The following is a 57671-nucleotide window of genomic DNA, read 5'->3' as shown; positions in this document are numbered from 1 at the left end:
TCCGGGTCCACCACGGACGGATCCGGCAGGATGTCGTGATCCGTGTGCTCGAAGAACTCGCGGAAGCCGAGTTCCCCGTCCCCGTCGGCGGCGCGCTCGCCGAGCACCACGCGGTGGCGCAGTGCGGGCAGCCGGGGTGCCATCTCGGCCAGCGCCGCCGCGTGCTCGAAGTCGTCCCACCGGTCGATGGTCACGCAGACGACGGCGTCCAGCCTGCGGAGCATCCGCTCCAGCTCACGGGGGCGGAACGCGCACATGATGGGCGCGGCGACGGCCCCCAGCCGGGCGCAGGCCAGGAGCAGCGGTCCGACCTGCCAGACGTTCGGCACCTGCATCGCGACGACGTGACCGCTGCGCACCCCCAGGGCGTGCAACGCGCCGGCGAAGCGGTCCACGTACTCGGCGTACCGCGCGTAGCTCATCTCCATGACGCCCCCGTCGGCCTCCGACACGAGGAGGGCGGGGGCGTCGGGGGTCTCGGCGTTCCACCGCGCCAGGTCGTCCAGGATGGTGTCGGGGCGCCAGAGGCCTTCCTTGCGGTACCGCTCCACGGTGTCGGCGGACGGGCGTAACGTCGTGATCGGGTTCACTGTTTCCACTTTTCCTAGGCTGATCGCGTCATTTCATCGCGGGAGAGGGCCCTTGGTGGCGTCCCGGGCCGTGCCGGTCATTCCTCGCCCAGCCCCTCGCGCCAGCTCGGCCGCAGCGGCTTCCAGCCCAGCGCCGCACGGGCCCGGTCATTGGCCGCGCCGTGCGCGGCGGTGAGCTGATGGGCCAGGAACCAGCCGAGCAGCTGGGGCGCGTGGTCCGCCGGGATCGCACGAGGGGCCGGGCCGCCCAGCGCTTGGGCGTAGTGCGGCAGCCACTGCGCGGCCGGGGCCGGGTCGTCGTCCGTCACATGGAACACCCCGGTGGCCTCCGACTCGACGGCGGCGACCGTGGCCGCGACGGCGTCCTCCACGTGCAGGAACGAGGTGATCCCTGCGCCGTCCCCCGGCAGCGGGAGCTGTCCGGCCCGTACCGCCTGGGCCGCCCCGCCGTCGCGGGCGTACAGGGTGCCGGGGCCGTACAGCGTGCCGTACCGCAGGACCGTGCCGGCGAGCGGCCCGCTGTTGAGGACCAGTCGCTCCAACTCGGCGACGGCCCGTACGGTGGCGGCCCAGCCGGGATCGGGGGCGTCCACGTACAGCGGTGCGCCCTCGTCGAGGACCGGTTCCTCGGCCGGGGCGGCCGCGAAGGCGATGGACTGCGCGACCAGCCGTCCCGCTCCGGCCGCCCGGGCCGCCTCCATCAGGTTGGCGGTGCCCTCGGTGCGCAGTCGCGCGGTGAGGGTGAAGGCCGCCACCGGGTCGTCGCCCATCAGGCGCAGCGCCGTCATCTGATGGACCACCACCTCGGGGTGGACGGCCGACACCGCCGACAGCAGGGCCTCGCGGTCGAGGGCGTCGGCGCTGACGACGTGGTCCGCCTCCGGGGCCCGCTCCCGCGACTCCTGGCGTACCAGCGCGCTCACCTCGTGGCCCCGCGCCCGTAGCGCTCCCACCAGGGGGTGTCCGATCACTCCGGTGGCGCCGGCGACGAGAATACGCATGATTCATTCCTCCGTGTCGGTCAGAGAGAGGGAAGTGGCGAACCGCCCGTCCGCATCCTGGCGAGGGCGACGTTCCACCGGAGAGTGCGGACGGCTCCGGGGCGCGCGGCGCGAGGTGTCCGGGCGGAGGCCCTTGCGGGACGCATTCGCTGCTTCCCCGCCGAGACGGCGGCCGGGTGAGCCGTCCGCGTCGAGGGCTTGAGGTCCGCGGGGGGCGAGCATGTGGCGCCGCGCCCAGCCCTCGATCGCGTCGGGCCGGGAGGCCGTCGTCGCGTAAGGACACCGGCCAACGACGACTGCCCTGACCGAAATCGTGTGCCCCGTTCTCGTGAGCCGCCGCCACTTCCACACCCGAAAAGCGATGGTTGTACAACTTTCAAGGACCTGCCGGGCTTCAGCATTCCCCTTGTGATCACACGTTGGCAAGGCGTAGTCACCGCTGGATTTTTATGCCGACCAGAGCATGGTTCTACATGCGGTGGAGTTGGAAGCGCTGGTTGGTGCTGCCCGTGGCCGTCCACTGGGAGATGCGGGCTCCGTCGGCGGTGGAGGCCTCCCACACGTCCAGGGCGAGGCCGCTCTGCCGGTTCACCAGACTGATCACGCCACTGCCGTGGTCGACGATCCGCCACTGCTGGCCGGCGGCGTTGGCCTCCGGCTGCTGGGTGATGTCGGCGCCGCTGCTGCCACTGGCGGCGTGCAGGAACAGCCCACTGGGCCGAACCCGGATCTTGTAGTGATCACCGTCGGAGGGCAGGAACTCGAACTGCTGGTTGCGACCGGCGGTGATCTGCCACTGGATCAGGGCCGCGCCGGCGGACGCACCGTTGACGTCGGCGGCCTTGCCGCTGTGCTGGGCTACGAGCCGATACGCCACGCCGGTCTCCACCGGCCCCGACCTGACTGCGGACGCGCGGTAGGTCCTGCCGGCCTGGCCGGCGAACTCGACGAGATCGGCCTCGAGCCGCTTCGACTGGACCGGGTCGCCACTCGCATCGTCCCGCAGCGTGAAGTCGCCGGCGAAGACCCGGCTGCGCACCCGGACGGCGCCGGTTCGGTCGGGTGTGACGACCAACTCGATCCGGCCGCTGCTCCACTCGGCGCCGACGGTGTACCCGCCACGGCCCCGCAGTCCGCTCACACGCCCGGTGGGCCAGGCGGCCGGCAGCGCCGGCAGCACGTGCAGTTCGCCGTTGTGGCTGTGCAGCAGCATCTCCGCGATACCCGAGGTGGCACCGAAGTTGCCGTCGATCTGGAACGGCGGATGCAGATCGAACATGTTGGGCGCGAGCCGGTCCGTGCGCACCAGGTCACGGAGCAGCTTGTGGGCCCGGGCACCGTCCTCCAACCGCGCCCAGAAGTTGATCTTCCACGCGAGCGACCAGCCCGTCCCGTCGTCACCGCGCAGTTCCAGCGTCCGCCGTGCGGCCTCGTGCAACTGGGGTGTCCCGCGCTTGGTGATCTGGTTGCTCGGATGCAGACCGTACAGGTGGGACACGTGCCGGTGGTTCCGCTCGGTCTCCACCCAGTCGGCCAGCCACTCCTGGACATTGCCCCGGGAGCCGACCCGTGTCGGGGCCAGCCGATCCCGGGCCGCCAGTGCCTGGGCGCGGAAGGTCGCGTCCACGCCGAGGGTTTCGCCGGCGCGGGCGACGCTGGTGAAGAGGTCGCGCAGGATCTGGTTGTCCATGGTGGGCCCCGCGCAGACGGTGGCGTTCGTGTGGTGAGGGAGCTCCGGGGAGTTCGACGGGTTGGTGACCAGGTGTCCGAGCGTCGGGTGGGCGACCAGGGTGTCGAGGAAGAACTGGGCGGCGCCCTTCAGGGCCGGGTAGTTCGAGCGGAGGAAGTCGATGTCACCGGTGAACAGGTAGTGGTCCCAGATCAGGGTGGCCAGCCATGCGCCACCGGTCTGCCACATGCCCCACTGCGCTCCGTCGACGACCGAGGCGCCCCGCCACGCGTCGGTGTTGTGGTGCGTCACCCAGCCGCCGGCGCCGTACTGGGCCTGCGCCACCCGGGCTCCGGTCACGGTCAGGTCGTCGATCATGGCGAAGACCGGGCGGAAGCATTCGGACAGGTTCGTCGTGTCGGCGGGCCAGTAGTTCATCGGCAGATTGGCGTTGACGGTGAACTTCGAGTCCCAGGACGGGGCCATCTGGTCGTTCCAGATGCCCTGGAGGTTCGCCGGCTGGGTACCCGGCCGCGAGGACGAGATGAGCAGATACCGACCGAACTGGAACAACAGAGCGGAGAACTGCGGGTCGTTCACTTGCGCGTGCTGTGCGATCCGTACGTCGGTCGGCTGGTCGGCCGCCGTCGTACGTCCCAGATCGACCGACACCCGGTCGAACAGCGCCTGGTAGTCGGCGAGATGTCGGCTGCGTAGTTGGTCGATGCCGACGTCGCGGGCGGCGCTGAGATGGTTCCGCGCGATCCCCTGGTAGTCGCCGTCGACCTTCCGGAAGTTGACGTAGCTGGAGCCGATCGACACCAGCACCGTCACGCTGGTGGCGCCGGAGACCCGTAGCGTGCCGCCCGAGCTGCTGACCGTGCCGCCCGTCACGGCGGCGTGGGCCAGGGCGAGGAACCGGACCCGTCCGGTGATGCCCTCCATGGTGCCGGAGGTGCCGTCGAGGGCGATCGTGGCCCCGTCCGGGCTGGAGAGCGTTGTCCGCTGGGGGCTGTCGAACGTGGCGCTGAAGGTGAGGGCGTTGGCCCGGTCGGCCGTCAGCCGGACCACGATCACCTGGTCCCGCGCGCTGGCGAACACCTCGCGCTGGTACCGCACGCCGTTCAGCACGTAGGTCGTGAGGGCCGTGGCGGTGGTGAGGTCGAGCGTCCGGTTGTACTGCGAGGCACCGGTGGCGCTGCCGAAGGAGAGCCGAAGGTTTCCGACCGGCTGGTAGGCCAGCTGTCCGGCCGGGCTGCCCAGCATCGTCTGATTGATCAGGTCCTGCGCCGGCCCCCACTGATCAGCGAAGACCCGCCGCCGGATCTCGGCGATGTTGGCCGCGCCGCGCGTGTTGGCGGAGTCGTACGGGCCGCCGGCCCAGACGGTGTCCTCGTTGAGTTGCAGGCGTTCGGTGTCGACGTTGCCGAACACCATCGCGCCGAGGCGTCCGTTGCCGACCGGCAGTGCCCGCAGCCAGTCCGTGCCGGCCGGCTTGTCGTACCACAGGGCGAGATCGTTGGCGGCCAGAACCTCCGGCGGCGCGGCCGAGCCGCTCCTGGCGAAGGCTGTCCACCCACCCGGCACGATCCCTGCCCCAGCCACCGCCCCGGCGGCGAGGAACCGTCTGCGCGTCACGTCGGACATGTCGTTCTCCCTTCACGACTGGAGCAGGTCACTGGTTCTTCCGGGTACGCCAGGTCTGGTTGTCGCCGCCCCAGCACGCCCACAGCTGCGCCTTGAGGGTGGTGGTGTTCACGTCGAGGCAGAGGCCGGATCGAGCGCTGCGGATGGTGCCGTCACCACCCACCGTCCACCGCTGGTTGTCGCCGCCGTTGCACGCCCACGTGCCGACCACGGTGCCGTTCGTCGCACCGTTGTTGTACGCGTCCAGGCATCTGCGGCCGCCCAGTGCGGTGATCTGTCCGCCGGCCGTCGAGGTCCACTGCTGGCCGACCGTGTTGTCGCACGTGTTCACCTGGACCTGGATGTTCGCCGTGGTCCCGCCGGGGATGTCCAGACAGCGCCCGGTGCCGGCGTTGCGCAGCGGGCCGGCCGGGGCCGGGGCGTCGCCGTCCAGGCCCCAGCCGTATCTGAGGCGCTGACGGCCGCCGGCGCTGGGGGTGCTGAGCGTGAGGTCGGTACCGGTGCCGTGCAGTTTCTGCATGGCGTACCAGTCGTCGCCCTGGCCGGCGCGTATCTTCCCGCCCAGCCCCGGCCAGTAGACGGAGCCGATCCCCAGTTCCCGGAGCACCGTGGTGGTGGCCCGGAAGTAGCGCACGAAGTTGTCGGTGCTGCCGGCGTCCTGATAGTTCAGCCCGGTGTCCATCGGCGCGCCGAACTCGTCGACGACCGTGCGGTCGGCGCAGGAGCCCAACGCGTCCCGCAGGTAGGCCATCCACTGGTCGTAGGTCTTCGCGCCGCTGAAGAACGTGTAGTGGTGCAGCGACAGAATCGTGCCGTCGAGGCGGCGGTCGGCGCACATGGACTTGATGTCGGTGTTCAGGCCGGCTCCGCTGACGAAGATGCGGTTCCGCTGGATGGACGGGTGACTGCTGATCCAGTTGCTCACCACGTTCGCCCACTCGGCGGCGCTGTGTCCCGCCGGTTCGTTCATCGGCTCGAAGTGGACGAGGCTGTTGGAGCCGTAGCGGGCAAGCACCGTGTTCCACATGGCGTCGAAGGCGGCCGGGTTGACGATGCGACCGCCGCGGGCGGCCACCCCGTCGTCCCAGTAGGAGAGGACGACCTTGAATCCCTTCGCGGTGGCCGCGTCTATCGCGCCCGTGTAGGCGCTCCACCAGCTCGTCCCGACCGTGTAGGTGTTGATGGGGAGCCGAACGGTGTTGGCGCCGAGGTTGTTCTCGAAGCCGGTGTAGACGGCGTCGGCTTTCGCCACGACCGTCTGGTAGCTGTCGGAGCCGCTCAACCCGTGCAGGACCAGCGGTCCACCGTGGAAGTTGTCACCGAGCCGGGCCCAGTTGACGCCGCGGAACTGGGACGTGTCGGTGGCGGTCCGCGGGGCGCTCTCGTGCTCGACGGCCGCCAGCACGCTGGGAACGGTCAGGACGTAGGCGAGCGCCCGGGCGAGGTAGCGCCGGCGGCGGGTGCGGGGCATGGTCGCGCCTTCCCGGTTGGCGGTGTGGTCACGTCTGCGCTGTGCAGGATCTTGACGTCGGACGCCTGCCGGCGGCCGGCCGAGCCGGCGCGGAGCTTGCCCCCTCCGCGCCGGCCCCCTCCCAGGTCGCTCGCGCAGCGAGCATGTCAGCGTCATGCCACTGCCGTGGCGCCTGGAAAGCCTTGCCCCCGGCTTCGCCCGGGCGGTCGTCACCCGACCCGGATCGGCTCCTCGTGGCTCAAGTCCCGGGAATTCACGGATCGCCCTCGACTTCCGCTTTCACAGGCCATGAATGGGGAACGTTCCGCCACGACTTCTAGAGATTGACAGATTGTCATGGTCCACTCAAGAGGGAAGCGTCACTAATTGAAGACCACCCCCATAACCTTTTCGAGCAGTGAATTCGGAATGACGAACACATGGGAATCGCGGCAGTTCTCGTTATCGGCGGTCGGCTTGAACAGTCGCGGTCACAGTCGCCGTGACGCCGACTCGTTCGGTCCTCAGACGAGTTGGCCGAATAGCCCGGCCGTGACGTCGGCAACCGGCCCGGAACCGACGTCGGCCGACTCGGCTCCCGCGACGGCGGCGTTCTCGGTCACCTGGGCGAGCACGGGTCTGTCGAGCACCGTGGCGGACCGTACCGGCGGGACGGGCAGCAGCGCCAAGGCGACGATCAGCCGCTCAAGGGGCACCAGTTCGTCGGCGGCCCGGCCGCAGTCCGTACAGGATCGGGTGTGCCGGGTGATGCGCTTGCGCCACAGCGCGCTCGGTACGCCGTCCCAGCCCCCCAGCGCGACGGTCAGCTGTGGGCACCGGGGGCCGGCTTCCAGCGCCGCGACCAGTGACCGGCTCAGCTCCAGCTGGTTGCGCATCCGCTGGACGCGTACACCCGCGTGGGCCACGCTCGTTCCCAGCGCCGCCGCGAGCTCCGCCCTCGTGAGCCGGCCCGCGGTCTCCCGCCACCACAGCGACAACAGCGCCCGGGCGTCCGGGTCGAGCCATCGACTGGCGCGCAAGGTCTTGCGGCGATGACCGGACAGCTCGACCTGGATCAGGGCTAGGTGCTCGGCGTCGGCGTCCGGTGGGTCGGTCATCTCGTCGAGGGGGGCCGTCCGTTCGGCGTCCGCGTGCCGCCGGTGCAGATGGGTGCTGATCTGCCGTGTCGCGATCGTGGCCAGCCAGGGCCGGAAGCACTCCGGGGTGCGCAACGTGCGCAGCTCGGGAAGTGCCCGCAACATCGTCTCCTGCACCACGTCGTCGACGTCCGCGAGCTCACCCAGTGCCCTGCGCACGATCCCGTACACCAGTGGCAGGTATGTCGCGGCCAGATCGTCGAGCGCTCGTGGATCTCCGGCCTGCGCGGCGACGACCAGGCTCGTCTCCGGTTCGCTCGCACGATCGGCTCGGGCGCGGCCGGCCGGTAATGCTGGGCGGCCCGTCATCGCCCCGGCCATCCGCCGTCGACGGGAACAGCGGTGCCGTCGACCCGGTCCGACGCCGGTGAGGCGAGGAACACCGTGGCCCCGGCGGGATCGTCGGCGCGGCTCCGGCGACCGGCCGGGATCCGGCCGGGGAGCGCCCGTTCGCGTGAGGGGTCCGCGTACAACGCCTCGGTGTTGCCACGGGCGACAGGGCCCGGTGCGACGGTCCCGACTCCGCGTCCGCCCCGCTCCTTCGCCAGGGCCGGTGCCTCGGCGACCCTGATCTCGATCTCGTGGGTGCGTGCCCCGCGGTAGACAACCGCGTTCATCGATCCTCCATTCCCATGGTGTCGAACGTTCCTTCCGCGGTGGATCGGCGTGGTCCGGGGGTGACCGCGAGCAGCCGCCGGCCGGCGTGCTCCGGCCGTATGTGCGGTCCGTCGGGTGCCTGTGCCGTTCGCTGCCCGGCCGCGGTCATCACCGTCTCGTCGATCCGGATGCCCAGGCCCGGCGTGTCGCCGAGCACGAAGGCTCCGCCCTCGACGTCCAGGTCCATCGCGACGCCGATCGGCGGCCGTAGGCCCTGTAGTTCGCTGACGAGATGGTTGGGCACCGACGTCGCGGCGTGCAGCAGCGCGACAGGTGTGTTGCCGATCGGGCTGACCGGCAGGTCGTGGGCGTGCGCCAGCGCGGCGACGCGCAGGAAGTGGGTGACTCCCCAGACCGCGGCCGTCTGGACGATGTCGAGCCCTCCCGCCGCGATCAGCGGGCGGAACTGCTCGAGGCCGGTGAGGTTCTCCCCGCTGGCGACCGCCGTCCGTACGCCACGGCTGACTGCGGCCAGGCCGTCGGCGTCCCAGCGTCGGACCGGCTCCTCGATCCAGGTCAGGTCGAGTGTGCGTTCCAGTTCAGCGACGTGGCGTACCGCCTGCTTGCGGCTCCAGGACTCGTTCACGTCCAGCATGAGGCCGGGCCGGGCCCCGTGCGCGGCCTCGGTCAGTACCTCGCGTACGAGCGACAGCCGGTGTCGGTCACGCTCGATGTCCAGGCCGCCCTTGAGCTTCGCCGCCCTCAGCCCGCGTTCGGCGTAGACCTGGTAGGTGGCGACGAGTTCGTCGTCGGTGAGACCGATGTCCAGGCCGGACGCGTAGGCGTGGACCGTACGGTCGTCGCCGCCGAGCAACCGCCACAGCGGCTCGCCCACGGCCTGTGCCTTGATGTCCCACAACGCCGTGTCGAACGCGCCGATCGTGCCGAACACCACGCCGGCGTGCCCGGCTTTGAAGGTGTGCCGCAGCATGCGGTCGTAGAGGGCGGTCACCGCGCGCGGGTCCTGGCCGTCGAGGGCGGCGAAGACCGCCTCGGCTTCCACGTGCGGTCCCAGGCCGACTCCGGTGATCCCCTCGTCGGTCTCGACGACGACGACCGGCACGGGCACGACGCCGTCGCCGTAGACGCCGTTGGCGTCACCGACAGGTCGACCCCATTGCTGCGTCGTCGTCAGGGCTCTGTACCCGGTGATGCGCATGCGTCAGCCCTTCGTCGCGCCGGCCGTCACGCTGTCAGCGATCCGGCACTGCGGAAACGGTTGGTCACCCACAGGGGCAGCCCGGCGATCAGGTGCGATGAGCACGTTGTTCCGCGCGGCGTCGACGAGTTCCGTGGGCACCGCCCGGTAGTGGCTCGTCATCAGGGGGACGGTGCCCGACGGCCAGGGTCACCGGCCACGGTGTTCGCTGCTTCATCGCTGCCCCACTCTCCTGAGGTGGCCGGCTGTCCGGCAGTTGAGGTTGAGGAGGAACGCAACTCGTATGACGTATGTAACTCGTATGACGTATGACGTCAACCGGATGCCGTATAGTGAGCGAGAATCCGTGGCACGACACGGGTCCCGGGGGGTGTCATGACGGCAGTACCGCAGTCATCCGCAGGGGCCTCCGAGGTCCCCGCCTGGAGTCGGCGCCCGGCGAACCTTGCCGCCGCGGTCACGGCTGAGTTGGTGGAGCGGATCGTCCGTGGGGTCCATCCGTCCGGTTCGCCGCTGCCACCTGAGCCCGTGCTCTGCGCGACCTTCTCGGTCAGCCGCACCGTGGTCCGCGAGGCGGTGAAGATCCTTCAGGAGAAGGGGCTGGTGCAGGTCCGCCAAGGCGCCGGCACGATGGTCACCCCGCCGACCATGTGGAACATGCTCGACGAACTGGTCCTCGGCGCGACCATCGCCGAGGACGAGAGCCTGGCGACCCTCGATCACCTTGTCGCGACCCGCCGCGTGCTGGAGTCCGACATGGCCAACGTCGCCGCCCGCCTGGCGAACGCCGAGGTGATCGACCAGCTACGCGGGCTGGTGGAGCGGATGGACGAGCTCGTCGACGACCCCGCTTCGTACCAGGAAGAGGACCGGGCGTTCCACGACACGGTCATGCAGGCGTCGGGGAACCGCATCGGGCGTGCCGTGGTCCGTTCGCTGGAGCGCCAGGTCGTCGACTCCGCCCGTTACGTGGGCCGGACCGGCCGCGCCCTGTGCGTCGCGTCCAACCAGGGTCATCGACGCATCTACGAGCGGATCGCCGGGCACGACCCCAAGGGTGCGGCCGAGGCGATGTTCACCCACATCACCGAGGCGTGGGTGGTGCGCCGCAGCGGGCCGGGCGAGCCGACCAGGCTGCGGCGTTAGAGGCATCCGACGCGCGACGGGGCCCGCACCGAGTCGGGCCCCGCTGCCGGCATCCGCTCCTTATCGCCGAGGAGCGGACGGGCGTTGATTCCGCTACCGCGGTGTCCACTGCTGGTTGGTGCCGCCGTTGCAGGACCAGAGGATGATCCTGGTGCCGTTGGCGGTGCCGCCGGCGTTGGCGTCGAGGCAGAGTCCGGACTGGACGCCGGTGATGGTGCCGCCCGCGTTGACGTTCCACTGTTGGTTGTTCTGGCCGTTGCAGTCCCAGATGATGACCTGGGTGCCGTTGGTGGTGCCGCTTCCGCTGGCGTCCAGGCACTTGTTGCCGTTGACGGTCAGTTGTTTGCCGGCGGTGTAGGTCCAGGTCTGGCCGGCCGCGCCGGTGCAGTCCTGGAGTTGGGCCTGGGTGCCGTTGGCGGTGCCGGCACCGGGCACGGTCAGACAGCGGCCGGACTGCGCGCCCACGATCTGCTGAGCCGTCGTCGGCGGCGGGCTGGTGTCCTTCGGTCCGGCGGACGCCATCACGTCCTGGGCACCGGACGGCCAGTTGCCATTGCTGACCGTGACATTGCCGGACACCACGTTGCCCCGGTCCCCGTTGGTCACGTTCGTGCTGCCGTTGGTCGACCAGTTGTTGGTGACGGTCCAGTTCCCCATGTTCTCGCCACCCCAGTAGTTGGCTGTCGCCCACGTACCGGTGTTCGAGAAGACGTTGTTGTCGGCCTTGTAGTACTTCGAGCCCTCGTCGAAGTACAGCCCGAAGTGTCCGTTGGTCCGCAGGCAGTGGTTCCGGCTGATCAGCGCGCTCGGGTTCCATCCGAGCGTGTAGATGCAGCCACCGTCGTTCATCTGCTGCATGACGTCGTGGATGTAGTTGCCGACGAGCCGGTTGTTGGACGCGGTGGTCGGCGTCGTGTAGCGCGGCTGGTAGTTGTACAGGCCGCGGCCCGCGTAGTGGTTGCTGCCGCCCGCGTCGTTGGCACCCCAGCCGAACCCGATCGACATGCCGGAGTACGGCATGTTGTAGACCTCGTTCTGGGCGACGGTGCTGTTGGTGACGTACGTGGTCAGGACGGAGACGATGCCCCGGTGGTCCGCCCCGAGGTCGTGGATGCGGTTGTGGCTGATCGTGATGTCCCTGTTGACCATGCGCTGGTCGCTGGGGTGGTGGGCGTCGGCGCGCACGCCGCCCACGAGGATGCCACCGGCTGAACTCCGGGCTATCTCCGAGCGGGTCACCGTGATGTCGGCGGCGCCCAGGCCGACGCCACTGGCGTGCGCATTGGCGTCGTTGCCGATACCGATGGCCGTCTGACCCAGGTTGACGAACCGGGAGTCGGTGAAGGTGACGGTGTGGGCGGCGGAGACCTGCACGGCGGCCGGCATCTGCCGCCAGTGCGGCCGGGCGGCCTCGAACTGCGTGCAGCCGTTGTGGCAGGAGTCGAAGCCCGGCCAGTTCCAGTCGCCGGCCAGGTACGCGCCGGTCTGTTGGTCCGCGTACCCCTGGTTGCCGCTGGGGCCCAGCCAGCTCGTCCCGGTGAAGGTGATCCCGCTGAATGTGAGGTGGTGCGCCGGCTCGCCGTACGTGCCGCCGACGTTCACCAGCGACTGAAGCCTCGGCAGTTCCACACCGGCGGAGCTCATGTTCTGCCCGGCCAGGGGTTTGTAGTACAGGGTTCCGGCCGTGGGGTTGAGGTACCACTCGCCGGGCGAGTCCAGGAATTCGTACGCGTTGGTCAGGTAGAACGGGCCGGCCCGGTGTGGCTTCATGAGGGTGTCGTAGCCGAAGTTGTTGTTGTTCCACGCCGGCTGCTGCATCGTGATGAAGTTCCCGCTGATGCTCTGCACCGGCGAGTACCGGTCGGTGAAGGAGTTGACGCTCTCCACCTCGACCCGGCTCTGGTCGGCCAGGTTGTTCAGATAGCTCAGCGCACCGCCCGAGAACCTCATTCCGGCGCTGGAGGCGGTGAAATCGGCCCTGTTCACCTGCGTGCGTGCCCGGGTGGCGACGGCGCCGTCGACATAGAGCTGCCGGGCGTCGAGACCGGCGGGGACCTCGGCCTTCCAGATGTTCTTGGCCGAGTCGGCCACCGACCAGCCGGTGACCGCGCGGGCACCTGTGATCACCGGACGCGCCGACGGGGCGGCCCGCCACACGACCGTGTGCCCCCCTGAGCCGGAGTCCTCCGCTGTCAGCCGCAAGGGTCGGTCCAGCCGGTACACACCGTCTGCCAACTGCACCACGATGTCGTCCGACATGGCGTCGTTCAGCGATCGCACCGCCGCCTGCGCCGCTGTCAACGAACACGGCTGCGCGCTGGAACAGTCCGTGCCGGTGCCGGACGGCGAGACGTACACGGTGTGTGCTGCCGCGGATGCGGGCGCGGGGAACGCCATCACCGCGGTCGCGGCCAAACCGACTGTGGCGGCTACGGCGAGAAGCCGCTTTCGTATCGTGTGGGCTGTGAACACGTTTTCTCCTTAGGGCGGTTCACGACGCATATGACGTATGACGTCTTTCGGATACCGAAGTCACCCCCCTCACCCGGCCGAGGGAGCGTTCTCCAGTCCGTGGAGGACGGTCCGGAGGTGGGCCAGCCCGTCACGGGCGAGGGTGTCCTGCGTCGGGGCGAGCGGCCTCCAGATCGAGGCCGCGGTGGCGATGGCCTCGTTCTGCGCGGTGAACGACTCGATGCACACCGCGCCGCCGTAGCCGGTCGCGGCCAGGGCGGCGAGGAAGCGTGGCCAGTCGAAGTGGTCGGCGCCCGGGGCGCCGCGGTCCGTACCGCTGACCTGGACGTGCTTGATGTACGGACCGGCCGTGACGAGCGCCTCGTAGGGGTCGGCCTCCTCGATGTTCATGTGATAGGTGTCGATCATGAGACCGACGTTCGCGGGCAGGCCGTCGATCAGTTCCACCGCCTGCTCGACCGTGTTGACGACGCTCGTCTCATAGCGGTTGAGGGCCTCCACGCCGATGCTCACGCCCCGCTCCCCCGCGTGGGCGGCCACCGGTCCCAGGGCGCGGCGGACGTCCGCGTAGCAGGCCGCGCGCTCCACCGGTGACATCCGCCAGGTCCGCCCCACCGCGGCGTAGACCGGGCCGCCGACGCAGGGCGCGCCGACGGCCGCCGCCTGGTCCACACACGTCTTCAGGTACGCCACGGTCGAGGCGACGACCTCCGGCGGGGCGTTCACGAGGTCACGTCCGGGCGAGGTGACGGCACAGACGCCGACCGCGCGCAGGCCGTACGCCGCCAGCAGGTCCCGCGTGCGTACCGGGTCCCAGTCGCCGGGTCGCTCGATCGGCAGCTCGACCGCGTCGAAACCGAACGCGGCGATCCGTGGCACCAGTTCGGCCAGGGCCTCGTCGTCGACCGGCGAGGCCCAGACCCACGGGTTGACACCGATGGTGTACACCGCGCTACTTCCAGCGCTTCGGGTAGCCGGGCAGGTCGGTGCAGCCGCACATCGCGTAGTGCAGCGGGGGCATGGTGGGGTCGACGTACTCGTCCAGGTTGTCCTGGGTGATGGTCGGCTGTGGCAGCTTCCAGGGGTTCGGCACCTGCTCGCCGTCGAGGATCTTCAGCGCGGCGATGATCGGGGTGCGCCACTGGTAGGTCGGGTAGGTCGGGGCGATTGCCGTGAGTTTCTTGTCCTTCCACATCTTCAGGAAGTCGAGCTGGTCCTCGCCGTTGATCGGCGGCACGGGCTTGCCCGCGTCCTCGAACGCCTCGACCGCGGCGCCCGCGACGGCCCCGGCGTCCATCCAGACGCCGTCGATCGTGCCGTACCGCTGGATGTAGTCGTTGACGATCTTCTTCGTCCTGGCCGGGTCGCCGTCGGTGAACTCGACGCCGACGACGTCGACGCCCGCCTTGTCGAAGGCGACCTTCGCGGCGGCCCATCGGGTCTCCAGCACGTCGACGCCGGGCAGGATGCGCAGTGCGAGCACCTTGCCGCCCGGCTTCATCCTCTGGCTGACGAACTCCGCCGCGACATGGCCGAATCCGTAGCCGCCGATCGGGTTGATGAACGTCACCGGGCAGGTCGTGTCGACGCCGCGGTCGAAGACGATGACCGGCAGGCCCTTTTGGCAGGCGGCCTCCACGGCCGGGGTGAGCGTGGCGGTGGTGTTCGGCGAGACGATGAGCGCGTCACAGCCCTTGCCGAGCAGGTCGTTGATGTCGGCGATCTGCTTCTGGTCCTTGCCTTCGGCGTCGACGTGGACGAACGCGGAGATCCGGTCGCGGTGGGTGTCGACCTCGGCCCGCATGGTCTTGAAACCGACCTGGCGCCAGGGGTTGTTCAGCCCGGCGTTGGAGAAGCAGAGCTTGTGCGGTCCGGGCTTCTTGTACTTCGCGGTCTTCACCATCGCCGGGTCGAGCGCCTGCTCCCAGGGCTTGCCGGCGGGTCCGGTGGGCGCGGTGTCCAGGAGCGCGAGCTGCTGGTCGTAGTCGGCCCGCACGAAGAACTTCGACTGCTTCCCGGTGCCCGACCCGGTGCCCGATCCCGTGCCCGCGGAGGGGGAGGTCGATGCGCCGGTGGCGGGCTCGTCGGTGGCGCAGCCGGCCAGCACCAGTAAGGTGCTCACGGCCAGCACCGTCATGGAATGCCTCACTGGATCCCCTTCATCTGGACGGGACACGGAAGGACGCCGCCGCCACCGCGAACAGGATGATCGCGCCCTGGACGGCCGGTTCGAGGGCGCCGGAGACGCCGTAGAAGTTCATGAGCGTGAAGAGCGTCTCGAGGGTCAGCGCGCCCAGCATCGCGCCGACGACCGACCCCCGGCCCCCGCCCAGGGCGACACCACCGAGGACCGCCGCGGTGATCGCGCCGAACTCCAGGCCGGCACCGGCCTGGAACGACACTCCGCTGTACCCGCCGATGAGGACCGCGGCGAGCGTGGCGGCGAGTCCGCTGAGGACGAACGCCATGATCCTGGCGCGCCCCACGCGCACGCCGCTCAGCTCGGCGGTCCTCGGGTTGCCGCCGACGGCGACCAGGGTGCGGCCGAAGTCCGAACGCGTCAGCGCCTGCGCCAGCGCGGCCGCCGCCAGCAGGACGAGAAGGGCGTACGGGATCCGCCCCAGCGCGGGCACGTCCTCGAACGCCGACCGACCGAGCAGGCGGAACTCCTCGGAGAGGCCGCCCTTCGGGGCACCGTCGGACCACAGGTACACGGCACCGACGAGGATCAGGAACATGCCGAGGGTCGTGATGAACGACGGCACGCGCAGCCACGTGGTGACGAGGCCGTTGACGAGGCCGACGGCGACGCCGAACGCGAGCAGGAGCACGACGACGGGCCAGCCGGCCGACGGATCGCCGTCGATCAGCCGGGCGGCGACGACCACCTGCGCGGTGACCAGAGAGCCGACGGACAGGTCCAGCTCGCCGGAGACGATCACGAAGTACTGGCCGGCGGCGAGCAGGACGATCGGCGCGGAGCGGCCGAGGAACGACATCAGCGACGGCGGCGCGAAGAAGTCCGGTTGGCGGACGCTCAACAGCACCAGCAGGACCGCCAGGATCACGACGATCGGTGCGAGACCGCCGGAGCGGAACCCGGGGAGCCGCGGTGGGCGCGCGATCCGCATGCTAGGACGCCTTTCGCAGCGCCCGGCGGGCGTAGACGGCGACCGCCGCGATGACGACCACACCACGGATCACCTGCTTGAAGAACACGTCGACCTCGAGTTGGTTGAAGACGGCGTCGATGCTCGCGAGCAGCAGCACCCCGCCGACCGTGCCGACGACGCCGCCGCGCCCGCCGGCCAGGGCGGTGCCGCCGAGCACCACCGCGGCGATCGATTCCAGGTCGTACAGTCCCTCGGTGCCCACCCTGGGCGCGCCGGCGCCGAGCCGACTGGCGAGGTAGACCCCGGCGAGGCCGGCGCAGAGGGCGCACAGCACATGGGCGGTGACGAGGACCCGGCCGGTGCGCACGCCGGAGAGCCGGGCGACCTCCGGGTCACCGCCCACGGCGATCAGATGGTGGCCGAAGCGGGTGCGTGCGAGCACGAACCAGGCCGCGGCGGTGACGGCGAGCAGCAGCAGGAACGCCAGCGGCACGGGGCCGACGCGCTGGTACCCCAGGCCCTGCACGAGGGCGGGTGCGCTCTCGCCGGCCGGCCCGTCGTATCCGTTGTCGAGGTATCCCTTCAGCAGCAGTCCGACGCCGACGGTCGCGATGAAGGGGTTGATCCGCCCCATGGTGACGAGCAGGCCGTTGAGGAGGCCGATCGCGGCGCTGACGGCGAGCGTCAGACCGATCGCCGGCAGCAGCGCGGCGTCGTCACCGGCCATGGTCTCGGCGGCGACGAGGGTGCTCAGGCTGACCGTGTACGCCACGGACAGGTCCAGCGAGCCCCCGACGACGACCAGCGTCTGGCCGACCGCGACGAGGCCCAGACCGGCGGCGACGTGCAGCAGGCTCACCGTCGTCGACAGGCTGAACAGCCGACCGCCGTCGACCGTGACGACGAGCCAACCGATCGCCAAGGTGAGGACCAGGGCGACGAACACGCCGGGCGGGGTCCACCGGGCCGGCGGGGACAGCGCGCCGCTCATCCGGCCGCCTCCCGCGCGGTGCCGACCGCCAGGGCGACGACGTCCTCCTCCGTCGCGCCCGCGGACAGCTCACCGGCGATCCGGCCGTCGCGCATGACGATGATCCGGTCGCTCATGCCGAGCAGTTCGGGCAGTTCGGAGGAGACCATCAGCACGGCGGCGCCGTCGCGGGCCAGCCGGCGGACGAGCTCGTGGATCGCCGACCTGGCGCCCACGTCGATGCCCCGGGTCGGCTCGTCGAAGAGCAGGATCCTCGGGGCGAGCGCGAGCCACCTGGCCAACACGACCTTCTGCTGGTTGCCCCCGGACAGGAAACGGATCTCCTGGTCCTCCCGTGCGGCGCGCAGCTCGACGGCCGCGAGCAGCTCCCGGACCCGCGCGGTCCGGGCTCCGCGGCCGATCCGGCCAGAGCGGACAGCGCTGACTGCGCCGACTGCGCTGACGGCTCGGACGGCTCGGACGGCCAACAGCGCGTTGTCGAGCACCGACTGCTCGGCGACGATCCCCTCGCCCTTGCGGTCCTCGGAGACGTAGGCGATACCGGCCCGCATCGCGGCGCGGGGCGAGCGCGGCCGGACCGGGGTTCCGTCGACGGCCACCTCGCCGGTGCTGAACGGGACGGCGCCGAACAGGGCGCGGGCGAGCGCCGACCGGCCGGAGCCCTGGAGACCACCGACCCCGAGCACCTCGCCGGCGCGCAGCCGCAGGTCGATGCCGCGCAGTTTCCGGTTGCCTCCGCCACGGACGGTCAGTCGCACCGGGCCCAGCTCCCGCGGCTTCGCCCGGTCGGGGTAGTGGCTCGACAGCTCACGGCCGACCATGTGGCGCACCAGCCGGTCGGCGCTGGTGTCCGCGGTGTCCAGGGCGGCCACCGCCCGGCCGTCCTTGAGCACGGTGATCCGGCTGGACAGGTCGAAGACCTCCTTGAGGCGGTGCGAGACGTACAGCACGCCCATCCCGTGCTCCTGGAGCCGCCGTACGAGCGCGTAGAGCTGGTCGACCTCGTGGTCGGCTAGGGCTGCGGTGGGCTCGTCCATGATGAGCAGCCGTGCGTCGAGGGCGAGCGCCTTGACGATCTCGACCACCTGCTGTTGCGCCACGCCGAGTCGTCCCACGCGGGTGTCGGGCGGTAAGGAACCCTCCCCGATCGAGGCGAGGAGCCCCGCGGTGCGGTTCAGCATCGCTCTGCGGTCGACGAGCCCGCGGCGCAGGGGCTCGCGGCCCAGCCAGACGTTCTCCGCGACGGTGCGCTCGGGCAGTAGCGTCAACTCCTGGTGGACGATGCCGATACCGGCCTGTTGGGCCTCACGCGGGCTGCGGAACGTCCGCGGTGCGCCGGCGAACTCGACCGTTCCCTCGTCGGGCAGGTGGACGCCGGACACCACCTTCATGAGCGTGGACTTGCCGGCGCCGTTCTCGCCGACGACCGCGTGCACCTCGCCCGGCCGGACCTGGAGGTCGACGCCGTCGAGCACCCGCACGCCGAGGAACGACTTGCCGATGCCTCGCAGTGCGAGCAGCGGCGACGGCAGCAGGCCAGACATCCTGGGAACCCTCAGCATTCACGTCGTCAGCAGGAATGAGTCACCGATAGCTGAATCGTTCGGGTACGGCCGGGCATGAAATGACGGCTCTCGCCCGCGAGCCGTCATCGAATAGCCTCGAACTTTCGCCGGACGCAAGGGCGACATCGCGGCCCCGAGGGTAAATGCCTCGATGAGCGCCTGGCAATACCATCGGAGCCAACTACCCCATGTACAGCGGCGATCAGGCGACACCGATCGACACGCCAAAATCTGTTATCGAATCGCCCCGCCCGCAGTCGCGCGCCGAGCCATGAAGTCCGCGGAACCACGAAGAATGATGCGCGAAATGTGTTATGGAATCAGCCGCGCCCCATCGATATTGACTGTTGCGAAACCCCGCTGCATGCTGACCGGCAGACCACGGGAGACCGTCACATCCGGTGTGACGCCCCCCTTCTCTTCCGTAGGGACTTGACTGCCCGTCACGGCGGACGGGACGACGAGCTGACGGCACACGCGTGCCTCCGAGGCGCTTTTGCACTCTGGCGCATCGGAGGTGCGGCCCGCGCGTGCCCGTGGTCATGCCATCGTTGCTCCGCCGAATAGGAGACGGCATGCGTCGCATCACATTAATCTTCGGGGCGATCGCGAGCGTGCTCCTGTCGCTCGTCATCGCCCAACCGGCGTCAGCGGCGCCGGCCTTCCGAGCCCTGGTCTTCACGAAGACGGTCGGCTACCGGCACGATTCGATCCCGGCCGGCCTGACGATGTTCCGTGAGCAGGCGGCGGCCAACAACTTCGAGTTGGTCCACAGCGAGGACTCAAGCGTTTTCACCCCGGCGAATCTCGCCACCTTCGACGTGCTCATCATGTTCCAGACCTCGGGAATGGTGTGGACCACGGCCTCGCAACGTCAGGCGGTGGAGGGCTATCTCGCCAGCGGCAAGGGCATCGTCTCGATCCACAACGCCACGGACATGGGCATCGAGAATGAATACCCGTGGTGGGACCAGACCGTCAACGGCGGCGCACACATGCCGGAGCACTCCCCCGGCGTGCTGTCCGGCACCGCCGTCGTCGCGGACAAGAAGCACCCGTCGACAGCCGGCCTGCCGGACCGTTGGAACCGCAGCGAGGAGTGGTACAACTTCGACCGCAACCCCCGTGGCGACGTCCACGTCCTGGTCACCGCGGACGAGCGTACGTACAACCCGGGCCCCCGTGCCATGGGGCCGGACCACCCCATCTCCTGGTGCCGCAACACCGGCGGCGGCCGCGTGTGGGCCACCGCCATGGGGCACGCCAGCGCGGCCTACAGCGAGACCCATTTCCGCAATCACGTCCTCGGGGGCGTCAAGTGGGCGGCCGGCAAGGAGTCCGGCGACTGCGGCGGCACCGTGTGGGGCAACTTCGAGAAGCGCACTCTCGACGACAACACCGCGGACCCGATGGCCCTCGCGGTCGCCCCGGACGGGCGGGTGCTCTACGTCCAGCGGGGCGGACAGCTGAAGATCTTCAAACCGACCACCAACAGGACCGTGACAGCCGCCACGCTCAGCGTCTACACCGGCGGCGAGGACGGCCTCACCGGACTGGCGCTCGACCCCGACTTCGCCAAGAACGGCTACGTGTACCTGTATCACTCCCCGGCCGGAGTCCCGAACGACATCAACCGGGTCTCCCGGTTCACGCTCACCGGCGACACCCTGAACATGTCGAGCCAGGTGACGATCATCGACATCCCCGCGACCCGTGACCGCACGTTCGCCGAGCCCGGGCACACGGGCGGCTACATCGAGTTCGGCCCCGACAAGAACCTCTACATCGGCACCGGGGACGACGTCCCACCGAACCTCGACCCCAACTGGCAGGGCTACGCCCCGCTGGACTGGCGGCAGGGCAAGGCCAACCTCGACGCCGCCCGCACCGCCGGCAACACCAACGACCTGCGGGGAAAGCTCCTGCGCATCCGGCCGTCGGCCGACGGCGGCTACACCGTCCCGGCCGGCAACCTCTACCCGCAGGGCACGGCGCAGACCCGGCCGGAGATCTACGCGATGGGCTTCCGCAACCCGTTCCGCTTCTCGATCGACCCGGAGAACGGCTGGGTCTACCTCGCCGACTACGGCCCGGACCGGAACCCGCCCACCACCAACCGCGGCCCCGAGGGGCTCGTCGAGCTCAACGTCATCAAGACACCGGGCAACTACGGCTGGCCGTTCTGCCACGGCGACAACCAGGCCTACGCGCCCTACAACCCGAGCACCGGCGCCGTCGGCGCCAAGTTCAACTGCAACGCGCCGGTCAACAACTCGCCGAACAACACCGGCCTGACCAACCTCAAGCCGATCGTCGCGCCCAACATGTGGTACGGCTACGGCGTCTCACCGAACTTCCCCGAACTCGGCTCCGGCGGCTCGGGGCCGATGGGCGGACCGGTCTACCGCTACGACGCCTCGAACCCGTCCGAGACGAAGTTCCCGCCCTACTACGACGGGGTCCACTTCTTCTACGAGTGGTCGCGCCACACCGTCAAGGAGGTCCACTTCGACTCCGCGACCGCGGTCACCCGGACCAACCCCTTCATGCCCGGCGCCAAGTTCCTCAAGCCGATGGACATGGAGTTCGGGCCCGACGGCTCGCTGTACCTGCTCGAATGGGGCAACAACTTCTCCGGTGGCAACAACGACTCGGGGCTCTACCGCATCGACTACAACCACGGCGGACGGTCACCGATCGCCAAGGCCACCGGGACGCCCACCAACGGGGAAGCCCCACTGAACGTGCAGTTCAGCAGCGCGGGGTCCACGGACCCCGATCCCGGCAGCACGCTCACCCATCAGTGGACGTTCGGCGACGGCACCACGTCCACGGCGGCCGACCCGTCACACACCTACACCGCCAACGGCAACTACACCGCCCAGCTCAAGGTCACCGACAACACCGGCAGGACGGCCTTCGCCAACGTGCCGATCACCGTGGGCAACACCGCACCGACCGTCACCCTCACCCTTCCGTCCAACGGCGGCATGCTGGACTTCGGTGACCGCGTCCCGTACAAGGTGTCCGTCTCGGACCCCGGCGGCGGGCCCGTCGACTGCGCCAAGGTGTTCGTCAATCCCGCCCTCGGCCACGACGACCACCAGCACGAGACCACGGACCACCCGGGGTGCTCGGGCACCATCGACACGTCGCTGCTGGGCGGGCACCCCGACGGCGCCAACCTGTACTACGTCCTCAACGCCCGCTACACCGACGACGGCGGCCCCGGCGGAGCGAGCCCGCTCACCGGCTACGCCCAGGCGATCCTCCAGCCCAAGCACAAGCAGGCCGAGTTCTACACGGACCAGTCGGGTGTGCAGATCGTGGAGCAGGCCGGCGCGGAGAGCGGCAAGCGGGTCGGCGACATCTCCGACGGCGACTGGATCGCGTTCAAACCGATGAGCCTGTCGGGCGTCACGAGCGTGCGCTACCGGCTGTCGTCGCCGAGCGGCGGCGGATCGATCGAACTGCGCGCCGACTCCCCGACCGGCACGCTCCTGGCCACGACACCGGTGCCCAGCACCGGCGGCTGGAACACCTACCAGTCCACGTCGGCGGTGAACACAGCCGATCTCTCCGGCTCGCACCCGCTCTACCTGGTGTTCAAGGGCACCTCGAACAACTGGTTCGACCTCGACTCGCTCACCTTCGGCGGCAACGGGGTCGGCGAACCGGGCAGCGGAGGTGGCGGTGGCGTCGCCGGTCGGACCTGGACGGTCGCGGCGCAGCACAGTGGCAAGTTCATGGACGTCAACGGCGCCTCGACCGATGACGGCGCCCAGGTCGTCCAGTGGCCGGCCACCGGCGCCGGCAACCAGAAGTGGCAGGCCGTCGACGCCGGTGGCGGCGCCGTCTATCTGAAGGCGGCGCACAGCGACAAGTGCCTCGCCGTCACGGGCGGGTCCACCACCCAGGGGGCGTTCCTTCAGCAGTCCACCTGCAACAACGGCAATCCGCAGAAGTTCCTCGTCACCCCGTCGACCACTGCGGGCGTGTACACGATGAAGAGCGTTCCCAGTGGACTGTGCGTCGACGTCAACGGCGGCTCGACGGCCGACGGCGCACGGCTCCTGCAATGGAGCTGCCACAGCGGCACCAACCAGCAGTGGCGGTTCACCGCCGTATAGCCCGTCCGGTGGATGCCCGGCGCGGTTGCGCGCCGGGCATCCCTTCCCACGACCAGGTGAGGAACCGCCATGGTCTTTCGCATACCCAGTCCCCGCTGGTACGGACGTCTGTCCGCGCTGGGCGCCGCCCTGGTGCTGGTCGCCGTCGGCGCCACGGCGGTGGCGGCACCGATCGAGCCCGGGCAGAGCGCCACGCTCGTGGGCGCGCAGTCCGGCCGCTGTCTGACCGTGCCCGGTGCCGGCACCGCCAACGGCACCCAGACCCAACTCCAGGACTGCACCGGCGCGGCCGGCCAGACCTGGACCTACACCGCCGGCAAACAGCTGACCGTCAACGGCAACAAGTGCCTGGACGCCAGCGGAAGCGGCACCACCAACGGCACCCAGGTCATCATCTGGGACTGCAACGGCCAGAACAACCAACAGTGGAACGTCAACGCGGGCGGCACCATCACCGGCGTCCAGTCCGGACTCTGCCTCGACGCCAACGCCGGCGGCACCGCCAACGGCACCAGGATCATCCTCTGGTCCTGCAACGGCGGCACCAACCAGCAGTGGAGCTCACCGACCCCGCCGCCGGACCCGCCGGTGCCGGGCGGCGCGGGCACGTGCGACATCTACGCCTCGGGCGGCACCCCCTGCGTCGCCGCCCACAGCACCGTACGAGCCCTCTACGGCACCTACAGCGGCAACCTCTACCAGGTCCGGCGCTCGTCCGACAGCACGACCCGGAACATCGGCGTCCGGAGCGCGGGGGGCGCCGCCGACGCGGCGGCGCAGGACTCGTTCTGCGCGGGAACCGCCTGTGTCATCACCGTCGTCTACGACCAGTCCGGCCGCGGGAACGACCTGTGGTACCAGGGTTCGAGTGTGGTTCCCGGCTCCCCCCAGAGCCGTCCGGCGACCGCGACCTCGGAGTCCCTGACGGTCGGCGGCAGCAAGGCCTACTCGCTCTACATCAACCCCGGCAACAGCTACTGGCGGGACGGCCACCTGACCGGCGTGCCGACCGGCAGCGCCCCCGAAGGCATGTACATGGTGACCAGCGGCACCCATGTCAACGGCGGCTGCTGCTTCGACTACGGCAACAGTGAGACGACCCGGGCGGCCGACGCGGCCGGGGCGATGGACGCGATCAACTTCAGCACCCAGTGCTGGTTCGGCGGGTGCGCCGGCCGAGGTCCATGGGTCCAGGCCGACCTCGAATGGGGGCTCTACTCCGGTGGAAGTCAGAGCTGGAACTCGAACCAGCGGGCCTTCACCAGCAAGTTCGTGACGGCGATGTTGAAGAACAACGGGACGAGCCGTTTCGCGCTCAGGGGTGCCAACGCCCAGACCGGAAGCCTGACCACGCTCTGGGACGGCGCGCTGCCGCCCGGCTACAGCCCCATGAAGAAGCAGGGCGCCATCATCCTCGGCAGCGGTGGTGACTGCTGCAAGCCCGGCGGCGGCGCGAACCTCAGCGCCGGCACCTTCTACGAGGGCGCGATGGTGTCCGGCTACCCGTCCGACGCGACCGACAACGCGGTACAGGCCAACATCGTCGCGGCCGGCTACCGCTGAATCGCTCATCCATGAAGGGAGAAACATGATGCGACAAGGCACCGACCGTCACCGATGGCGCACACCGATCGCCGTGGCCATCGCCCTGTTACTCGCCGCGGCCGGCATCAGCGGCATCGGACTGACGTCCGCCGCCGCGGCCGAGGCCCCCTCCGCCGCCCCGAGCGCCGGATGCGGCAAGCCGCCCACGCTGTCGAGTGGTCCGCGCTCGATCCAGAGCAGCGGCAGGACGCGGAACTACATCCTCCGGGTGCCCGCCACCTACGACAACAACCGCCCGTACCGAGTGGTCTTCGGCTTCCACTGGAACGGCGGCACCGCCAATGACGTCGACTCGGGCGGAACCAGCGGATACCCCTGGTCGTACTACGGTCTGCGCGCGATCTCGAACGACAGCGCGATCTTCGTCGCGCCCCAGGGCCTCGGCAACGGCTGGGCCAACTCGGGCGGCGAGGATCTGACCTTCGTGGACGACATGGTCAGGCAGCTCGACGCGGGCCTGTGTATCGACACGAACCAGCGCTTCGCCGGGGGCTTCAGCTACGGCGGCGGCATGAGCTTCGCCCTCGCGTGCGCCCGGCCGACCGTGTTCCGCGCGGTCGCCGTGTACGCGGGCGGCCAGTTGAGCGGGTGCAACGGCGGTACGCAGCCGGTCGCGTACATCGGACTGCACGGCTTGCGGGACCCGGTCCTCCCGATCGCCACGGGGCGTTCACTGCGTGACAGGTTCGTGCGGAACAACGGCTGCACTGCCCAGAACCCGCCGGAGCCGGCGCGGGGCAGCCTCACGCATGTCGTCACGACCTACTCGGGGTGCCGTGCCGGCTACCCCGTGGCGTGGGCCGCCTTCGACGCGGGCCACACGCCGGGTCCTGTCGATGGATCGCCCGGCGACTACGAACCGGGTGAGAGGTCATGGACCCGGGCGGTGGTGTGGAACTTCTTCACGCAGCTCGACGGCTCGACGCCGACCCCGCCGGACCCGCCGAACCCGACCACGTTCCGGCTGCGCAGCGAGGGTGCGGGCCGGTGCCTGGACGTCAACGGCGCGAACGCCGCCAACGGCACACCGTTGATCGTCTGGGACTGCCACAGCAACGCCAACCAGCAGTTCACGCAGAACGGTCAGGCGCTACAGGTGCTGGGCAAGTGCCTGAACGTTCCCACCGGCGCCGCCGCCGGCACGCGGGTGCAGATCCAGGACTGCAACGGTGGCGCCAACCAGCAGTGGGCCCTCAACAGCAACGGCACGATCCGCAACGCTCAGAACGGCTTGTGCCTGGACGTCAACGGCGCGGGCACCGCCAACGGCTCCGCGGTCGTCGTGTGGAGCTGCCACGACGGCGCCAACCAGCGCTGGACGCGAGCCTAGACACACGAGAGGGCCACCTCCCCTGGGGAGGTGGCCCTTGCGTCGTGCCGCGTCAGCTCACGGCAGGGTCCACTTCTGGTTGGCCCCGCCGTGGCAGGACCACAGGTGCACGAGGGTGCCGTCCGAGGAGCCCCCGCCCGACACGTCCAGGCACTTGCCCGACCGCGGGTTCCGCAGCGACCCGTCCGGGTAAGCCTGCCAGTTCTGGTTGACACCACCGTTGCAGGACCACAGCACGACTCTCGCGCCGTCCGCCGTACTGCCACCGCTGACATCCAGGCACTTGCCCAACGCCTTGACCGTCGACCCCGGCGCCACCGTCCACTGCTGCCTCGCCGAACCGGTACACGACGAGATCTGCACCGCCGTCCCATCCGCGGAACCGCCGTCCCGGACATCCAGGCACTTGCCCGCGACCCCCACGATCGGACCCGTGCCGGGGGTGGGTTGCGGGCTGCCGCCCAGCTCCTTGATCCGGACGTTGCGGAACGACACGTCGTCCCCCGCGCCGTGGTTCTGGATGCCGATGTGCCCGGCGAGCGAACGGGCGGGATCGGTGTTGGTGAAGTCGTTGATCTTCACGCCGTTGAGCCAGACCTGGAGCCGCTCGCCCTCCACCAGCACCTCGAAGGTGTTCCACTCGCCCGGCGGGTTGAGCGCCGCGTCCCGGGCGGCCGTGTCCGGTGCCTTGACGGCGTAGATCGATCCCGTCGTGCGGTCGGGCGCGTCGGTGGCGTCGATCTGGACCTCGTATCCGCTGTCCAGTGCCGACTGCGGATCGTTCGTCGGCGGGAAGCCCACGACCACGCCGGAGTTGTCGTCGCCGGGCATCTTCCAGTCCAGCTTCAGCGAGTAGTTGGTGAACTGCTTGGCGCTGTACCAGAGCATGCCCATGCCGCCGTACGAGGCGAGGGTGGCGTCCGCGTTGGTGAAGCCGCCCGGGCCGGCCTGCGACCAGCCGGTGGTCGAGCCGTTGTAGAGGGCGGTATAGCCGGTCTCGGGCCGGCAGTCGGCCTTGGTCCGGCCCGCCGCGTACCGGATGCCGCCGAGCAGATGCGCCCGGAACGCCGGCTCCGCGTACCCCGCCTGGCTGTGCCCTCCGCCGGTGTAGAAGGCCCGGCCACCCGAGAGGGTCTTGCACCAGCTGTGCGGGTGGTCGGCACCCATCGAGCCACCCGAGTACGACGACTCGTCCAGCGTGGTGAGCACGCGCGCGGTGGTGCGGGGGTTGGTCCGGAAGTTGTACCACTCGTCGGTGCGGGTCCAGGTCTGCGGCAGATGGGCGGTCGCCGCGTGCGCCCGCCCCTCCACCTTGACGTTGGCCTGCTGGACGGCGGGGTGCGAGGCGAAGTAGGCGCCGACCAGATCGCCGTAGAACGGCCAGTTGTACTCCGTGTCCGCGGCCGAGTGGACGCCGACGAAGCCGCCGCCCGAGCCGATGTACGACTGGAACGCCGACTGCTGGGCGTCGTTCAGGACGTCGCCGGTGGTGTTGAGGAAGACGACCGCCTCGTATCGGCTCAGGTTGCCGGTGGTGAACTGGTTGCCGTCCTCCGTGGCCGTCACCGTGAAACTGTTCGCCGCGCCGAGGTCGCGGATGGCCTGGATCCCCGCCGGGATCGAGTCGTGCCGGAAACCGGCCGTCTTGGAGAACACGAGGACGTCGTAGGCCGTGTCCGCGGCATGGACGGGGTGGGGCTGCCCGAGGAGGACCAGGGTGGCGAGTGCCGTGGCCGCCCCACCGAGCAGGGTTCGGGGTTGTCCGCGCATGTGCGTCGCTCCCTTCTTGGTGACCGACATCAGGGAAGGGTCCATTTCTGGTTGGCTCCGCCGTGGCAGGTCCACAGGTGCACGAGGGTGCCGTCCGAGGAGCCCCCGCCCGACACGTCCAGGCACTTGCCCGACTGCGGGTTGCGCAGCGATCCGTCCGGATAGGTCTGCCAGTTCTGGTTGGCGCCGCCGTTGCAGGACCACAGCACGACTCTCGCGCCGTCCGCCGTACTGCCACCGCTGACGTCCAGGCACTTGCCCAGCGCCTTGGCCGTCGACCCCGGCGCCACCGTCCACTGCTGCCTCGCCGAACCGGTACACGACGAGATCTGCACCGCCGTCCCATCGGCGGAACTCCCGTCACGGACGTCGAGACACTTGCCCGCGACCCCCACGATCGGGCCCGCGGACGGGCCCCCGCCGGTGTCGAAGGTGAACGCGTCGACGTCGAAGAGGAATCCGGAGCCGCCGGCGAAGGTCAGATAGAGCGTGGTGGTGCCGGCCGGCGCACCGGAGACCGAGCCGTTGACCGTGGTGAAGTTCGTCCATGACCCGGTGACCGGGACGGTGACGGAGCCGAGGACGGTGCCGGTCGGCGAGCCGGCCCGGATCTGCAACGTGCCGCCCGCGCCGGCCGACGACACCCGGGCACTGAAGGACGTGGCGTTGCTCAGCTTGTACGGCTCGAACGCGATCCAGTCGCCGTTCTCGATGTCGCCGACGGACTTGCCGCCCTCGGCGGTCGACTTGTCCAAGGTGGTGACGCCGGACGACGTCTTGTAGTGCTCGGCCTGGCGGTGCTTGGGCTGGAGGAGGTGCTGCGTGTGCGTGGTGAGCCCGGCGTTGTCGGTGTACTCGGCGTCGAAGACCCCGAAGATGTTCGCCGCGTCGTCGTGCTCACCGTCGACCGGGATGGTGATCGTGCCGGAGCAACCGGTCTTCGAGGTGACCGGGTGGCCGTGGCTGTCGTGACCGACGATGTACGTCATCTTGACCTTGGCGCAGTCGACGGTGCCGTCCTCCGGATCCGTCACCGTGATACTGAAGGGCACGGTGTCGCCGAAGGCGAAGATCTCCCCCGCGGCGGGTCTGTTGATGGTCACGGTCGGCGCGGTGTTGCCGACGGTGATCCGCACGTCGGCGGTGGCGGTGGCACCCTGCGGATCGCGCACGGTCAGTGTGGCGGTGTAGTTCCCGTTCGTGGTGTACGTCTTCGTCGGGTTGGCGGCGGTGGAGCTGGTGCCGTCGCCGAAGCTCCACGCGTAGGTCAGTGCCCCGCCGTCCGGGTCGGACGAGCCGGCCGAGGAGAAGGTCACGGTCAGCGGTGCCGTGCCGGAGGTCCGGTTGGCGCCGGCCACCGCCGTGGGCGCGCGGTTGCCGACGCCGACGTAGTCGAAGCGGTACAGGGCGGAGTTCTGGTCGCCCTGGTAATACCCGGTGCCGTAGTCCAGCACGTAGTAGGAGCCGTCCGGGCCGAAGGCCGAGTCGATCACCTGCTTGCCGTTCCAGGGGAAGCTGTCGATGGTGCCCGGGGAGCCGTCGGCGTTGAGGTGGATCGGCTTGATCCAGCCGCGGCCGAACTCCGTGGCGAAGAACTGCCCGTCGAACGACTGGGGGAACTTCGTGGGCGAGCCGAGGTCGGGGTCGTACCGGTACACCGGGCCCGCCATCGGCGACTCCGAGCCGCCGCCGAACGCCGGCGGGCTGCCCGCGTCGCCGCCGTAGCGGATCCAGGCCGGTTTGGCGGGCGGCAGCGTGCTCAGGCCGGTGTTGCGGAACGAGTTGTTCGTCGCCCCGCCCGAGCAGTTGTACTTCGGGCCCGCCGTGTTGGTGGCGAAGTCCCACTCGGCGAACGTCTCGGCGTTCGTGTTCGTGCCGTTGCAGTACGGCCAGCCGTAGAAACCCGGGCCCGTGACGCGGTTGAACTCGACCTGGCCCTGCGGGCCGCGCGCCGAGGTGGCCCCGGCGTCGGGGCCGTAGTCGCCGACGTAGACGACACCGGTGGCCTTGTCCACGCTCATCCGGAACGGGTTGCGCAGGCCCATGGCGTAGATCTCCGGCCGCGTCCTGGCCGTGCCGGGTGCGAACATGTTGCCGGCCGGGATCGAGTACGACCCGTCGCCGTTCACCTTGATCCGCAGGATCTTGCCGCGCAGGTCGTTGGTGTTGGCGGCGGTGCGCTGCGCGTCGAACGCCGGGTTGCGGTTGGTCCGTTCGTCGAGTGGGGCATATCCGGCGGACTCGAACGGGTTGGTGTCGTCGCCGGTGGACAGGTACAGGTTGCCTGCCGCGTCGAAGTCGATGTCCCCGCCGGCGTGGCAGCAGATGCCGCGGTCGGCCGGCACGTCGAGGACATCCACTTTGCTGGACTGGTTGATCGTGAAGTCGCTGTTGAGCGTGAACCGGGAGAGACGGTTGACACCCTGCCACGTCGACCAGGTGCCGCCGGTGGTCGGTGCGTCGCCTCCCGGTGTGGACAGCGGCGGGGCGTAGTAGAGGTAGATGTGCCGGTTGGTGGCGAAACCCGGGTCGATGCCGATGCCTTGGAGGCCGTCCTCGTCGTGCGCGTAGACGGGGATGGTGCCGATGACCGTGGTGGTGCCGTTGGCATCGGTGCGGCGCACGGTCCCGTTGCGGGCGGTGTGCAGTACCGACCGGTCGGCGAGCACGGCCAGCGACATCGGCTCACCGACCTCCGACACGCCGCGGGCCAGCTGGACCTGCTGGAAGTCCGCGGCGTTGATCGGGTGCGCCGAGGCCGGCGTCGCGCCGGACAGGTTCGCGATGAGAGCGGCCGCGACCAGGAGCAGAGCCGAACCGATGGCCGGCCAACGGGTGGCTGCGGCCCTCCTTATTTTCATGAACATGACAATGCTGTCCCCTTCCTGAACAGGATGACTGCCAGGCTTGGGGCGCGCGCTGCCGCGCCGATGCCGTAGCGGGATGTCGCCGCGTCGGCCCGCCAGGAGTGTCCGGCGGGCCACTACGCCGAGCGGGGGCAACCGCTCGGAAACACCAGAAGTCGACGGCTACCGCGCTGTCGGGTCACATCGACGCCCCTGATGGTCTGTCAGCAAGGCTAGGAGACTCCAGCCCGACGTGTCCACACTTCCCTCCGGATCAACCGGCCTTTCGGGCTCGGGCCGTCCGTCCATCCGTCCGTCCGTCCGTCCGTCCGTCCGTCCGGATCATGCCGGCTCCGGACCACGACGCGTTGGTGCCGGCGGAGGGGCTGAGGCTGTCGGCCGGTTCGAGCAGAGTTCGTGCGCCTGGGTCCTAACGCAGCGCGGCGGCGACGAGGCCGTCGAAGGACAGGGAGCCTGCCAGGCACTGGAGGACGCGGTCACCCTCGCCGCCGCCCTCGGCACCGAGTCCAGCGTCGAGGCCGCACTCGCGCGCTACGACGCCGAGCGCCGGCCCCGCAGCCAGGCCGTCGCACGGGCTGCCCGGCTGGCCGGCAGAATGGGCCACCAGCTTTCCCACCCACTGGCCGTCACGCTGCGGAATACGGCGATGCGACTGACACCATCCCGGGTCACCACACGTATGATCCTGCGTCATCACGCCTGGGTCCCGCCGTCGCCGAACTGCGGGACTGGACCGAGGCCGGCATCTGGCCGCGCCTGCACGCCGCGTGGCTGACCGAGCTTCGCCACGGAACCCCGCTCGCCGTGACGTGGGGGGTTCTTCCAGCCGCCGGACGTGTCGTCCTGATGCACGTGCTCGTCTTCGAAAACCAAGCGTCCGTGCTGGGAACATCCGGCACGGTCGGTGCGGTTGATCAAGTGAGGGGCCGGGACCACACACGTCGGGATCACGGGGGGCGGCAAGGCGTCCGCCCGCGCCGAGGCCCGGACCCCCAGGGCTTGCGGCATGTCGCCGCGCTTGGATCAAGACGTAGGTCTGTAGGAGGACTGATTCGTGGCTGGACGGCCCCTGACGCTCATGGCAGTACACGCCCACCCGGACGACGAGGCCACGGGAACCGGAGGGGTCCTCGCGCGGTACGCGGCGGAAGGCATTCGCACGGTTCTCGTGACATGTACCGACGGCGGCTGCGGTGACGGCCCCGGGGGTGTCAAGCCCGGCGACCCAGGACACGATCCGGCTGCGGTCGCCTCGATCCGCCGTCGAGAACTCGAGGCAAGCTGCGAGGTCCTGAAGATCAGCGATCTGGAGATGCTCGGTTACGCCGACTCCGGGATGGTGGGCTGGCCGAGCAACGACGCCCCCGAAGCCTTCTGGCAGACCCCCGTGGAGAAGGGCGCGGCCCGACTCGCGGACCTCATGCGGCACTACCGACCTGATGTGGTCGTCACCTACGACGAGAACGGCTTCTACGGTCACCCCGACCACATCCAGGCCCACCGCATCACGATGGCGGCGCTGGAGATGACCGAGGACCTGGCACCGAAGGTGTACTGGACCACGATGCCCCGCTCGGCGATGCGGCGGTTCGGCGAGCTCATGCGCGAGTTCCATCCGGACATGCCGGAGCCGGATCCCACCGAGGCCGCCGCGCTGGCCGAGATCGGCCTCCCCGACGACGAGATCACCACATGGGTGGACACCACCGCGTTCAGTGGTCAGAAGTTCGACGCGTTGGCCGCGCACGCCAGCCAGGGCGAGAACATCTTCTTCCTCGGGATGGGCAAGGAGAGGTTCGGCGAGTTCATGGGCGTGGAGACGTTCGTACGCGTCCAGGACACCACCGGCGCCGCCCTGCCCGAGAGCGATCTCTTCGCCGGCCTGCGCTGACCCGCCTGCCCGAGGGGCGGATCACCGGCCGTCGGGGCTGCCGTTGTCCGAAGGCTGGGGGGCTTCGCAGGTGATCTCGTCGCGGGGCGTGTAGTGGGTGTGGAACGGCTCGCGCTTCACCACCTTGCCGTCGTCGTGGAAGACGCGCTCGACGGTGACGTCGAAGCCTTCGAGCGGGGTCTGCGGCACGCACTTCTCGTCGGTGCTCACCTGCTTCTCCGGCGGCCGCACCTGGGTCCGGGGGCCCTTCACCGACTCGATCTCGTCGTACTTCTTCGTCCCGAGGAAGGTGACGGTCACCGAGGTGTCCGTGGCCTCGGCCTGGATGTAGAGGGCGTGGCCGGAGTCGTTGGCGAACCTGAGATCGAGGCTGCCCCAGGCGACCGTCGCCTCACGGCCCTCCGGGTACCGCTCGATGTAGAACGAGTGGGCGCCGTGCTCCACCGGCTTGACCCCGGCGAAGAACATCGCGTTGTACATGGTCGTGGCCACGGCGGAGACACCGCCGCCCGGCGCCTCCGTGAACTTGTCGTCGAGGATCATGATGCCGTCGACGAAGCCGTTGGCCGGGGTGCGCTCCCCCACGGTCCGGTTGAAGCTCCAGGTCTCGCCGGGCTGGACGACGGAGCCGTTGATGAGCTGCGCGGCCCGCCCGATGTTCTTCGTCCGGTACGGGGCCGGTTCGAAGTTGACCGTGAAGGAGGACATCTTCTCCGTCAGTCCCAGCCGCGCCGCGTTCTCGCGGGTCACCTCCGGCTGGATCCGTCGCACGGCCACGTCCCCGCTGCGGGCGGCGCCCGTCTTGGTGAGCAGCGGCAGCACGGCCTTGGTCAGCGCCTGGTCGGTGACCTGCGTGCCGGGCCGGGCGTCGTCGGCCACCACGACCCGGTCGCCGTCCAGCCGCAGTCGGGCGTTCTCGGCCGCCGTGGTCAGGCCGGCCAGGGGGCGGGCCACCGCGGGGGCGGAGCGCAGCCCCTTGCCGTCCAGTTTCGGGATCAGTTCGCCGGAGTCGTCCGGCCGCATCGTCAGGTGCTCGCCCACGACGGCTGGGCTGAGCGTGAACTGCCTGCCGCCCGCGGTGAGCGTGACGGGCGCCGACATGGCGGGCCGGGCGAAGTCACGCACGGCCCGGCGTACCTCCGCCGCCGCCACCTTCGGCTCGGTCTCGCGGGTCGGAAGTGTCGTGACCGTGTTCGTCGGGCCGTGCAGGAAGGAGCTCCGCAGGGTGTCGGCCGCGGCGTCCACCTCCAGTGCGTACCCACGGCGTGGGGTGACCTGCTCGACGTGGCCCCTCTCGAAGGTCACGGCTCCGTCGCGCACCTTCTGGTCGAGGTTCCGTGCCAGTTTCCCGAGGGCGGTGCGGGCCTTGCTCTCGTCGAGTGCTACGACCGGCTCGATGTCGTCCCCCGAGCGGAAGAACGCGCCGATCACGCCGAACGGATCGGAGGCGGTGCGCGCGGCCCGGTCGACGGTCCGCTCGGTGTCGAAGGTGAGTCCGGCCCGGCGAGGGTCGACGGTCCCCTTCCGGTCCCCGACCTTCACGGCCAGCTTCCTCTCACCGGCCGCCGCCAGGTGATCGTCCAGCTTGCGGACGGCTTCCGCGCGGCTGAGGCCCCCGATGTCCACCCCGCGCACCGTCGTCCCCGCTTCGATCTCACCCCCCGTGACGAGCAGCCCGGCCAGATAGAGACCGCCGAGGCCCACGGTCAGTGCGCCGCCGGTCAGGGCGAGGGGCGGCACGGAGGCTATTCGAAGGCGCATGGGTCTCCCGGACCGGGGATCGGTGGGTGGCGCGTGCGGTCACACGGCGCCATGGACGGGCGAGCACCCCAAGCTACCCATAGCGGGGCAAGAGAGCGTATGTCGCATATCACTCTCGTCATGGATCACATCGGACAATCCGGGGCGCGATGAGGGCCGGGACCGTCGGCTTGGCCTCTGTGTGGGCGGTCGCCGGTCCTAGTGCTTTCTTCCGAGACGCGTTGCGCCAGGAGACCGATTCGCGCCGGTCGGGGCATCCCTACTGTCGAGCGCATGAGTGACGCACCGCACAGGACCTCCTACGACGCCGCGCTGGACGCCGTCAGGGGCTACGCGCACAGCGACGCCGTCGCGGTGCGCGAGGCGTTGGCCGGTCTGGACGCGCGGGCCTGGACGGAGGTGTACGCCGTCCTGGGCGGTCTGCTGCGCTCCACCATCAGCATCATGGAGCTGACCGGCAGGCACTGGAAGCTGGACGACCTCGTCCGGTACACCGACGAGGTCTCCGCCGCGGCCCCGCCCCACTACGAGTTCGCCATGGCCGAGGCGACGCGGGCCTGGGCACGCGGGGACCAGCCGATGATGCGGGCGACCTCGGGCCGGGACATCCAGGGGGCCGTCCACATGTCGGCCATAGGTGTCGCCGTGCTGGGCCTGGCCCTGTGGGGCAGCAGCGGGCTCCTCGACGTCCTGGAGGAGTTCCGCGCGACCGCCGACGCACTCGTGCACGACCCGCCGACCGTCACCTGACGGACAACGAGGTAGTCGGTAAAAAGTCTCAACGACCTTGACCACACGAACTCTTGACGCTCTGTCACGCGCGAGGCCGCGACCGTCGGGACCGAAGTGCCTTCGCGGTGGCCTGCTTTGCCGGTGGTATCGGCGGGTGAGATACTGCGCGCCGCGGAATCAGCGGAGCTTACGGGGGCGCGATGAGCCAGGCGGTGACCACCGCAGCCATGCTGCGGGTGGCGGATGTGCACAAGTCGTACGGGCGGGGCGCGAGCGCTGTGCACGCTCTGCGCGGCGTCTCCTTCGAGGTCCCTCGGGGGGAACTCGTCGCTCTCAAGGGGCGCTCGGGCTCCGGCAAGACCACCCTGCTCAACATCGTCGGTGGGCTGGACGAGCCGGACAGCGGAAGCGTCACCGTCGACGGGCTGGACCTCGGGGAACAGGGTGAGGACGCCCTCCTCGCGCTGCGCCGGGAACGTATCGGCTTCGTCTTCCAGTCGTTCGGGCTCATCCCCATCCTCACGGCCGCCGAGAACGTGGGCATGCCGATGCGGTTGCGCAGGGCCGACCCGCGTGAGCGGCGGGAGCGCGTCGATCTGCTGCTGTCCCTGGTGGGGCTCGCCGACCATGCCGCGCAGCGGCCCGGCGAGCTGTCGGGCGGGCAGCGCCAGCGCGTCGCCATCGCCCGCGCCCTGGCCAACAGCCCCTCGATCCTCATCGCCGACGAGCCGACCGGTCAGCTGGACGCGGAGACCGGGCACTCCGTGATGGAACTGCTCCGCGCGGTCGTCCGCAGCGAACAGATCACGGCCCTCGTGGCCACCCACGACGCGACCCTTCTCGATCTCGCCGATCGCGTGCTGGAACTCAAGGACGGCGAGATCAGCGAGTCCTAGTCGTTGCGTACGGCGTCGTCGTCCCGTGTGTCGTCCGGGCGCACCGCGATGTGGTCGGGCTCCAGTTCCAGGGCGACCCGGTCACGCATCCCGAGGGCGCGGGTGTACTCGGCGGGGAGCTGGAGGCGGCCGGCCCGGTCGAGCATGGCGTACTCGCGGGCGACCAGGTTCTCCTGGCCGGTGGCGGAGTCGACCTCGCTGTGCCGGAGGACCTCCGTCGACGTGCGGCCGTCCCTGATGGCCACGGTCCGGCGGACCTCACTGGCGACGGACTGGTCGTGGGTGACGATGACGATCGTGGTCCCCAGTTCCTCGTTGGCGGTGCGGAACGCGGCGAAGACCTGTTCGGCGGTGTGGGAGTCGAGTTCGCCGGTCGGCTCGTCGGCGAGCAGGACCGCGGGGTCGTTGGCGAGGGCCACCGCGAGGGCGACGCGCTGCTGCTGTCCGCCGGACATCTGGTGCGGCCGGCGGTCGCCGCACTCGGCGACGTCCAGCAGGTCGAGGAGCTCCTTGGCGCGGCCGGCCCGGGCGCGGCGCCCGCCTCGGGTGCCCGCGAGTTGCAGGGGCAGGGCGACGTTCTGCGCGGCGGTGAGGTAGGGCAGGAGGTTGCGGGAGGTCTGCTGCCAGACGAAGCCGACGGTCGTGCGACGGTACGCGAGGCGTTCCTTCGCGGACATGGTGACCAGGTCGTGGTCGGCGACGCGGGCCGCGCCGGCGGTGGGCTTGTCGAGTCCGGCCAGGATGTTCATGAGGGTCGACTTGCCGCTGCCGGAGGCGCCGACCAGGGCCATGAGCTCGCCCTTGCGCACTAGGAGATCGAGGCCCTGGAGCGCCTGGACCTCCACGCCGTCGGCGGAGAAGATCCGTACGACCCGGTCGCACGTGATCAGGGCGTCGTGACCGTAGGCGGCGGCGTTGCGCGCGGCGAGGGCGCGGTCGGCGAGCTCGTGGAAGGTGGGAGTGGTGGTCATCGGCTGCTCCTGGACGGACGGAAGGACACGGGCCGGTACCGGAGGGTGCTGACACCCGCCGTGCGGATCACACCGAGCCCGCGGGGACCGATGGCACCGAGACCCCTCCCGGCGTGATCCGGACGGCGGCCCCTGGGGCTGTTCGACGTGCGGCTCATCGGCTAGTTGTCACCCAGCCTCAGTTCGCTCACCGAGCCGCGTCGGCCGGTCCACCAGGCCTGGGCGGCCGGCACGCCGACGGCCAGCAGCAGCACGGTCAGCGCCGGAACCGCCAGCGAGAGCGGATCCGTGCGCAGCGCGGCCCCCTCGAGGCCGGACGGCGAGGCCAGGGCGATGGTGGCGAGGTCGATGCCGGGCGACAGCAGGTGGATGCCGGCCCAGCCGGTCAGCACGCCGCCCGCCGCGGCCAGGAACGCCTGCGGGAGCGCCATGAGGATCAGCAGCCGGCGGCCCTGGGATCGGCTCATGCCCATCGTGCGCAACCGGGCGAGGAGCGCGCGGCGCTCGGGCGCGGTGCGCAGCACCGTCAGCAGGAGGGCGAGGACCGCGTACCCGGCGCCCGCTGCGACCGCGACGACGTACAGGCGTTCCGCGCCGGACTGCAACGGTGAGTCGACGTGCCGCGCGCGTTCCTCCGCGCGCAGCCGGACGGATGCGCCCGTGCCCTCCGCCGCCGAACGCAGCGCCCGGCCGCTCAGGGAGTCACCGGTCAGCAGCAGGGTCGTCGCGTGCGCCGCCGCGCGGGGAAGCCCGGCGCGGTCCACGATCAGGAAGTCGTCGCCTATCACGGCCGGGGTGTGGTCCCGGACGAGGACGACCTGGACGGTGACGGAGGTGCCGTCCGGGAGGAGGACGACGTAGGGGCCGGTGCCGTACTCCTCGGCCACCCGGGGGGAGGCCAGCGCGGGCAGCGGCCGATCGGTGCCGCTCCCCGCACCGGCGTCCTCGCCCCGGCCCTTCGCGTCGGCCTCGCTCCCGCCTCCGCCCCCGCTTCGCAGGCTCGCCGCGTCGAACGACCCCAGTCCCGTGTGGCGCGACAGGCGCGCGTAGGCGGCGGGGTCCACGCCGGCCAGCGGGACGGGCTGGCCGCTCTGCTGCGGCTTCGCCTCGCGGGTGACGCTCGCCGCCGTCACGTCCCGTACGCCGGGCAGCCCGCGCACGCGGGCGGGCAGGGCCTTCGGGAGCCGGCCGGTGGTGGTCTCGACGCGGCCGTCGGCACCGACGTCGAGGAGCGCGGCCTGGTCGCGGGCCGCCGTGACCCCCGCCAGGACCGAGCCGCCGAACGCGGCCGTGGTCAGGGCACTGAGCAGGGCGAGCAGCGGCAGCACGGCGAAACCGGGGGCGCGGGCCACCTGGGCCAGCGACAGCGGGATCACCAGGCCGCGCAGGCGGGCGGCGGCCTTGCTGAGCGCGCGCAGCGGCAGGGGGTGCAGACGGGCCAGCAGCAGAGCCGCGACCACTCCGGTGAGCAGGGGGGCGGCGGCCACCAGGCCGGTGCTGCCGGATCCCTGGCGGCGCAGGGCGGCGACCGCGCCCGCCGCGATCACCAGCACCGTCGCCTCCACCACCGTGCGTCGCCGGGACGGCCGGGTCGCCGTGAGGTCCTCCCGGCCGTCGTGCATCCGCACCGTGCGGTGCGCGGCCACGGCCCGCAGGGGCAGCGCGAGGCAGGCGAGCAGGGTGACGGCGAGGGCGGCGGTGACGGCGGGCGCGGTGCGGGCGTCGGGCAGGAGGAGCAGTGCGGCGGTCAGTCCGAGGGCGCCGGCCGGCACCGCCATCGCCGCCGTCTCGGCCAGCAGCCGGGCGGCGAGGCCGGGCAGGGAGGCGCCGCGGGCCCGTAGCAGTGCCAGTTCGGTGCGTCGGCGGTCGGCGGCGACTCCACCGGCCATGGCCAGGACGATGACGGCGAGGCTGCCGGTCCCGACGGCGGCGAGGAGGAGCAGCGGCTCGATCCCGGAGCGCAGTCGGGAGTGGTCGGCGAGGACCTCGTCGAGGTTCGTCTGGGCCTCCAGCTCGTCGTCGACGGCCGTCCGCAGGCGCTGCACTCCCGGGCCCGACTCGAGGGCGGAGACGGCGGACGCCAGCCGGTCGAGATCGTGGCCACGCAGGGTCGCGAGGTCGGGGGCCACGTTCCAGTACCGGTCCGGGCGGCCGGGTGTGCCCAGGAGGGCCGGGCCGGCGTCGGGGGCGAGGAGCAGGCCGCCGAGCCAGTAGACCTCGGAGAGCTGGCTGCCGGGCTGGCGGCTCAGTGCGGGGGTGCGCAGCACCGGCAGTGCCGACCAGTAGGCGCCGTCGGGACTGCGGGGGACGACGATCCCGGTGATCCGGACGGCGAGCGGGCCGCGTCCCGAGCCCGGTACGCGGATCACGGAGCCGACCTTGATGTTGAGGGTGCGGGCGGTGTCCGCGGTGACGGCGGCCTCGACGCTCTCGGTCGCCGCGGTCACCGGTTCGCCCGTGGTGCGGGGCAGCCGGCCTGCGGAGAGGCGGGAGTGGGAGGGGAGGTCCTGTTGGGCGGCGAGCACCACCTGGGCGGGCAGGCCGACGGGCTGGGTGAGCCAGGGTTCGGACGTCTCCAGGGGGACGGTCGTGCGGACGCCGTACGACGACTGCGCGCGGTCGGGAACGAGCGGCTCCTCCGCCGCGGCCAGCACCTCGGCCCGCGCCTTGGCGAGCGGAGCGGCGCGCAGGAGGGACTCCATCTGCTTCAGCGAGGCCATCCAGGGCGGCGCTGCCTGGATCTGCACGCTCGTCCGGTCGGGGCGGGCCTGCTCGATGGCCCGGCGCAGCCCCGCGTCCCCGTACCGGTCGACGGCACGCGGGTACGCGGCGGCGAGCGCGGCCGTCACGGCCACCAGCAGCGCGAGGGCCACGGAGGTACCGGCGAAGGCCCTCAGCCGGGTGCTCAGCCCGGCCCCCGCGTGCGGCGGCACCGCCCCCGTCCCCTTGCCCTGAGGGGGCACCGGTCGCGCGCTCACTGCGTCACCTCGTCCCTGAGAGTCGTCGTCACGGGTTTCGCCCGCCGGAGCGCGAGGGCCACCGTCACCAGGGTGGGGCCCGCCGCGAGTGCCGCCAGCAGGGCGGCGAGCCGCAGGAGCGGGAGTTCGACGAGCACCGGCGGGAGCGGGCGGGTGGCCTGCCCGGTCAGGACGACGAGCGGCACCAGCGCGTATGTCAGCACGGCGCCCAGGGCCGTGCCGACCAGGAGCGCCAGGGCCACCAGAACGCCGTGCTCCGCGGCGACCAGCCGGGCGAGCCGGCGGCGCCGTGTCCCGAGGGCGCGCAGCACGGCGAACTCGCCGTCCCTGGCGCGGATCGCGCCCGCCGCGCTCACCGCGAAGCCGAGCGAGGCGAAGAGGACCGTCACGGCGGCCGCGGCGACGAGCGCGGCTTCCGGGGCCGCCCCGAACGGGTCGTCGCTCAGCTCGGCCGCCGTCTCGTCGCGCACCATGACCTGCTCCGGGTCGATGTCGGGCAGGGCCCGTGTGGCGGCCGCCGTGGCGCCGGGGGCGCTCGTGCGCAGCCACCACTCGGTGGGCTTCAGGCTGGTTCCGTGGCGGGCCTGCAGTACCTGGTTGACGGCGCGGAGATCGACCATCAGGGCCCCGCCGTCCTGCGCGGTGTTCTCCGTCGTGGGCAGGGCGCTCGCGGTGCGGACGACGCGTACGGGCACGGAGTGGCCGTCGAAGTTGACCTGGAGGCGCTGGCCCTGGCGGGTACCGGAGGCGGTGAGGTACCGGTCGGTGGCGACCGCGACGATCTCGGGCTCGGCGGGCTGGGTGACCTTCAGCCGGACCTCCAGCGGCGAGGCGGGCGGTGACACGTCCGGCGGCTGGTAGCCGGTGCTGTACGTCATGGTGACGGGCGCCGTTGAGGTGATCCGAGGGTGTGAGGCGATGGCGTCGTCGTCGGGGACGGCGGGCGTTTCGGCCTCGATCGCGGTCGTCCACTTCGTGGGCAGGGTCAGCTTCAGTTCGTCGTCGCCGTCGGCCGCCGCGGTCAGTGTGTCGAGGACCAGGCGGTGCCGGTGGGGGCGGTTGAACGGCTGTGGTGTGGTGAGTTCGAGTCCGGTCAGCGTCAACGGGCCTCGGGCGCCGTTCAGTTCGGGGGTCAGCTGGTGGGGGCGGCCGTCGGCGGGGAGGCGGCCGGACGGTATCTCGTAGGAGGTGCCGTGGCGGTCCAGCACCGTGAGGGTGACGTCCGCGCCCTGCCCACGCGGGGTGCTGTGCAGGGTGGCGGTCAGTGCGAGCCGGGTCGTGCCCTCGGGGATCGCCACGCCGGCGGGCGGCGCTCCGCGCGGGGCGAGCCCGGCGAGCAGCGGGCCGTCCGACAGGTCCCGCCGCGCCCGCACCACCCCGGACGCCCGGGCCGTGTCCAGGGCGACGACGGTCGCGGTACGGCTGCCGGAGAGGGTCACCGTGCCGCGGGACGCGGGGACGATCGCGTCGACGTGCGGGAGGTCCGTGTAGACGTCCGTTCGGCCGAGACCGTCGCCGCCGGAGGCCAGGACCCGTACGTCGGCGCCCACGCGGAAGTCGGCCTGGTCGGCCTGGGAGCGGTGCCAGGACGCTCCCTGCCCGATCGCCATGACACCGAGCGCCACGGAGATGGCCAGGAGCAGCACAGGGCCCGCCCCGCGCATGGGCCGGCGGCTGAACTGCCAGCCGACCATGGCCGCGGTCAGGCCGCGCCCGCGGGTGAGGAGTCGTTCACCGATCCGCGCCAGGAGGGGCAGCAACCGCAGGACCAGGACCGTTCCGGCGAGGAGCACCAGGGCGGGCGCCACGACCAGCAGCGGGTCGACGTCGAGGACGCCCTCGCGGTCGGCGGTGACGGCGCCGGAGTCCCGGCCGGAGAGCATCCAGAAGGCGACTCCGGCCACGGCGACCAGTCCGAGGTCCGCGCCGGCGCGCAGCGGTGCGGGCAGGGCGTTGGCCCGTGCCGTGGCGAGGGACGCCCGCCACGCGGGGACGGCCACCGCGAGCGCGCACAGCGCGGCGACGCTCGCGGCGACCACCCACACCTCGGGCCGGCCGGCGGCCGGCAGGTCGACGCGCACGCCGGTCCGGCCGAGCGCGCCCCGCGCGGCCAGCAGCCGCGTCAGGGGTCCCGACAGCAGTGGCGCGGTCACCACCGCGGGGACGGAGATCAGCACGGCCTCCAGCGCGGCGAGGCCCGCCAGGCGGGCCCGGGTGGCGCCGCGCGCTCGCAGCAGCCGGGTCTCGGCCATGCGTTCGGAGCTGAGGAGCCCCGCGACGAGCAGGAGGGCGCAGGCCGCGAGCAGGCCGAGCTGGGCGGCGACGATGAGCATGCTGGAGCGGGTGACAAGCAGGGAGCGTTCGACGCGGTCCAGCACCTCGGGCAGGGCGGTGGCCGCCGTGGTCGCGCCGCTGAGCGCGGGACGTTTGCGCAGCTCCGCGCTCCCCGCACGGACGCCCTCACGGAGCGCGCCGACCTTCTCCGTGGTCAGCGAGGAGTAGTCGGCCGACACCAGCCAGCCCGACGAGCCGACGCTCACCCGGCCGGACGTCGGCACGCCGGCGGCGGTGAGGAGGGGGCCGTAGGTCGTGAAGCTCGACGCCTTCACACCGCGGCCGCCCAAATCGTCCAGCTGCCAGTACGGTGCCCCGGCGTCGACCGGCCGGTACACGCCGGTGACGAGTACGCGCACGGCCGGGCCGCCCAGCTGGTCGGTGACGGTGAGCCGGTCGCCGGGCTCGACCCGGAGCTGCCGGGCGGCGCTCTGCGGGAGCGCGACCTCCAGGGGCCCCGCCGTCGCTCCCTTCCGGGGGAGCCGCCCGGCGACGGTCCGCACCTGGGTGCGGTCCAGGGCCGCGAAGTGGGTGAGGTCGGGGTTGCCGCCCCGTTCGGAGGCCGGCCGCAGTGTGGGCGGCAGGGCGTAGGGGCCGGATCGCAGCAGGGTGCGCACCTTGACGGGCAGCCCCGCGAAGATGGTGCGGGAGTCGGCCCGCACGGCGTCGTCGGCCGCCTGTCTCTCGTCGGCCGGCACATTGGCCTTGACCACCAGGGCGGCCTCGGCGGCGGTGCGCTCATCGGCGAGTGACCGGCGCAGCGCCGCGTCGCCGATGGCGCTCGAGTAGGCGGTGAGCGCGGCCAGGACGGCCGTCGTCAACAACACGGTCAGCAGTACGGCGCCGAGCAGCGCGCGATGCACCCACGCCCGGAGCACGATGAACCGCAACATGCCTGCCGGCACGGCTCGTTCCCCCACCAGAACCCCCCGTTTCCAACCGCACGGACCGGACCGCTTCGCGGCGTCGGTGGCATGCGGGTGACAAGAGGGCATTCTACGACCGACTTTGGTCACCTCGTGATCGGTTTCGATTCACCCGCCTTCCCCAACTTCCCTGCCTCAGACGGTGCTTGGCTCGCGCTGGCGCCTCCGGCTTCCTCCCGGACCACGCTGGCTGGACGCGCTCGCCGGCCGGCTGCTGGACCGCGCGCACACCGCGGGCGCCGTACGCGGCGTGGTCGCCTGGGACGAGCCGCTGTCTCTTGTGTGCGGCATCGCCTTCGCCTCCCAGATCCACAGCGAGGACCGGCGGACGCGCCTGGAGTCCGGCCCGCCGCTACCCGGAGGTGATGCCGCGGGGGCCGCGAGGCCGAGGCGCAGCCGGGGCGGCGGGGCTTGCGCCGCGGCGCCGCCCGCCGCCTCGTGCTCGTCGGTGCCCCGGCGGCCACGCCGCGGCCACCCCCTCACGGTCCGCGACGGATCCTGTCGAAGCGCCGGGGAGCGTGAGCGGATCTAGGGTGGAGGGACGGGCCGGCAGGACCGGCCCTGGCGGGCGCGGCTGTCCGGACGGAGGCGGGACGCGTGGAGATGGCCGGCAAGCAGGACGCCCCCACTGCCGCCGTGGTGGTCGACGCGGACGGCGTGGTGAGCGGCTGGAGCGAGGGAGCCACACTGCTGCTGGGCTGGACGGCGGCGGACACTGTCGGGCGCCCCGTGGCCGAGCTGCTGGCCGATCCCGTGCCGCCCGGCTTCCCGGAGGACTACGGTGTCGGCCCCGACCCCACGGGGTTCGTCCCCCTCCGCCACCGGGACGGCTCCACGGTGGACGCCGTGGTGGCGGTCCACCCCCTGCACGGCACCGACAGCCGGGCGCTGGGCCACGTCCTGACCGTGCAGCGCTGGGGGCGCCGCCCGGTGATCGCCGACCGGGCCTTCGAGCAGTGCCCCTTCGCGCTGGGCGTCTACGACCCCGATCTGCGATTCCTGTGGATCAACGCCTCCTCCGGCCGGGTGATCGCCCACACCGAGGAGCAGGTGCTCGGCAGGAAGTACCGCGAGGTGCTTCCGGAGTTCGACCGCTCGCTGTTCCCCGAACGGGACGACAAGCCCTACACCGACGCGCTCGCCGAAGTGGCGAGGACGGGCAGGGCCACGCGTCTCATCACCGTCTTCCGCCCGCGCGGCAGTGACTACGCCAATGCCTGGGCCACCAGCATCTGGCCCGTCCGGGATGCCGAGGGCACGGTCCGCGCGGTCGCCAACTGGGGATTCGACATGAGCGCCGAGTACTGGGCCCGGCAGCGCCTGCTGATCCTCAACGCGGCCAGCGGCGGCATCGGCCGCACCCTCGACGTGATCGGCACCGCCGAGGAGCTGGCCAGGACCCCCGTTCCGGGATTCGTCGACCTCGTCACCGTCGACCTCTTCGACGAGGTGCTGCGCGGGGAGGAGCCGCCCTCGCCGCCCGCGTTCGGCCCCCGCGAGGCCCTCACGCTCAGCCGTGCCGCCCGGCACAGCGCGAGGGACGACGACTCCTCCCTCCCCGAACCCCCCAAGCCGGTCAGTCACGCCGCCGGTTCCGTGGCCGTCCGCTGCATGGCCACCGGCAGGTCCACGGTCGAGCTGACCGCGCAGTCCGGGCAGGGCGGCGAATGGGCGTTCGGGCCGGGGCTCGCCGCCGACCCGGCCCACTGGCCGCCGGGGAACCCGGTGATCGACGAGTCGCTCGCCGAGGACGGACTGACCGGCCGGATCACCGTGCCGCTGCGGGCACGCGGCGCGCTGCTCGGTGTCGTCGTGTTCTCCCGCCGGGACCGGCCCGAGGCCTTCACCGCCGACGATCTGATCCTCGCCGAGGAGCTGACCGCGAAGGCGGCCGTCGCCATCGACAACGCCCGCCGGTACTCACGCGAGCGCACGACCGCGCTGACCCTGCAACGCAGTCTGCTGCCGCAGCGGCTGCCGAGCCAGGAGGCGGTCGAGGTGGCCTCCCGCTATCTGCCCGCCGGAACCGGCTCGGAGGTGGGCGGTGACTGGTTCGACGTCATTCCGCTGTCCGGCGCCCGTGTCGCCCTGGTCGTCGGCGACGTCGTCGGGCACGGCCTGCACGCGTCGGCCAGCATGGGCCGGCTGCGCACGGCGGTGCGCACCCTCGCCGACGTGGACCTGCCGCCGGACGAGCTGCTCACCCATCTGGACGATCTGGTCCTGCACCTCGCCAGCGACCACCATCCCGGCGGCCACTTCCAGCCGACCGGCGAGTCCGGCGCCACCTGCCTGTACGCCGTCTACGACCCGGTCTCGCGCCGTTTCACGGTGGCGAGCGCCGGCCATCCGCTGCCGCTGGTCGTCTTCCCGGACGGCACCAGCGTGCCCGTGCCCGCGCAGCCGGGGCCGCCGCTCGGCATCGGCGGGCTGCCCTTCGAGGCGACCGAGGTGGAACTCCCCGAGGGCAGTCTGCTCGCCCTGTACACCGACGGCCTGGTGGAGAGCCGCGAACGCGACGTCGACCAGCGGATCGCCGAACTGCTGCGGGTCCTGCGGCCCTCCGCGACCTCACTGGAGACCCTCTGCGACACGGTGATGGACGCCATGCTCCTCCCCGATCGCCGTACCGACGACGCGGCCCTGCTGCTCGCGCGCACGCACGCGCTGGATCCCCACCATGTCGCCGACTGGGACGTCGAGGCCGACTTCGCGCAGGTGCAGCAGGCCCGGCAGGCGGCCGTCGACCAGGTGGAGGCGTGGGGTCTGGCCGAGGCGGCGTTCGTCACCGAACTGGTCGTCAGCGAACTGGTCACCAACGCCATCAGGTACGGCGAGCCACCGATCCGGCTGCGGTTGATCCGTGACACCTCCCTGATCTGCGAGGTGTCCGACGGCAGCAACACCGCCCCGCATCTGCGCCGGGCGCGCGCCTTCGACGAGGGCGGCCGGGGTCTGCTGCTCGTCGCCCAGCTCACCCAGGGCTGGGGCACCCGGCACACCAGCGACGGCAAGACGATCTGGTGCGCGCAGGCCCTTCCGCTCAGTGGCCCTGTGTGATTCCGGTACACGGTCATGACATTCGTGGCGGGCACGGCGAAACGCACCCCGGTCGGGCGTCGCGGTACGCGTTACAGAACAAGGACAACTCGGTGCAACCGTGTACCACCCGTCCGCGTCTCCGACCGTGCCCAGCGGAAGGGCCGGGCCATGGCGCGACGGAGAGTGACGAGTGAACCGATCCAGGGGTTGTGCGAGACGGGTGTCCCAGATGGCCGCCGCGGGGCTGATCGCGGGGCTGGTGGTGGCCTGCGGGCCGAAGGACCTGGCTCCGGGAGAGTCGGGCGGGAGCGGGAAGCCGGGCAAGGCGTCGAAGTCCGCGACTCCCACGCCCGCGAAGACGCCCGGCGGCCCGAAGGAGACACCCGGTACCCCGACCAAGACCCCGTCCTCGAAGCCGAGCGGTACGGCAGCCGGTGGCGCCAAGGCCGTGACCTGCGCGCAGTTGCAGAACGCGTCCCTGGACGGTGGTGGACTGGAGGGGTACGGCATCGCGGGGGCCTCCCTCAGCGCGGGCCGCTGGGAGGGTCCGGACGGTGTGGTGATCGAGCTGCAACCGCAGTGCGCCATCGGTGACATCACCGGGGACGGCGCGGCCGACGCCGTGGGCGCGCTGAAGATCTCGACCGGTGGTACGGGCAAGTTCTACACGCTGGTCACCTGGCGCAACGACGGCGGCACCCCCGTCCCCGCGGCCGCCGCCGAGCTCGGCGACCGCACCCCCGTGGTCTCCATCGACTTCCCGTCCGCCGGGCCGCCGCGCCAGGTGACGGTCGTCTACCGGACGCGCGGCGACGACGATCCCGCGGCGGTCGTCACCCTCACCCGCACCGCGGTGTACGAGGTCAGCGGCGCGTCCATGGTGGAACTGCACCACAGCGACGCCCCGTACACGCCGTAGCGCCAGGAGGATTCGCGGTTCAGGAGGCGGGCCGGGGGTCGATCCACAGCGACTCGGACGTGGCGCACAGTTCGCCCTCGGGTGTGGTGAGCGCGACGCCCATCGTGTGCTTGCGGCCGGACTCCGAGAGCAGCCAGGCGTACAGGACGTAGGGCTCGCCCGCGGCGACCGGCCGCAGGACCGTGCCGGTGAGGGAGGCGGTGACCGCGCCGGGGCGCTGGGTGCCGAGGAAGCGGCCCGCCCAGTGGCCCGGGCAGTCCAGGGCACCCCAGACCAGGCGGGTGGGGAGCAGGCCGTCCGGGTCGGCGAAGGCCGGCGACGGGGTCCAGGCGGTGGCCACGACGTCCTGGCCCGGCACCGGTCCGCAGTAGACGCGCAGGCCGCGGTCGGCGGTGCGCAGGCCGCAGCCGAAGCAGTCGACCACCCCCGGGGGCGGTGTCGCGCGGAACCTCTCCGCGGCGGCGGCCGCCTCGTCCCAGGAGGGCGCCGCCGGTACGTCGAGCGGCAGTTCGGCGGGGCGTGCGGAGGCGAGGGGCCGTTCGGCCTCGCCCAACTCCACACCTCCGTCCGCCGTTCCGGCGATCCGTACGGGCACCTCGACCGGCACCGGCCCGCGGAAGTCCACCCGTACCGTCTTCGCCTCGGAGCGCTCCGCCAGGGTGCCGGCGACATAGCCCCCGAAGGCCACTCCGGGGTAGCCGACGTACAGCTCCGGCAGCACGATCGTGTCACTCGTCGTCATGATTCCCACTTCACCACATCTCGGGGACCGCGCCCGGCCGACCGGCTGGACGCGGTGTCGCCCGGCGGCGGCCGTCGGGGCGGGCAGGGCCCGGTGTCGTCCGGTCGGGGGCTCGCGTCGGGTCAGGCGGGTCGGTCGGCCGCGCCCGGTGCGAGGGCCGGCTGGAACTCCGCCCGCTGGAATTCCGCTTGCTGGAGTTCCGCGAGCAACTCGCTCTGTCCGGAGAGCAATTCGGTCAGGATGCGGCGAGCGGCGCGCAGCAGGTCGGCCACGTCGCCGCCGGCGAGGGCGTAGCTGACCGTGGAGCCCTCCCGGATGGAGACGACGATCCCCGAACGGCGCAGAACACCCAGTTGCTGGGACAGGCTGGACGGTTCGATCTCGATCTCACTGAGCAGGTCGCGCACGGCGAGCGGGCCGCTCTGCAGCAGTTCCAGAACCCGGATGCGCACCGGGTGTCCGAGCATGCGGAAGAACTCGGCCTTGGCCTGGTAGAGGGGGACCTGCATGAGAATCGCTCGCTCCCTGCCGTGTTCGACGGGCTTTCTCTGGGTTTCTCTGGGCTCTCCCTCGGCGGCGGCCCAGATGCCACCGCGGACGGCTCGACGGGGGCCGGCGCCGTGTGCTGCGTCAATCCTCGCTGATCCGGCCCCGCACACCCATGGCTTTGACCTCATCTGGATATTCCCAGTTGAAGAAGTCTTCAAGTCATGGGCATGCGAGGGCGCGCATCACGGCATTGCTATACGTGGAGATCCGCTCCGACGCGCTTGAGTTGGTGGCGGGCCATGGCGAGGTTCGATTTGCCCCTGTCGAGCACGAGGTAGAGGAACAGGCCGTTGCCGCTGCGGCCCTTGAGCGGCTGGATGATGTGGTACTGGCCGCCGAGCGTGATCAGCATGTCCTCGATCTCACCCGTGAGCCCCAGGTGCTCCATGGTGCGGGTCTTGGCGCGGATCACATCCGTGTTGCCCGCCGCCGCGACGGTCAGGTCGAGGTCCTTCCCACCCCCGAGAGTGCCGAGCGCCATCCCGCTCGTGTAGTCGACCAGCGCGGTCCCCAAGGCGCCTTCGATCGACGTCATGATCTCCTTCAGCGAGATCTCCACATTGCTCATCCCGGAATCTCCTCCACGTCACGGTGCGGACGGGGCATCGCCCTCTCCGCCGGTGCAAGGACCCTATGAAGTGCCCGCGACGGACAGCGCTGTTGTTCGGTTGTCGTTCGGTACTGAACGCGTGAGCCGTGAATTGCCGGAAGCCACACCGCTTTTGACCGGCCGTGCGCGCGAAAGCCCGGTGCCCCTGTCGATCTCGGGATCCGGGGATTTCCCACGGAAAACGGCGCACGTCCCTGAGGCGCGGTTGCGCCCGGCGGCGCCACCGGGGACGGCCGCCGGCCTGCCGAAGGCGAGTGACGGGCGTCCGCGTCGACGCAGGTCGCGGTATGTCCGGCGCGGAGCGGGCGTCCCAAACCGACCATCGGACCACGTCCTCGGCCCGCACCCGGAGAGGGGCGCACGCCCCCAGGAAAGGGAATTGTCCATATGAGATGAGCTTCGCGAACGCTCTTGCCCGAGGCTCACGGTCTGCAGCTTGCTAGGTGCTGCGCCCACTTCCCGACCGGGGGCTCGTGATGAGCCCCCGGGGCGGACCGTCGGCATCCCGGGCAGTCCCGGAGCCGTCGGTCGTGGAGGTGGTCGGGAATCGCCATCCGAAGCGAGGAGTAGTCATGAAGAAGGCTTACGAGGCACCGACACTCGTCCGACTCGGCACGTTCCGGAAGGAAACGGGGCTCCTGGGATTCGCCGGCAACGACCGGCTGATCCTGAGCAAGAACTGACGATCCCCAGTCCCTGACCCGACGTCATGACTGAGCTGCACGAAAGTGCGGGGACGGGCCCCGGCGACGCGCACTTCGCGGTCTTCACCGACCGTGCGGACGCGGCCGCCGTGGCCCGCTCCCTCGCCCACCCCGGAAGCCGGACGCTCACGCACGCCTCGGGCCGGCCCTGGCTGGTCGGCCGGTGGCACGACGGTGAGGTCGTCACGGCGAGCGCCGGCACCACCGCCCTCGCCGTGGTCGGCTGCTGCCCCGTCGACGCCGACGAACTGCGTCGCCGGGCCGCCGCGTTACGTGATCTCGCGGAGCTGGACGCGCTGGCCCGGTCCCTGCCCGGCAGTTTCCATCTCGTCGCCGCCCTCGACGGACGGATCAGGGTCCAGGGCACCGCGTCCGGGCTCCGGCTCGTCTTCCACGCCGAGATCGACGGCGTACGCGTGGCCGCCACCCGTGCCGACACGCTCGCCGACGCCCTGCACCTCGACCCGGACGTCGAGGAGTTGGCCGTGCGGCTGCTCTGGCCCGCCCCCTATCCGCTGTTCGAGACATCCCTGTGGCGTGCGGTGACCGCCGTCCCTCCGGAGGACGCCGTGGTCGTCGCCGCGGACGGACGCACCGTGCGGCACACCCGCTGGTGGACGCCGCCGGAGCCGGTCCGGCCGCTCGCCCACGCCGCGCCGCTGATCCGCGAGGCGCTGCGGGAGGCCGTCGACGCCCGTACGCGGCAGGGCGGCACGGTCAGCTGCGACCTGTCCGGCGGCCTGGACTCGACGTCCGTCTGCTTCCTCGCCGACCGCTCCCCCGCCCGCGTGGTGGCCAGTACCTGGCCGGGCCGCGATCCGGCGGACACCGACCTGTACTGGGCCGAACAGGCGATGGGCCACCTCCCGGACGTCGAGCACGTGGTGTGGGACGCCGACGCGTCCCCGCTGGTCTACGAGGACCTGCTCGACATCGACGACCTGCTCGACGAACCGACCATCGGTGTCATGGACCGCTCCCGGGTCCTGCACCATCTGCCCGGGCTCGCCGCGCGCGGCAGCCGGCTGCATCTGACCGGCATCGGGGGCGATCACGTGGCCTGGTGCTCCGAGGCGTACTACCACCGGATGATGCGCACCCGCCCGCTGTTCGCCGTACGGCAGTTGCGCGGGTTCCGGGCGCTGTGGCAGTGGCCGCTGGGTGGCACGGCCCGCGCGCTCGCCGACTCCCGGCCCTACCGGGACTGGCTTCGCGACGCCGCCGGGCGGCTCCGCGATCCCTTGCCCTCGTCCGTGGCGACGGGGCTCGGCTGGGGCATGGCCCCCCGTCTCTTCGACTGGGTGACCCCCGAGGCCGAACGGATGGCGCGTCGGGCACTGCTCCGGACGGCGGCGACGGCCGCACCGCTGCACCCGGACCGCGGCATGCACAGCGACCTGGAGCAGATCCGGTCGTGCGGCCGCGTCATCCGGCAGTGGGACGGGATGGCGGCCCGCGCCGGTCTGCCGATGGCCTCCCCGTTCCTCGACGACCGCGTCATCGAGGCGTGTCTCGCGGTCCGCCCGAGCGAGCGGGTCACACCCTGGCGGTACAAGCCCGTCCTGGGCGCCGCGATGCGCGGCATCGTGCCCGAGGGCTGCCTGCGGCGCACCACCAAGGCCACCGCTTCCATGGACGCCTCCAACGGGCTTCGCGAACACCGCGCCGACCTGCTCGCCCTGTGGGAGGAGTCGCGGCTCGCGGAGCTGGGACTGGTGGACGGGGCCGCGCTGCGCGGCCTCGCCCGGCGACCCGCCTCCCCGGGGCTGTCCGACGCCATCCTCTACTCCACCATCGCGGCCGAGGTGTGGCTGCGGGGACGCTCCCGCCGCCGCGCCCCCACCCCCCGATCCTGACCCTCCCCCACGTCAGAAAGGTCCTCATATGCCCCTGCGGTTCGGCGCCGACGTCTCCACGGCCGAGACCGACTACGGCACGGTACTGCTGGACGAACGAGCCGGCACCTACTGGGAGTTGAACCCGACCGCCACCCTGGTGGTACGGACGCTGCTGGACGGCGGCGAGGAGGCGGACGCGGTCGCCGCCCTGGTCCGGGAGTTCGACGTCGACGAGACGCACGCCCTGCGCGACGTCGAGGCGCTCGTACGACAGCTGCGCGGCTCGGGGCTGGCCTCATGACGACGCCCAGCGCGCTGGAACGGCCCACGGGTGTGCCCGTGGTGCGACGGCTGGCCGCCCGCCTCGTCCTGCTCCCCGCCGTCACCCTCGCCCTGCTGCCGCCCCGGCACATCCGCTCCGTCCTCGGCGTCCTGCGGCGCGGTGCCGCGCCGGCCACCGCCCGCCAGGCCCGGAACGCGCGCGACGCCATGTGCGCCGTCAGTCTGTACTGCGCCGGACCCAAGGGGTGCCTGCCCCGCTCCCTGGGGGCGGCGCTGCTGTGCCGGCTCGGCGGGACCTGGCCGACCTGGTGCACCGGTGTGCGCGTCGTGCCTCCGTTCACCGCCCACGCCTGGATCGAGGCGGAGGGCCGTCCCGTCGGAGAGGGGGTGCCCGAGGGGTACTTCGCCCGGCTGGTGGCCGTCGCGCCCTCGCCCCGTCCGACGGACCGATGACCGGAGCGACGGTCACGGCGGCGGCCGGGTCCCGGCCGCCGAGGCGGGCAGGTCCACGCGGGCGGCGGTGGCCACGATCTACCGGCTCACCGCCGGGCACCGCGACGCCGTCGCCGCCGTCCTGACCCTCGTGGGCGCCGCCCTGGGCCTGGCCCAGCCACTCGTCGCCGAACAGGTCGCGGACGCGAGCCGGCACGGGCAGATCGGCTGGCCCTCACCTGCTCGCTCCGGCTGCCCCCGTGCCTCGCCCCCTCCCCCTCTCGCGGCGCCCGCCTTCGACCCTCTCCCCCTCCCTCTCGGCAGCCGGTCCACGCCGTCGGCGCACTCCTTAACGCGGTCTTGACGCCTCCCGGCCCCCTTTGCCATGGCCCTGGAATCACTCCCTGCTTACGCTGATGCCGCGGTCTTCCGATGGCCGGAACTGTTCGTATCACCGCACGTCTGGAGTTCCTTCATGGCTGCCACGGAGGCCACCCGTTCCACTCGCCTGCGCGCGTGGATGCTGGAGGGCCTGTCCGACATGGGCAAGGGCGTCGACCACACCCCACCGCGGCCCGAGCCGGAGCCCGGATCCGGGTCCGCGCACCGGGGTCAGCCCTGGTGGCGGGTGATGTGCCTGACCGGCGTCGACTACTTCTCCACGCTCGGCTACCAGCCCGGCATCGCGGCGCTGGCGGCCGGACTGCTCTCCCCCGTGGCGACCGTCGTCCTGGTGATCGTCACCCTGGCGGGCGCGCTCCCCGTGTACCGGCGGGTGGCCGAAGAGAGCCCCCACGGCGAGGGCTCCATCGCCATGCTGGAACGGCTGCTGACCTTCTGGAAGGGCAAGCTGTTCGTCCTGACCCTGCTGGGGTTCGCGGCGACGGACTTCCTCATCACGATCACGCTGTCGGCGGCGGACGCCTCGACGCACCTGGTCGAGAACCCCCACCTGACCGACGCCCTGCACGACAAACAGGTCCTGATCACGCTCGTGCTCATCGCCCTGCTAGGCGCGGTGTTCCTCAAGGGCTTCCTTGAGGCCATCGGCGTCGCGGTGGCCCTGGTGGCGGTGTACCTGGCGCTGAACGCCGTGGTCGTGGTGACCGGCCTGTGGCACGTCGTGACCGAGGGCCATGTCGTCACGGACTGGTCGACCGCCCTCACCGCCGAACACGGCAACGTCTTCGTCATGATCGGTGTGGCGCTGATCGTCTTCCCCAAGCTCGCGCTCGGCCTCTCCGGCTTCGAGACCGGCGTCGCGGTCATGCCGCATGTGCAGGGCGACCCGGGCGACACGGAGGCGAACCCGAAGGGACGGATCCGGGACACCAAGCGGCTGCTGACGGCCGCCGCCGTGATCATGAGCGTCTTCCTGATCTGCACGAGCTTCATCACCACCCTCCTCATCCCGGAGAAGGAGTTCGAGGCCGGTGGCAGCGCCAACGGGCGGGCGCTGGCCTATCTCGCGCACGACTATCTGGGCAACACGTTCGGCACGGTCTACGACATCTCCACCATCGCCATCCTCTGGTTCGCGGGCGCCTCCGCCATGGCGGGCCTGCTCAACCTGATGCCCCGCTACCTCCCCCGCTACGGCATGGCTCCGCACTGGGCCCGCGCCGTCCGCCCCATGGTGATCGTCTTCACCCTGGTCGGCTTCCTGGTCACCTGGATCTTCGACGCGGACGTGGACGCGCAGGGCGGCGCGTACGCGACCGGCGTCCTGGTCCTCATCTCCTCCGCGGCGATCGCGGTGACCATCGCGGCCCGCAAGGCGGGTCAGCGCAACTGGACGATCGCCTTCGCGGTCATCTCGGTCGTCTTCCTCTACACCACCGTCCTGAACGTCGTCGAACGCCCCGACGGTGTGAAGATCGGCGCCTGCTTCATCGCGGGCATCGTCCTCGTCTCCCTCCTGTCCCGGCTGGCCCGCGCCTTCGAACTGCGCGTGACGAGCGTGGAGCTCGACGACATGGCGGAGCGCTTCGTACGGGACATCGCCCACCGCAGGATCCGCTTCGTCGCCAACCAGCCCGACAGCCGGGACAGCACCGAGTACCGGGAGAAGATCGAGCAGATCCGTCACGACAACGACGTCCCCCCGGCCGAGGACGTCGTCTTCGTGGAGGTCACGGTGACGGACCCCTCGGAGTTCGAGGCGGGCCTCACCGTCCGGGGCGAGGTGCTGCACGACCGTTACCGGGTGCTGACGCTGGAGTCCTCCTCGGTCCCGAACGCGCTGGCCGCGCTGCTCCTGCACGTCCGTGACACGACCGGGGGCATCCCCCACATCTACTTCGAGTGGACGGAGGGCACCCCCTTCGCCAACTTCCTCCGCTTCTTCCTCTTCGGCCAGGGCGAGGTGGCCCCGGTCACACGGGAGGTCCTGCGGGAGGCGGAACCGGACCGGGCCCGGCGTCCTCGCGTCCACGTGGGCTGACACCGGTCCACGCGGAAGGGGCGGCCGCGTCCGCGCGACCGCCCCCGGGCATCGGGCTCAGGCGTCAGGCGCCGGTGAGCATGCCTTCGCGCAGGCGGGTCAGGAGACGGGAGATGAGTCGGGAGACCTGCATCTGGGAGATGCCGAGGCGCTCGCCGATCTCGGCCTGGGTGAGTTCCTCCACGAACCGCCAGTGGATGATCTTGCGGTGGCGTTCGTCGAGTTCCGCGATCATCGGGGCGAGGGCGTGGAAGTCCTCGATCAGCCCGAACGCGGCGTCCTCGTCCCCGATGAAGTCGGCCAGCGCGGACTCGCCGTCCTCGCTGTTGGTGATGGCCGCGTCCAGGGAGGCCGACTTGTAGCCGTTGGCGGCCAGCTGGGCCTCCACGACCTCGTCCTCCGGCAGGCTCATCAGCTCGGAGAGTTCCTTGGTCGTCGGGGTCCGGCCGAGGCGGCTCTGCAACTCCTCGTTGGCGCGGGCGAGCTGCGCCCGGGCCTCCTGGAGCCTGCGGGGCACATGGACGGCCCAGGAGGTGTCACGGAAGAACCGCTTGATCTCACCGACGATGTAGGGGACGGCGAAGGAGGTGAACTCGACCTCGCGGGACAGCTCGAACCGGTCGATCGCCTTGATCAGGCCGATCATGCCGACCTGGACGATGTCCTCCATCTCCTCCGGCCCGCGGCTGCGGAAACGGCCGGCCGCGTAGCGGACGAGGGACATGTTCATCTCGATCAGCGTGTTCCTGGCGTACTGGTACTCGGGGGTGCCCTCCTCCAGTACCGCCAGCTGGTCGAAGAAGAGCTTCGACAGCTCTCGTGCGTCCTTCGGCGCGACCTTGGAAGGGTCCGCGATCTCCGGAACGTCCGCCGTCCGTCCAGTGGTCTGTACGGCCGTCGCCATCATCCGCCCCTCCCAGTCGATCCGCCTCGTCCTCGCCGGTCCTTCGTCCGGCAAGCACGCGCATACCCCGGCCCCCGACACGCATTCCTCCGACCTCAGAAATTTTTTTTCTCGGTCGGGTGCGAACCCGGGAACCCGCGGGACGGCGGGGGCCCTCCGGGTCAGACCGTGAAGCGGTCCGGGTCCGCGGCCCGCCAGTCGGCCGCCCACGAGGCGGGCGGCTCGGCCAGCAGCTGTCCCGGCGCGAGCCACTCGTACAGCTCCGCGTAGGACCGGTCCGTGCAGGCGTCGACGCGTCGGCGGAGCATGTGCGGGCGCAGCTGACGGGGGTCGGTCACCCCCATGGCCGCCATGATCTGCAGGGCGCCGGCCACGGTGGCCTCCTGGTAGCGCCGGACGCGCTCCGTCTTGTCTCTCACGTCGAGGGCACGGGCCCGGCGGGGGTCCTGGGTCGTGACGCCCGTGGGGCAGGTGTTGGTGTGGCACCGCTGGGCCTGGATGCATCCGACGGCGAACATCATCGCCCGCGCGGCGTTGCCGTAGTCCGCGCCCTGGACCATGCGTTTGACCAGGTCGGTGCCGGTGGCGATCTTGCCGCTCGCGCCGATCCTGACCCGGTCGCGCAGTCCCGCGCCCACGAGGGCGTTGTGCACGGTGTGCAGGCCCTCCGTCAGGGGGGTGCCGACGTGGTCGACGAACTCCAGGGGCGCCGCGCCGGTCCCGCCCTCGGCGCCGTCGACCACGATGAAGTCGGGTGCCGTGCCCTCCTCCAGCATGGCCTTGCACACGGCCAGGAACTGCCGGCGGGAACCCACGCACAGCTTGAACCCGGCGGGCTTGCCCCCGGACAGTTCACGCATACGGGCGATGAAGCGCACCAGTTCACGTGGCGTGGAGAACACGCGGTGGTACGGCGGTGAGACCACCGTCCGCCCTTCGGACACGTCCCGGACCCGGGCGATCTCGGCGTTCACCTTGGCGCCCGGCAGCACTCCGCCGATACCGGGCTTGGCGCCCTGCGACAGCTTCAGGGACACGCACCTGACGTGGTCGTGGGCGGCCTTGTCGGCGAACTCGGCGGCGTCGAAGCCGCCGTCCTCGGTGCGGCATCCGAAGTAGCCGGTGCCGATCTCCCAGACGAGGTCGCCGCCCGGACGCAGGTGGTACTCGGAGAGGCCGCCCTCACCGGTGTCGTGGGCGAACCCGCCCGCCGCCGCGCCACCGTTGAGCGCGAGGACCGCGTTGGCGGACAGCGAGCCGAAGCTCATCGCCGACACGTTGAGCAGGGCCATGTCGTACGGGCGGCCGCAGTCGGGGCCGCCCACGCGTACGCGCGGCGGGTCGTCCGGCACCGGGCACGGCGCCATCGACGGGACCAGGAACTCGTGGCCGGGCCGGTACACGTCGCGTTCGGTGCCGAACGGCTCCTCCGCGTCGGTGCCCTTGGCCCGCTCGTAGACGATGCTGCGGACATCCCGGTCGAAGGGGCGCCCGTCGAAGTTCCGCTCGACGAAGTACTGCTGGAGTTCCGGACGTATGCGCTCCAGGAGGTAGCGGGCGTGGCCGAGGACGGGGTAGTTGCGCAGCACGGAGTGCCGGCGTTGGGTGAGGTCCCACGCGCCCAGCACACCCGTGCAGGTGAGCGGGAGCGCGGCGATCCACCAGAAGGGCGAGATCCCGACCGCCGCCGCCGTGGCCAGGCAGGCGGTCACCAGGGTCAGTACGACGATTGCGAGACGTGTCACGTCTGCCGCGTTGCCCGGTCGTCGGCGGCCATGCGTGCGGCCGGGCGGGAAGTGGTCGTTCCGGGTGAGGGGCGGCGGCGGTTGCCGTGCCAGTCGAGCACCAGGACCGTGGCGTCGTCCGCGAGGTTGCCCCGGCAGGCGTCGAGGACCGCGCCGGTCAGCCGGCGTACGACTTCTCTCGGGTGCAGGGCGCGGGTCTCGTGGAGGAGGGCGACCAGGTCGACGGCCGCGGCGCCGCGGTCCTGCATGCCGTCGGTGAGCAGGATCAGCCGGTCCTTCGGGCGCAGGCGCAGCTCCTGGGCGCGGTAGGGGATGGGCGCGGCGACGCCGAACGGCAGGTTGACGGCGAGTCGGACCTCCTCGACGGCGCCGTCGCGCAGGCGCAGGGGCCAGGGGTGGCCGGCGTTGACCAGTTCGCAGAGGCCCGTGTCGAGGTCGACGCACAGCAACTGGCCGGTCGCCAGGCCGCAGTTGTGGCGCAGCAGTGCCTGGTGGGCCTGTTCGGCCTGCTTGACGGCGTCGCAGCCGCCGCGGCGCGCCCGCCGGAGCGCGCCGATCAGCAGGGTGGCCAGCAGGGCGGAGTCCGTGTCGTGGCCCATGGCGTCGGTGATGGACAGATGCAGGGTGTCGCGGTCGAGGGTGTAGTCGTAGGT

42 protein-coding genes and 1 pseudogene (2 of these 43 cut by a window edge) are annotated in these 57671 nt (G+C 71.2%); 17 read left to right on the top strand and 26 right to left on the bottom strand.

Features of this window, described 5'->3' with window-relative positions; translation table 11 throughout:
* The 8 genes from SMA5143A_RS36195 to SMA5143A_RS43260 form a co-directional block, all read right to left on the bottom strand.
* A protein-coding gene (locus SMA5143A_RS36195; RefSeq protein WP_107467055.1) for an AMP-binding protein crosses the window boundary here: on the bottom strand, positions 1 to 599 show its 5' end (the start). 1048 nt of this gene lie to the left of the window's left edge; only the first 599 of its 1647 coding nucleotides appear in the window; it begins with the start codon at positions 597 to 599; the stop codon falls past the left edge of the window.
* A 68-nt stretch (positions 600 to 667) separates the two neighbouring features.
* Positions 668 to 1591, bottom strand: coding sequence for an NAD-dependent epimerase/dehydratase family protein (locus SMA5143A_RS36190; RefSeq protein WP_107467054.1), 924 nt, complete (start codon positions 1589 to 1591; stop codon positions 668 to 670).
* 469 nt (positions 1592 to 2060) lie between these two features.
* The gene (locus SMA5143A_RS36185; protein WP_107467053.1) at positions 2061 to 4907 is read right to left on the bottom strand and encodes a glycosyl hydrolase family 95 catalytic domain-containing protein; all 2847 of its coding nucleotides are present in this window, start codon (positions 4905 to 4907) and stop codon (positions 2061 to 2063) included.
* 28 nt (positions 4908 to 4935) lie between these two features.
* A complete protein-coding gene (locus SMA5143A_RS36180) occupies positions 4936 to 6378 on the bottom strand; it encodes a ricin-type beta-trefoil lectin domain protein (protein WP_107467052.1) in 1443 nt (480 codons plus the stop codon).
* A gap of 503 nt (positions 6379 to 6881) precedes the next feature.
* Complete coding sequence (locus SMA5143A_RS36175; protein ID WP_258193932.1) at positions 6882 to 7823, bottom strand: RNA polymerase sigma factor; 942 nt, start codon at positions 7821 to 7823, stop codon at positions 6882 to 6884.
* A complete protein-coding gene (locus SMA5143A_RS36170; RefSeq protein WP_107467051.1) occupies positions 7820 to 8131 on the bottom strand; it encodes an SDR family oxidoreductase in 312 nt (103 codons plus the stop codon). The genes SMA5143A_RS36175 and SMA5143A_RS36170 overlap by 4 nt, the downstream gene beginning before the upstream one ends.
* Positions 8128 to 9330, bottom strand: coding sequence for a mandelate racemase/muconate lactonizing enzyme family protein (locus SMA5143A_RS36165; protein WP_107467050.1), 1203 nt, complete (start codon positions 9328 to 9330; stop codon positions 8128 to 8130). The genes SMA5143A_RS36170 and SMA5143A_RS36165 overlap by 4 nt, the downstream gene beginning before the upstream one ends.
* A 3-nt stretch (positions 9331 to 9333) precedes the next feature.
* Positions 9334 to 9492 (bottom strand): hypothetical protein, encoded by a 159-nt coding sequence (locus SMA5143A_RS43260; RefSeq protein WP_181362176.1) that lies wholly within the window; start codon positions 9490 to 9492, stop codon positions 9334 to 9336.
* A gap of 213 nt (positions 9493 to 9705) precedes the next feature.
* Here SMA5143A_RS43260 and SMA5143A_RS36160 point away from each other — a divergent pair, with 213 nt between their 5' ends.
* Entirely contained in the window at positions 9706 to 10476 is a 771-nt protein-coding gene (locus SMA5143A_RS36160) for a FadR/GntR family transcriptional regulator (RefSeq protein ID WP_107467049.1), read from the top strand.
* A 93-nt stretch (positions 10477 to 10569) separates the two neighbouring features.
* On the opposite strand, the gene SMA5143A_RS36155 is transcribed toward SMA5143A_RS36160, so the two are convergent.
* A complete protein-coding gene (locus SMA5143A_RS36155) occupies positions 10570 to 12735 on the bottom strand; it encodes a ricin-type beta-trefoil lectin domain protein (RefSeq protein WP_258193931.1) in 2166 nt (721 codons plus the stop codon).
* On the opposite strand from SMA5143A_RS36155, the gene SMA5143A_RS44300 reads away from it, so the two are divergent.
* On the top strand, positions 12734 to 12961 hold the full coding sequence (locus SMA5143A_RS44300; RefSeq protein ID WP_258193930.1) for a hypothetical protein: 228 nt from the start codon (positions 12734 to 12736) through the stop codon (positions 12959 to 12961). The genes SMA5143A_RS36155 and SMA5143A_RS44300 overlap by 2 nt on opposite strands.
* Before the next feature lie 56 nt (positions 12962 to 13017).
* Here the strand turns inward: SMA5143A_RS44300 and SMA5143A_RS36150 are convergent, their stop codons facing one another.
* The 5 genes from SMA5143A_RS36150 to SMA5143A_RS36130 are packed head-to-tail and all read right to left on the bottom strand — an operon-like array spanning position 13018 to position 18596.
* Positions 13018 to 13896, bottom strand: coding sequence for a sugar phosphate isomerase/epimerase family protein (locus tag SMA5143A_RS36150; RefSeq protein ID WP_107467048.1), 879 nt, complete (start codon positions 13894 to 13896; stop codon positions 13018 to 13020).
* A 4-nt stretch (positions 13897 to 13900) separates the two neighbouring features.
* On the bottom strand, positions 13901 to 15085 hold the full coding sequence (locus tag SMA5143A_RS36145) for a substrate-binding domain-containing protein (RefSeq protein WP_107467047.1): 1185 nt from the start codon (positions 15083 to 15085) through the stop codon (positions 13901 to 13903).
* 22 nt (positions 15086 to 15107) lie between these two features.
* On the bottom strand, positions 15108 to 16079 hold the full coding sequence (locus SMA5143A_RS36140; RefSeq protein WP_107467046.1) for an ABC transporter permease: 972 nt from the start codon (positions 16077 to 16079) through the stop codon (positions 15108 to 15110).
* Between the two features lies 1 nt (position 16080).
* Positions 16081 to 17052 (bottom strand): ABC transporter permease, encoded by a 972-nt coding sequence (locus SMA5143A_RS36135; protein WP_107467045.1) that lies wholly within the window; start codon positions 17050 to 17052, stop codon positions 16081 to 16083.
* On the bottom strand, positions 17049 to 18596 hold the full coding sequence (locus SMA5143A_RS36130) for a sugar ABC transporter ATP-binding protein (protein WP_107467044.1): 1548 nt from the start codon (positions 18594 to 18596) through the stop codon (positions 17049 to 17051). Before SMA5143A_RS36130 ends, SMA5143A_RS36135 begins: the two co-directional genes overlap by 4 nt.
* Positions 18597 to 19192: 596 nt before the next feature.
* Here SMA5143A_RS36130 and SMA5143A_RS36125 point away from each other — a divergent pair.
* The 3 genes from SMA5143A_RS36125 (at position 19193) to SMA5143A_RS36115 (ending at position 25682) form a co-directional block, all read left to right on the top strand.
* The gene (locus SMA5143A_RS36125; RefSeq protein ID WP_107467043.1) at positions 19193 to 22747 is read left to right on the top strand and encodes a ThuA domain-containing protein; all 3555 of its coding nucleotides are present in this window, start codon (positions 19193 to 19195) and stop codon (positions 22745 to 22747) included.
* 69 nt (positions 22748 to 22816) lie between these two features.
* Positions 22817 to 24310, top strand: a complete 1494-nt coding sequence (locus tag SMA5143A_RS36120; protein ID WP_107467042.1) for an arabinofuranosidase catalytic domain-containing protein — start codon at positions 22817 to 22819, stop codon at positions 24308 to 24310.
* A gap of 28 nt (positions 24311 to 24338) precedes the next feature.
* Entirely contained in the window at positions 24339 to 25682 is a 1344-nt protein-coding gene (locus SMA5143A_RS36115; RefSeq protein ID WP_181362180.1) for a ricin-type beta-trefoil lectin domain protein, read from the top strand.
* Positions 25683 to 25739: 57 nt separating this feature from the next.
* Here the strand turns inward: SMA5143A_RS36115 and SMA5143A_RS36110 are convergent, their stop codons facing one another.
* Complete coding sequence (locus SMA5143A_RS36110) at positions 25740 to 27452, bottom strand: lectin (RefSeq protein ID WP_107467065.1); 1713 nt, start codon at positions 27450 to 27452, stop codon at positions 25740 to 25742.
* 29 nt (positions 27453 to 27481) lie between these two features.
* Positions 27482 to 30319: a carbohydrate-binding protein gene (locus SMA5143A_RS36105; protein WP_107467041.1), complete on the bottom strand. Its 2838-nt coding sequence runs from the start codon at positions 30317 to 30319 to the stop codon at positions 27482 to 27484.
* Positions 30320 to 30761: 442 nt separating this feature from the next.
* On the opposite strand from SMA5143A_RS36105, the pseudogene SMA5143A_RS44295 reads away from it, so the two are divergent.
* Positions 30762 to 31094 (top strand): annotated as a pseudogene (locus SMA5143A_RS44295) (hypothetical protein); the annotation flags it as partial.
* A 279-nt stretch (positions 31095 to 31373) separates the two neighbouring features.
* Positions 31374 to 32210 (top strand): PIG-L family deacetylase, encoded by an 837-nt coding sequence (locus SMA5143A_RS36095; RefSeq protein ID WP_107467040.1) that lies wholly within the window; start codon positions 31374 to 31376, stop codon positions 32208 to 32210.
* Positions 32211 to 32231: 21 nt separating this feature from the next.
* On the opposite strand, the gene SMA5143A_RS36090 is transcribed toward SMA5143A_RS36095, so the two are convergent.
* Positions 32232 to 33971, bottom strand: coding sequence for a VanW family protein (locus tag SMA5143A_RS36090; protein ID WP_107467039.1), 1740 nt, complete (start codon positions 33969 to 33971; stop codon positions 32232 to 32234).
* 273 nt (positions 33972 to 34244) lie between these two features.
* Here SMA5143A_RS36090 and SMA5143A_RS36085 point away from each other — a divergent pair, with 273 nt between their 5' ends.
* The gene (locus SMA5143A_RS36085; protein WP_107467038.1) at positions 34245 to 34721 is read left to right on the top strand and encodes a hypothetical protein; all 477 of its coding nucleotides are present in this window, start codon (positions 34245 to 34247) and stop codon (positions 34719 to 34721) included.
* 182 nt (positions 34722 to 34903) lie between these two features.
* Complete coding sequence (locus SMA5143A_RS36080; RefSeq protein ID WP_107467037.1) at positions 34904 to 35599, top strand: ABC transporter ATP-binding protein; 696 nt, start codon at positions 34904 to 34906, stop codon at positions 35597 to 35599.
* Here the strand turns inward: SMA5143A_RS36080 and SMA5143A_RS36075 are convergent.
* From SMA5143A_RS36075 to SMA5143A_RS36065, 3 genes are all read right to left on the bottom strand, one after another.
* Positions 35596 to 36570: an ABC transporter ATP-binding protein gene (locus SMA5143A_RS36075; protein ID WP_107467036.1), complete on the bottom strand. Its 975-nt coding sequence runs from the start codon at positions 36568 to 36570 to the stop codon at positions 35596 to 35598. The two genes, SMA5143A_RS36080 and SMA5143A_RS36075, sit on opposite strands and share 4 nt — an antisense overlap.
* Before the next feature lie 161 nt (positions 36571 to 36731).
* Positions 36732 to 39548 (bottom strand): ABC transporter permease, encoded by a 2817-nt coding sequence (locus SMA5143A_RS36070; protein ID WP_107467035.1) that lies wholly within the window; start codon positions 39546 to 39548, stop codon positions 36732 to 36734.
* Positions 39545 to 42775: an FtsX-like permease family protein gene (locus tag SMA5143A_RS36065; protein ID WP_107467034.1), complete on the bottom strand. Its 3231-nt coding sequence runs from the start codon at positions 42773 to 42775 to the stop codon at positions 39545 to 39547. Before SMA5143A_RS36065 ends, SMA5143A_RS36070 begins: the two co-directional genes overlap by 4 nt.
* Positions 42776 to 43411: 636 nt before the next feature.
* On the opposite strand from SMA5143A_RS36065, the gene SMA5143A_RS36060 reads away from it, so the two are divergent.
* Together SMA5143A_RS36060 and SMA5143A_RS36055 are read left to right on the top strand one after the other, a co-directional pair.
* Positions 43412 to 45868, top strand: a complete 2457-nt coding sequence (locus SMA5143A_RS36060) for a SpoIIE family protein phosphatase (RefSeq protein ID WP_181362175.1) — start codon at positions 43412 to 43414, stop codon at positions 45866 to 45868.
* Positions 45869 to 46079: 211 nt separating this feature from the next.
* On the top strand, positions 46080 to 46769 hold the full coding sequence (locus SMA5143A_RS36055) for a hypothetical protein (RefSeq protein ID WP_258193929.1): 690 nt from the start codon (positions 46080 to 46082) through the stop codon (positions 46767 to 46769).
* 19 nt (positions 46770 to 46788) lie between these two features.
* Here SMA5143A_RS36055 and SMA5143A_RS36050 read toward each other — a convergent pair whose 3' ends face one another.
* The 3 genes from SMA5143A_RS36050 to SMA5143A_RS36040 form a co-directional block, all read right to left on the bottom strand.
* Positions 46789 to 47511: a PaaI family thioesterase gene (locus SMA5143A_RS36050; RefSeq protein WP_107467031.1), complete on the bottom strand. Its 723-nt coding sequence runs from the start codon at positions 47509 to 47511 to the stop codon at positions 46789 to 46791.
* A 122-nt stretch (positions 47512 to 47633) separates the two neighbouring features.
* Positions 47634 to 48020 carry an ArsR/SmtB family transcription factor gene (locus tag SMA5143A_RS36045; RefSeq protein WP_107467030.1) on the bottom strand — a complete coding sequence of 129 codons (387 nt, stop codon included), beginning with the start codon at positions 48018 to 48020 and terminating at the stop codon, positions 47634 to 47636.
* Between the two features lie 233 nt (positions 48021 to 48253).
* Positions 48254 to 48628, bottom strand: a complete 375-nt coding sequence (locus SMA5143A_RS36040; RefSeq protein ID WP_107467029.1) for a hypothetical protein — start codon at positions 48626 to 48628, stop codon at positions 48254 to 48256.
* Positions 48629 to 49242: 614 nt separating this feature from the next.
* Here SMA5143A_RS36040 and SMA5143A_RS36035 point away from each other — a divergent pair.
* From SMA5143A_RS36035 to SMA5143A_RS36010, 6 genes are all read left to right on the top strand, one after another.
* Positions 49243 to 49353, top strand: a complete 111-nt coding sequence (locus tag SMA5143A_RS36035) for a keywimysin-related RiPP (protein WP_107467028.1) — start codon at positions 49243 to 49245, stop codon at positions 49351 to 49353.
* Positions 49354 to 49379: 26 nt separating this feature from the next.
* Complete coding sequence (locus tag SMA5143A_RS36030; RefSeq protein WP_107467027.1) at positions 49380 to 51230, top strand: lasso peptide isopeptide bond-forming cyclase; 1851 nt, start codon at positions 49380 to 49382, stop codon at positions 51228 to 51230.
* A 28-nt stretch (positions 51231 to 51258) separates the two neighbouring features.
* On the top strand, positions 51259 to 51513 hold the full coding sequence (locus SMA5143A_RS36025) for a lasso peptide biosynthesis PqqD family chaperone (RefSeq protein ID WP_107467026.1): 255 nt from the start codon (positions 51259 to 51261) through the stop codon (positions 51511 to 51513).
* Complete coding sequence (locus SMA5143A_RS36020) at positions 51510 to 51947, top strand: lasso peptide biosynthesis B2 protein (protein ID WP_107467025.1); 438 nt, start codon at positions 51510 to 51512, stop codon at positions 51945 to 51947. The genes SMA5143A_RS36025 and SMA5143A_RS36020 overlap by 4 nt, the downstream gene beginning before the upstream one ends.
* Before the next feature lie 67 nt (positions 51948 to 52014).
* Positions 52015 to 52290, top strand: a complete 276-nt coding sequence (locus SMA5143A_RS43250) for a hypothetical protein (protein WP_107467024.1) — start codon at positions 52015 to 52017, stop codon at positions 52288 to 52290.
* 111 nt (positions 52291 to 52401) lie between these two features.
* Positions 52402 to 54369 (top strand): APC family permease, encoded by a 1968-nt coding sequence (locus SMA5143A_RS36010; protein WP_107467023.1) that lies wholly within the window; start codon positions 52402 to 52404, stop codon positions 54367 to 54369.
* Between the two features lie 64 nt (positions 54370 to 54433).
* Here the strand turns inward: SMA5143A_RS36010 and SMA5143A_RS36005 are convergent, their stop codons facing one another.
* The 3 genes from SMA5143A_RS36005 to SMA5143A_RS35995 all read right to left on the bottom strand — a co-directional run.
* Entirely contained in the window at positions 54434 to 55276 is an 843-nt protein-coding gene (locus SMA5143A_RS36005) for an RNA polymerase sigma factor SigF (RefSeq protein ID WP_107467022.1), read from the bottom strand.
* A 158-nt stretch (positions 55277 to 55434) separates the two neighbouring features.
* On the bottom strand, positions 55435 to 57018 hold the full coding sequence (locus SMA5143A_RS36000; RefSeq protein WP_107467021.1) for an FMN-binding glutamate synthase family protein: 1584 nt from the start codon (positions 57016 to 57018) through the stop codon (positions 55435 to 55437).
* A protein-coding gene (locus SMA5143A_RS35995; RefSeq protein WP_107467020.1) for a PP2C family protein-serine/threonine phosphatase crosses the window boundary here: on the bottom strand, positions 57015 to 57671 show its 3' portion. Its footprint extends 579 nt past the window's final position; the window shows 657 of its 1236 coding nt (coding positions 580-1236); its start codon lies beyond the right edge, outside the window; it ends in the stop codon at positions 57015 to 57017. The genes SMA5143A_RS36000 and SMA5143A_RS35995 overlap by 4 nt, the downstream gene beginning before the upstream one ends.

The sequence above is a fragment of the Streptomyces sp. MA5143a genome (assembly GCF_900290235.1).
Taxonomy (GTDB): domain Bacteria; phylum Actinomycetota; class Actinomycetes; order Streptomycetales; family Streptomycetaceae; genus Streptomyces.
This window is presented reverse-complemented; position numbering and strand designations above follow the sequence as displayed.

Coding starts and splice junctions, on each gene's coding strand:
- SMA5143A_RS36190 (WP_107467054.1), bottom strand. CDS start 1,591: ATGCGTATTCTCGTCGCCGGCGCCACCGGAGTGATCGGACACCCCCTG.
- SMA5143A_RS36185 (WP_107467053.1), bottom strand. CDS start 4,907: ATGTCCGACGTGACGCGCAGACGGTTCCTCGCCGCCGGGGCGGTGGCT.
- SMA5143A_RS36180 (WP_107467052.1), bottom strand. CDS start 6,378: ATGCCCCGCACCCGCCGCCGGCGCTACCTCGCCCGGGCGCTCGCCTAC.
- SMA5143A_RS36175 (WP_258193932.1), bottom strand. CDS start 7,823: ATGACGGGCCGCCCAGCATTACCGGCCGGCCGCGCCCGAGCCGATCGT.
- SMA5143A_RS36170 (WP_107467051.1), bottom strand. CDS start 8,131: ATGAACGCGGTTGTCTACCGCGGGGCACGCACCCACGAGATCGAGATC.
- SMA5143A_RS36165 (WP_107467050.1), bottom strand. CDS start 9,330: ATGCGCATCACCGGGTACAGAGCCCTGACGACGACGCAGCAATGGGGT.
- SMA5143A_RS43260 (WP_181362176.1), bottom strand. CDS start 9,492: ATGACGAGCCACTACCGGGCGGTGCCCACGGAACTCGTCGACGCCGCG.
- SMA5143A_RS36160 (WP_107467049.1), top strand. CDS start 9,706: ATGACGGCAGTACCGCAGTCATCCGCAGGGGCCTCCGAGGTCCCCGCC.
- SMA5143A_RS44300 (WP_258193930.1), top strand. CDS start 12,734: ATGGCGTCGTTCAGCGATCGCACCGCCGCCTGCGCCGCTGTCAACGAA.
- SMA5143A_RS36155 (WP_258193931.1), bottom strand. CDS start 12,735: ATGTCGGACGACATCGTGGTGCAGTTGGCAGACGGTGTGTACCGGCTG.
- SMA5143A_RS36145 (WP_107467047.1), bottom strand. CDS start 15,085: ATGACGGTGCTGGCCGTGAGCACCTTACTGGTGCTGGCCGGCTGCGCC.
- SMA5143A_RS36140 (WP_107467046.1), bottom strand. CDS start 16,079: ATGCGGATCGCGCGCCCACCGCGGCTCCCCGGGTTCCGCTCCGGCGGT.
- SMA5143A_RS36135 (WP_107467045.1), bottom strand. CDS start 17,052: ATGAGCGGCGCGCTGTCCCCGCCGGCCCGGTGGACCCCGCCCGGCGTG.
- SMA5143A_RS36130 (WP_107467044.1), bottom strand. CDS start 18,596: ATGTCTGGCCTGCTGCCGTCGCCGCTGCTCGCACTGCGAGGCATCGGC.
- SMA5143A_RS36125 (WP_107467043.1), top strand. CDS start 19,193: ATGCGTCGCATCACATTAATCTTCGGGGCGATCGCGAGCGTGCTCCTG.
- SMA5143A_RS36120 (WP_107467042.1), top strand. CDS start 22,817: ATGGTCTTTCGCATACCCAGTCCCCGCTGGTACGGACGTCTGTCCGCG.
- SMA5143A_RS36115 (WP_181362180.1), top strand. CDS start 24,339: ATGCGACAAGGCACCGACCGTCACCGATGGCGCACACCGATCGCCGTG.
- SMA5143A_RS36110 (WP_107467065.1), bottom strand. CDS start 27,452: ATGCGCGGACAACCCCGAACCCTGCTCGGTGGGGCGGCCACGGCACTC.
- SMA5143A_RS36105 (WP_107467041.1), bottom strand. CDS start 30,319: ATGTTCATGAAAATAAGGAGGGCCGCAGCCACCCGTTGGCCGGCCATC.
- SMA5143A_RS36090 (WP_107467039.1), bottom strand. CDS start 33,971: ATGCGCCTTCGAATAGCCTCCGTGCCGCCCCTCGCCCTGACCGGCGGC.
- SMA5143A_RS36085 (WP_107467038.1), top strand. CDS start 34,245: ATGAGTGACGCACCGCACAGGACCTCCTACGACGCCGCGCTGGACGCC.
- SMA5143A_RS36080 (WP_107467037.1), top strand. CDS start 34,904: ATGAGCCAGGCGGTGACCACCGCAGCCATGCTGCGGGTGGCGGATGTG.
- SMA5143A_RS36075 (WP_107467036.1), bottom strand. CDS start 36,570: ATGACCACCACTCCCACCTTCCACGAGCTCGCCGACCGCGCCCTCGCC.
- SMA5143A_RS36065 (WP_107467034.1), bottom strand. CDS start 42,775: ATGTTGCGGTTCATCGTGCTCCGGGCGTGGGTGCATCGCGCGCTGCTC.
- SMA5143A_RS36060 (WP_181362175.1), top strand. CDS start 43,412: ATGGCCGGCAAGCAGGACGCCCCCACTGCCGCCGTGGTGGTCGACGCG.
- SMA5143A_RS36055 (WP_258193929.1), top strand. CDS start 46,080: ATGGCCGCCGCGGGGCTGATCGCGGGGCTGGTGGTGGCCTGCGGGCCG.
- SMA5143A_RS36050 (WP_107467031.1), bottom strand. CDS start 47,511: ATGACGACGAGTGACACGATCGTGCTGCCGGAGCTGTACGTCGGCTAC.
- SMA5143A_RS36045 (WP_107467030.1), bottom strand. CDS start 48,020: ATGCAGGTCCCCCTCTACCAGGCCAAGGCCGAGTTCTTCCGCATGCTC.
- SMA5143A_RS36040 (WP_107467029.1), bottom strand. CDS start 48,628: ATGAGCAATGTGGAGATCTCGCTGAAGGAGATCATGACGTCGATCGAA.
- SMA5143A_RS36035 (WP_107467028.1), top strand. CDS start 49,243: ATGAAGAAGGCTTACGAGGCACCGACACTCGTCCGACTCGGCACGTTC.
- SMA5143A_RS36030 (WP_107467027.1), top strand. CDS start 49,380: ATGACTGAGCTGCACGAAAGTGCGGGGACGGGCCCCGGCGACGCGCAC.
- SMA5143A_RS36025 (WP_107467026.1), top strand. CDS start 51,259: ATGCCCCTGCGGTTCGGCGCCGACGTCTCCACGGCCGAGACCGACTAC.
- SMA5143A_RS36020 (WP_107467025.1), top strand. CDS start 51,510: ATGACGACGCCCAGCGCGCTGGAACGGCCCACGGGTGTGCCCGTGGTG.
- SMA5143A_RS36010 (WP_107467023.1), top strand. CDS start 52,402: ATGGCTGCCACGGAGGCCACCCGTTCCACTCGCCTGCGCGCGTGGATG.
- SMA5143A_RS36005 (WP_107467022.1), bottom strand. CDS start 55,276: ATGATGGCGACGGCCGTACAGACCACTGGACGGACGGCGGACGTTCCG.